At 71.4% G+C, this 54,920-nt stretch carries 55 protein-coding genes and 3 pseudogenes; 38 read left to right on the top strand and 20 right to left on the bottom strand.

Annotation, left to right across the window (positions count from 1 at the left end):
* Positions 1 to 261 precede the first annotated feature (261 nt).
* The 10 genes from chvE (at position 262) to ACEXOR_RS00245 (ending at position 12,017) form a co-directional block, all read left to right on the top strand.
* Positions 262 to 1,386, top strand: coding sequence for a multiple monosaccharide ABC transporter substrate-binding protein (gene chvE / locus ACEXOR_RS00290; RefSeq protein WP_374847338.1), 1,125 nt, complete (start codon positions 262 to 264; stop codon positions 1,384 to 1,386).
* A 91-nt stretch (positions 1,387 to 1,477) separates the two neighbouring features.
* Complete coding sequence (gene mmsA / locus ACEXOR_RS00285; RefSeq protein ID WP_374847337.1) at positions 1,478 to 3,007, top strand: multiple monosaccharide ABC transporter ATP-binding protein; 1,530 nt, start codon at positions 1,478 to 1,480, stop codon at positions 3,005 to 3,007.
* 5 nt (positions 3,008 to 3,012) lie between these two features.
* Complete coding sequence (gene mmsB, locus ACEXOR_RS00280) at positions 3,013 to 4,233, top strand: multiple monosaccharide ABC transporter permease (RefSeq protein ID WP_374847336.1); 1,221 nt, start codon at positions 3,013 to 3,015, stop codon at positions 4,231 to 4,233.
* A gap of 96 nt (positions 4,234 to 4,329) precedes the next feature.
* On the top strand, positions 4,330 to 5,532 hold the full coding sequence (locus tag ACEXOR_RS00275; protein WP_374847335.1) for an ROK family transcriptional regulator: 1,203 nt from the start codon (positions 4,330 to 4,332) through the stop codon (positions 5,530 to 5,532).
* 41 nt (positions 5,533 to 5,573) lie between these two features.
* Positions 5,574 to 6,326 carry a DeoR/GlpR family DNA-binding transcription regulator gene (locus ACEXOR_RS00270; protein WP_374847333.1) on the top strand — a complete coding sequence of 251 codons (753 nt, stop codon included), beginning with the start codon at positions 5,574 to 5,576 and terminating at the stop codon, positions 6,324 to 6,326.
* A 77-nt stretch (positions 6,327 to 6,403) separates the two neighbouring features.
* Complete coding sequence (locus ACEXOR_RS00265) at positions 6,404 to 8,440, top strand: bifunctional aldolase/short-chain dehydrogenase (protein WP_374847332.1); 2,037 nt, start codon at positions 6,404 to 6,406, stop codon at positions 8,438 to 8,440.
* Positions 8,441 to 8,583: 143 nt separating this feature from the next.
* On the top strand, positions 8,584 to 9,267 hold the full coding sequence (locus ACEXOR_RS00260) for an endonuclease/exonuclease/phosphatase family protein (protein WP_374847331.1): 684 nt from the start codon (positions 8,584 to 8,586) through the stop codon (positions 9,265 to 9,267).
* A gap of 166 nt (positions 9,268 to 9,433) precedes the next feature.
* Positions 9,434 to 10,870, top strand: a complete 1,437-nt coding sequence (locus ACEXOR_RS00255; protein WP_374847330.1) for a DUF4832 domain-containing protein — start codon at positions 9,434 to 9,436, stop codon at positions 10,868 to 10,870.
* A 131-nt stretch (positions 10,871 to 11,001) separates the two neighbouring features.
* The gene (locus tag ACEXOR_RS00250; RefSeq protein ID WP_374847329.1) at positions 11,002 to 11,499 is read left to right on the top strand and encodes a hypothetical protein; all 498 of its coding nucleotides are present in this window, start codon (positions 11,002 to 11,004) and stop codon (positions 11,497 to 11,499) included.
* Positions 11,496 to 12,017, top strand: coding sequence for a tetratricopeptide repeat protein (locus ACEXOR_RS00245; RefSeq protein WP_374847327.1), 522 nt, complete (start codon positions 11,496 to 11,498; stop codon positions 12,015 to 12,017). The genes ACEXOR_RS00250 and ACEXOR_RS00245 overlap by 4 nt, the downstream gene beginning before the upstream one ends.
* Here ACEXOR_RS00245 and ACEXOR_RS00240 read toward each other — a convergent pair.
* Positions 11,974 to 13,095 (bottom strand): sensor histidine kinase, encoded by a 1,122-nt coding sequence (locus ACEXOR_RS00240; RefSeq protein WP_374847326.1) that lies wholly within the window; start codon positions 13,093 to 13,095, stop codon positions 11,974 to 11,976. The genes ACEXOR_RS00245 and ACEXOR_RS00240 overlap by 44 nt on opposite strands.
* Positions 13,088 to 13,756: a response regulator transcription factor gene (locus ACEXOR_RS00235; RefSeq protein WP_374847325.1), complete on the bottom strand. Its 669-nt coding sequence runs from the start codon at positions 13,754 to 13,756 to the stop codon at positions 13,088 to 13,090. Before ACEXOR_RS00235 ends, ACEXOR_RS00240 begins: the two co-directional genes overlap by 8 nt.
* Before the next feature lie 161 nt (positions 13,757 to 13,917).
* Between ACEXOR_RS00235 and ACEXOR_RS00230 the strand changes: the two genes are divergently transcribed.
* Complete coding sequence (locus ACEXOR_RS00230) at positions 13,918 to 14,421, top strand: hypothetical protein (protein ID WP_374847324.1); 504 nt, start codon at positions 13,918 to 13,920, stop codon at positions 14,419 to 14,421.
* 81 nt (positions 14,422 to 14,502) lie between these two features.
* Here ACEXOR_RS00230 and ACEXOR_RS00225 read toward each other — a convergent pair whose 3' ends face one another.
* On the bottom strand, positions 14,503 to 14,871 hold the full coding sequence (locus ACEXOR_RS00225; RefSeq protein ID WP_374847323.1) for a VOC family protein: 369 nt from the start codon (positions 14,869 to 14,871) through the stop codon (positions 14,503 to 14,505).
* 62 nt (positions 14,872 to 14,933) lie between these two features.
* On the opposite strand from ACEXOR_RS00225, the gene ACEXOR_RS00220 reads away from it, so the two are divergent.
* A complete protein-coding gene (locus ACEXOR_RS00220; RefSeq protein ID WP_374847322.1) occupies positions 14,934 to 15,413 on the top strand; it encodes a MarR family winged helix-turn-helix transcriptional regulator in 480 nt (159 codons plus the stop codon).
* Here the strand turns inward: ACEXOR_RS00220 and ACEXOR_RS00215 are convergent.
* Together ACEXOR_RS00215 and ACEXOR_RS00210 are read right to left on the bottom strand one after the other, a co-directional pair.
* Positions 15,410 to 15,994, bottom strand: coding sequence for a TetR/AcrR family transcriptional regulator (locus ACEXOR_RS00215; RefSeq protein ID WP_374847321.1), 585 nt, complete (start codon positions 15,992 to 15,994; stop codon positions 15,410 to 15,412). The two genes, ACEXOR_RS00220 and ACEXOR_RS00215, sit on opposite strands and share 4 nt — an antisense overlap.
* Positions 15,987 to 16,841, bottom strand: a complete 855-nt coding sequence (locus ACEXOR_RS00210) for an alpha/beta fold hydrolase (RefSeq protein ID WP_374847320.1) — start codon at positions 16,839 to 16,841, stop codon at positions 15,987 to 15,989. Before ACEXOR_RS00210 ends, ACEXOR_RS00215 begins: the two co-directional genes overlap by 8 nt.
* A 92-nt stretch (positions 16,842 to 16,933) precedes the next feature.
* On the opposite strand from ACEXOR_RS00210, the gene ACEXOR_RS00205 reads away from it, so the two are divergent.
* The 3 genes from ACEXOR_RS00205 to ACEXOR_RS00195 all read left to right on the top strand — a co-directional run bounded on the left by ACEXOR_RS00205 (position 16,934) and on the right by ACEXOR_RS00195 (position 19,650).
* Entirely contained in the window at positions 16,934 to 17,851 is a 918-nt protein-coding gene (locus tag ACEXOR_RS00205) for an aldo/keto reductase (RefSeq protein WP_374847318.1), read from the top strand.
* Positions 17,852 to 17,891: 40 nt separating this feature from the next.
* Complete coding sequence (locus ACEXOR_RS00200; protein WP_374847317.1) at positions 17,892 to 18,695, top strand: SGNH/GDSL hydrolase family protein; 804 nt, start codon at positions 17,892 to 17,894, stop codon at positions 18,693 to 18,695.
* 64 nt (positions 18,696 to 18,759) lie between these two features.
* Positions 18,760 to 19,650 (top strand): aldo/keto reductase, encoded by an 891-nt coding sequence (locus ACEXOR_RS00195; RefSeq protein ID WP_374847316.1) that lies wholly within the window; start codon positions 18,760 to 18,762, stop codon positions 19,648 to 19,650.
* Between the two features lie 44 nt (positions 19,651 to 19,694).
* Here ACEXOR_RS00195 and ACEXOR_RS00190 read toward each other — a convergent pair whose 3' ends face one another.
* A complete protein-coding gene (locus tag ACEXOR_RS00190) occupies positions 19,695 to 20,534 on the bottom strand; it encodes an SDR family NAD(P)-dependent oxidoreductase (RefSeq protein WP_374847315.1) in 840 nt (279 codons plus the stop codon).
* A 65-nt stretch (positions 20,535 to 20,599) separates the two neighbouring features.
* Between ACEXOR_RS00190 and ACEXOR_RS00185 the strand changes: the two genes are divergently transcribed.
* From ACEXOR_RS00185 to ACEXOR_RS00160, 6 genes and pseudogenes are all read left to right on the top strand, one after another.
* Complete coding sequence (locus tag ACEXOR_RS00185; RefSeq protein ID WP_374847314.1) at positions 20,600 to 21,223, top strand: TetR family transcriptional regulator; 624 nt, start codon at positions 20,600 to 20,602, stop codon at positions 21,221 to 21,223.
* A gap of 62 nt (positions 21,224 to 21,285) precedes the next feature.
* A complete protein-coding gene (locus ACEXOR_RS00180; RefSeq protein WP_374847313.1) occupies positions 21,286 to 22,179 on the top strand; it encodes a fructose bisphosphate aldolase in 894 nt (297 codons plus the stop codon).
* A gap of 9 nt (positions 22,180 to 22,188) precedes the next feature.
* Positions 22,189 to 22,566 carry a VOC family protein gene (locus ACEXOR_RS00175; protein ID WP_374847460.1) on the top strand — a complete coding sequence of 126 codons (378 nt, stop codon included), beginning with the start codon at positions 22,189 to 22,191 and terminating at the stop codon, positions 22,564 to 22,566.
* Between the two features lie 80 nt (positions 22,567 to 22,646).
* Complete coding sequence (locus tag ACEXOR_RS00170; RefSeq protein WP_374847312.1) at positions 22,647 to 23,441, top strand: FadR/GntR family transcriptional regulator; 795 nt, start codon at positions 22,647 to 22,649, stop codon at positions 23,439 to 23,441.
* Positions 23,442 to 23,468: 27 nt separating this feature from the next.
* A pseudogene (locus tag ACEXOR_RS00165) lies at positions 23,469 to 24,713 on the top strand (alpha-hydroxy acid oxidase); the annotation flags it as partial.
* A 224-nt stretch (positions 24,714 to 24,937) separates the two neighbouring features.
* The gene (locus ACEXOR_RS00160; RefSeq protein ID WP_374847310.1) at positions 24,938 to 26,131 is read left to right on the top strand and encodes a glycerate kinase; all 1,194 of its coding nucleotides are present in this window, start codon (positions 24,938 to 24,940) and stop codon (positions 26,129 to 26,131) included.
* 56 nt (positions 26,132 to 26,187) lie between these two features.
* On the opposite strand, the gene ACEXOR_RS00155 is transcribed toward ACEXOR_RS00160, so the two are convergent.
* Positions 26,188 to 27,204, bottom strand: coding sequence for a PfkB family carbohydrate kinase (locus ACEXOR_RS00155; RefSeq protein WP_374847309.1), 1,017 nt, complete (start codon positions 27,202 to 27,204; stop codon positions 26,188 to 26,190).
* Here ACEXOR_RS00155 and ACEXOR_RS00150 point away from each other — a divergent pair.
* The 3 genes and pseudogenes from ACEXOR_RS00150 to ACEXOR_RS00140 all read left to right on the top strand — a co-directional run.
* Positions 27,164 to 27,397: pseudogene (locus ACEXOR_RS00150) on the top strand (DivIVA domain-containing protein); the annotation flags it as partial. The gene ACEXOR_RS00155 and the pseudogene ACEXOR_RS00150 overlap by 41 nt on opposite strands.
* A 63-nt stretch (positions 27,398 to 27,460) precedes the next feature.
* Positions 27,461 to 27,568: pseudogene (locus ACEXOR_RS00145) on the top strand (DivIVA domain-containing protein); the annotation flags it as partial.
* A 16-nt stretch (positions 27,569 to 27,584) separates the two neighbouring features.
* A complete protein-coding gene (locus tag ACEXOR_RS00140) occupies positions 27,585 to 28,430 on the top strand; it encodes a DUF3097 domain-containing protein (protein WP_374847307.1) in 846 nt (281 codons plus the stop codon).
* A 23-nt stretch (positions 28,431 to 28,453) separates the two neighbouring features.
* Here ACEXOR_RS00140 and ACEXOR_RS00135 read toward each other — a convergent pair whose 3' ends face one another.
* Positions 28,454 to 29,761, bottom strand: a complete 1,308-nt coding sequence (locus ACEXOR_RS00135; RefSeq protein WP_374847306.1) for an ABC transporter permease — start codon at positions 29,759 to 29,761, stop codon at positions 28,454 to 28,456.
* Positions 29,758 to 30,453, bottom strand: a complete 696-nt coding sequence (locus tag ACEXOR_RS00130) for an ABC transporter ATP-binding protein (protein ID WP_374847305.1) — start codon at positions 30,451 to 30,453, stop codon at positions 29,758 to 29,760. The genes ACEXOR_RS00135 and ACEXOR_RS00130 overlap by 4 nt, the downstream gene beginning before the upstream one ends.
* A gap of 167 nt (positions 30,454 to 30,620) precedes the next feature.
* On the opposite strand from ACEXOR_RS00130, the gene ACEXOR_RS00125 reads away from it, so the two are divergent.
* Both ACEXOR_RS00125 and ACEXOR_RS00120 read left to right on the top strand, forming a co-directional pair.
* Positions 30,621 to 31,823 carry a sensor histidine kinase gene (locus tag ACEXOR_RS00125; protein ID WP_374847304.1) on the top strand — a complete coding sequence of 401 codons (1,203 nt, stop codon included), beginning with the start codon at positions 30,621 to 30,623 and terminating at the stop codon, positions 31,821 to 31,823.
* Positions 31,820 to 32,500, top strand: a complete 681-nt coding sequence (locus ACEXOR_RS00120; protein ID WP_374847303.1) for a response regulator — start codon at positions 31,820 to 31,822, stop codon at positions 32,498 to 32,500. The genes ACEXOR_RS00125 and ACEXOR_RS00120 overlap by 4 nt, the downstream gene beginning before the upstream one ends.
* On the opposite strand, the gene ACEXOR_RS00115 is transcribed toward ACEXOR_RS00120, so the two are convergent.
* Complete coding sequence (locus tag ACEXOR_RS00115) at positions 32,415 to 33,380, bottom strand: hypothetical protein (RefSeq protein ID WP_374847302.1); 966 nt, start codon at positions 33,378 to 33,380, stop codon at positions 32,415 to 32,417. The two genes, ACEXOR_RS00120 and ACEXOR_RS00115, sit on opposite strands and share 86 nt — an antisense overlap.
* Positions 33,381 to 33,458: 78 nt before the next feature.
* A complete protein-coding gene (locus tag ACEXOR_RS00110) occupies positions 33,459 to 34,136 on the bottom strand; it encodes a GntR family transcriptional regulator (RefSeq protein WP_374847301.1) in 678 nt (225 codons plus the stop codon).
* 183 nt (positions 34,137 to 34,319) lie between these two features.
* On the opposite strand from ACEXOR_RS00110, the gene ACEXOR_RS00105 reads away from it, so the two are divergent.
* Positions 34,320 to 34,748: an Lrp/AsnC family transcriptional regulator gene (locus ACEXOR_RS00105; RefSeq protein ID WP_374847300.1), complete on the top strand. Its 429-nt coding sequence runs from the start codon at positions 34,320 to 34,322 to the stop codon at positions 34,746 to 34,748.
* Positions 34,749 to 34,751: 3 nt separating this feature from the next.
* Positions 34,752 to 35,150, top strand: coding sequence for a GntR family transcriptional regulator (locus tag ACEXOR_RS00100; protein ID WP_374847299.1), 399 nt, complete (start codon positions 34,752 to 34,754; stop codon positions 35,148 to 35,150).
* Positions 35,151 to 35,214: 64 nt separating this feature from the next.
* On the opposite strand, the gene ACEXOR_RS00095 is transcribed toward ACEXOR_RS00100, so the two are convergent.
* On the bottom strand, positions 35,215 to 36,033 hold the full coding sequence (locus ACEXOR_RS00095) for a hypothetical protein (RefSeq protein WP_374847298.1): 819 nt from the start codon (positions 36,031 to 36,033) through the stop codon (positions 35,215 to 35,217).
* 142 nt (positions 36,034 to 36,175) lie between these two features.
* Positions 36,176 to 39,949, bottom strand: coding sequence for a proline dehydrogenase family protein (locus ACEXOR_RS00090; RefSeq protein WP_374847297.1), 3,774 nt, complete (start codon positions 39,947 to 39,949; stop codon positions 36,176 to 36,178).
* A 41-nt stretch (positions 39,950 to 39,990) separates the two neighbouring features.
* On the opposite strand from ACEXOR_RS00090, the gene ACEXOR_RS00085 reads away from it, so the two are divergent.
* Both ACEXOR_RS00085 and ACEXOR_RS00080 read left to right on the top strand, forming a co-directional pair.
* Complete coding sequence (locus ACEXOR_RS00085; protein WP_374847296.1) at positions 39,991 to 41,562, top strand: phytoene desaturase family protein; 1,572 nt, start codon at positions 39,991 to 39,993, stop codon at positions 41,560 to 41,562.
* 1 nt (position 41,563) lies between these two features.
* On the top strand, positions 41,564 to 42,412 hold the full coding sequence (locus ACEXOR_RS00080) for a siderophore-interacting protein (protein WP_374847295.1): 849 nt from the start codon (positions 41,564 to 41,566) through the stop codon (positions 42,410 to 42,412).
* Between the two features lie 4 nt (positions 42,413 to 42,416).
* On the opposite strand, the gene ACEXOR_RS00075 is transcribed toward ACEXOR_RS00080, so the two are convergent.
* Positions 42,417 to 42,998: an acyl-CoA thioesterase gene (locus tag ACEXOR_RS00075; RefSeq protein WP_374847294.1), complete on the bottom strand. Its 582-nt coding sequence runs from the start codon at positions 42,996 to 42,998 to the stop codon at positions 42,417 to 42,419.
* Between the two features lie 93 nt (positions 42,999 to 43,091).
* On the opposite strand from ACEXOR_RS00075, the gene trhO reads away from it, so the two are divergent.
* Together trhO and ACEXOR_RS00065 are read left to right on the top strand one after the other, a co-directional pair.
* On the top strand, positions 43,092 to 44,027 hold the full coding sequence (gene trhO / locus ACEXOR_RS00070; protein WP_374847293.1) for an oxygen-dependent tRNA uridine(34) hydroxylase TrhO: 936 nt from the start codon (positions 43,092 to 43,094) through the stop codon (positions 44,025 to 44,027).
* 10 nt (positions 44,028 to 44,037) lie between these two features.
* Positions 44,038 to 44,871 (top strand): isocitrate lyase/PEP mutase family protein, encoded by an 834-nt coding sequence (locus ACEXOR_RS00065; RefSeq protein ID WP_374847292.1) that lies wholly within the window; start codon positions 44,038 to 44,040, stop codon positions 44,869 to 44,871.
* Here the strand turns inward: ACEXOR_RS00065 and ACEXOR_RS00060 are convergent.
* Entirely contained in the window at positions 44,864 to 45,424 is a 561-nt protein-coding gene (locus ACEXOR_RS00060; protein ID WP_374847291.1) for a CGNR zinc finger domain-containing protein, read from the bottom strand. The genes ACEXOR_RS00065 and ACEXOR_RS00060 overlap by 8 nt on opposite strands.
* Positions 45,425 to 45,483: 59 nt before the next feature.
* Between ACEXOR_RS00060 and ACEXOR_RS00055 the strand changes: the two genes are divergently transcribed.
* Together ACEXOR_RS00055 and ACEXOR_RS00050 are read left to right on the top strand one after the other, a co-directional pair.
* Positions 45,484 to 45,903 (top strand): carboxymuconolactone decarboxylase family protein, encoded by a 420-nt coding sequence (locus ACEXOR_RS00055; RefSeq protein WP_374847290.1) that lies wholly within the window; start codon positions 45,484 to 45,486, stop codon positions 45,901 to 45,903.
* A complete protein-coding gene (locus ACEXOR_RS00050; RefSeq protein ID WP_374847289.1) occupies positions 45,900 to 46,793 on the top strand; it encodes a phosphotriesterase family protein in 894 nt (297 codons plus the stop codon). Before ACEXOR_RS00055 ends, ACEXOR_RS00050 begins: the two co-directional genes overlap by 4 nt.
* 6 nt (positions 46,794 to 46,799) lie before the next feature.
* On the opposite strand, the gene ACEXOR_RS00045 is transcribed toward ACEXOR_RS00050, so the two are convergent.
* Positions 46,800 to 48,245, bottom strand: coding sequence for an LssY C-terminal domain-containing protein (locus tag ACEXOR_RS00045; protein ID WP_374847288.1), 1,446 nt, complete (start codon positions 48,243 to 48,245; stop codon positions 46,800 to 46,802).
* 128 nt (positions 48,246 to 48,373) lie between these two features.
* Between ACEXOR_RS00045 and ACEXOR_RS00040 the strand changes: the two genes are divergently transcribed.
* The 3 genes from ACEXOR_RS00040 to ACEXOR_RS00030 are packed head-to-tail and all read left to right on the top strand — an operon-like array spanning position 48,374 to position 51,140.
* Positions 48,374 to 49,276 (top strand): ATP-binding cassette domain-containing protein, encoded by a 903-nt coding sequence (locus ACEXOR_RS00040; protein ID WP_374847286.1) that lies wholly within the window; start codon positions 48,374 to 48,376, stop codon positions 49,274 to 49,276.
* Positions 49,273 to 50,079: an ABC transporter permease gene (locus tag ACEXOR_RS00035; RefSeq protein ID WP_374847285.1), complete on the top strand. Its 807-nt coding sequence runs from the start codon at positions 49,273 to 49,275 to the stop codon at positions 50,077 to 50,079. Before ACEXOR_RS00040 ends, ACEXOR_RS00035 begins: the two co-directional genes overlap by 4 nt.
* 44 nt (positions 50,080 to 50,123) lie before the next feature.
* A complete protein-coding gene (locus ACEXOR_RS00030) occupies positions 50,124 to 51,140 on the top strand; it encodes an MDR family oxidoreductase (RefSeq protein WP_374847283.1) in 1,017 nt (338 codons plus the stop codon).
* Positions 51,141 to 51,219: 79 nt separating this feature from the next.
* On the opposite strand, the gene ACEXOR_RS00025 is transcribed toward ACEXOR_RS00030, so the two are convergent.
* The 3 genes from ACEXOR_RS00025 to hemB all read right to left on the bottom strand — a co-directional run bounded on the left by ACEXOR_RS00025 (position 51,220) and on the right by hemB (position 54,082).
* A complete protein-coding gene (locus ACEXOR_RS00025) occupies positions 51,220 to 51,597 on the bottom strand; it encodes a hypothetical protein (protein WP_374847282.1) in 378 nt (125 codons plus the stop codon).
* Between the two features lie 146 nt (positions 51,598 to 51,743).
* A complete protein-coding gene (gene hemL, locus ACEXOR_RS00020; RefSeq protein ID WP_374847281.1) occupies positions 51,744 to 53,087 on the bottom strand; it encodes a glutamate-1-semialdehyde 2,1-aminomutase in 1,344 nt (447 codons plus the stop codon).
* The gene (gene hemB, locus ACEXOR_RS00015; RefSeq protein WP_374847280.1) at positions 53,087 to 54,082 is read right to left on the bottom strand and encodes a porphobilinogen synthase; all 996 of its coding nucleotides are present in this window, start codon (positions 54,080 to 54,082) and stop codon (positions 53,087 to 53,089) included. Before hemB ends, hemL begins: the two co-directional genes overlap by 1 nt.
* A 62-nt stretch (positions 54,083 to 54,144) precedes the next feature.
* Here hemB and ACEXOR_RS00010 point away from each other — a divergent pair, with 62 nt between their 5' ends.
* Positions 54,145 to 54,792 (top strand): alpha-ketoglutarate-dependent dioxygenase AlkB, encoded by a 648-nt coding sequence (locus tag ACEXOR_RS00010; RefSeq protein WP_374847279.1) that lies wholly within the window; start codon positions 54,145 to 54,147, stop codon positions 54,790 to 54,792.
* Here the strand turns inward: ACEXOR_RS00010 and ACEXOR_RS00005 are convergent.
* Positions 54,789 to 54,920, bottom strand: a 132-nt coding sequence (locus ACEXOR_RS00005) for an integrase core domain-containing protein (RefSeq protein ID WP_374847459.1), incomplete at its 5' end; no start/stop codon positions are given. The genes ACEXOR_RS00010 and ACEXOR_RS00005 overlap by 4 nt on opposite strands.

Raw genomic sequence — 54,920 nt, 5'->3', positions numbered from 1 at the left:
GCTCCAGTTCAACGTCTTTGGTGAGTCGCTCCCACAGGAGCCGACGGAAAAGTATTCGTTCCCAACATATTCCGAATCCCCGCCGGGTGTCAAAGGTCACGATTCGGCTACGGCGCAGGTACTCCGCCAGAAAGCTTTGCAATGGGGTGACCCGAGGTATATGTTTCCTGAGTCAACAAAGATGCACCAAGAGTTGACGCCTTACAAGGGAGTAACGGCTAACGCTGTTCCCTTCACTTCACGAAAGGGACTGACACCACCATGTCAATGACGAAGAAACTGATGGCGCTCGCCGTCGTCGGCGGCCTCGCCGCAAGCCTCGCCGCCTGTAGCTCAGGCGGATCGGGCGACGCCGGCAGCACCGACGGCGCATCGGTCGCCGACTGCAACGTCGGCATCTCGATGCCCACCCGCAGCCTGGAGCGTTGGATCAACGACGGCGAAGGCCTGCAGAAGAAGCTGCAGGACGCCGGTTGCACCGTCGACCTCCAGTACGCAGACAACAAGACCGAGCAGCAGATCTCGCAGATCCAGAACCAGGTCGCCGGCGGCTCCAAGATCCTCGTGGTCGCGGCCATCGACGGTGAGACCCTCGGCCCGGTGCTCGCCGACGCCAAGAAGCAGGACATCACGGTCATCGCCTACGACCGCCTGATCAACGGCACCCCCGACGTGGACTACTACGCGACGTTCGACAACTACAAGGTCGGCCAGCTGCAGGGTCAGTACATCGAGGAGCAGCTTGGCCTGAAGGACGGCAAGGGCCCGTTCAACCTGGAGCCCTTCGCCGGAAGCCCCGACGACAACAACGCCGGCTTCTTCTTCCACGGCGCGTGGGACGTTCTGCAGCCGTACGTGGAGTCGGGCCAGCTCGTCATCCCCTCGGGCAAGAACCCCACGGGCGAAGACGGCTGGAAGGCCATCGGAATCCTCGGCTGGGGCTCGGATGACGCCCAGGCCGAGATGGACAACCGCCTCTCGTCGTTCTACAGCGGCGGCCAGAAGGTCAACGTGGTCCTCTCCCCGAACGACAGCCTGGCCCTCGGCATCGAGGCCTCGCTGAAGTCGGCCGGCTACACCGCCGGATCGGACTACCCGGTCATCACCGGCCAGGACGCCGACAAGGCGAACGTCGAGGCCATCCTGAACGACCTGCAGTCGATGACGGTCTGGAAGGACACCCGGGAGCTCGGTGACCGCGTCTTCCAGATGGTGCAGTCCATCGCCGCCGGCGAAGAGGTCGAGACCAACGACACGAAGACCTACGACAACGGCGAGAAGGTCGTTCCGGCCTACCTGCTGGACCCCGTGGTCGTCGTGAAGGACGACGTGCAGTCGAAGCTCATCGACTCCGGCTTCCTGAAGGCCTCCGACGTCGGCCTCTAAACCGCACTGAAACCATCGGCGGCGGCCTCTCCCGAGGCCGCCGCCGATCACCCTGTGTCACCCGAAAAGCGGAGAGAGAGCGACGCGACCCATGACCAACGCGATTCTGTGGATGCGCGACATCACCAAGGACTTCAACGGTGTGAAGGCGCTCGACGGCGTCTCGATCATCGTGGAGCGCGGCGAGGTGCACGCCATCTGCGGGGAGAACGGCGCCGGCAAGTCCACCCTCATGAAGGTGCTGTCGGGTGTCTACCCGCACGGTTCCTTCGGCGGAACCATCGAGTTCGAGGGCCACCCGACGGCCTACAAGAGCATCAACGACAGTGAGCACGACGGCATCGTGATCATCCACCAGGAGCTCGCCCTGAGCCCCTACCTGTCGATCGCCGAGAACATCTTCCTCGGCAACGAGAACTCCAAGCGCGGAGTCATCGACTGGAACAAGACCAACCGCGAGGCGGCCACGCTGCTCGCCCGCGTGGGCCTGAACGAGAACCCGGCGACGCCGGTGCTCGAACTGGGCGTGGGCAAGCAGCAGCTGGTCGAGATCGCCAAGGCCCTCTCCAAGCGCGTGAAGCTGCTCATCCTCGACGAGCCCACCGCGGCCCTCAACGACGACGACTCCGATCACCTGCTGACGCTCATCAACCACCTGCGCGAGCAGGGCATCACGTGCATCATCATCAGCCACAAGCTGAAGGAGATCCGCAAGATCGCCGACACCGTCACCATCATCCGCGACGGCAAGACGATCGAGTCGTTCAGCATGAAGGGCCCGGATGCGACCGAGTCGCGGATCATCCGCTCGATGGTCGGTCGCCCGCTCGACAACCAGTTCCCGCCGCGCACGCCGAACATCGGCGAGGAGTACTTCCGGGTCGAGAACTGGACCGCCTACCACCCCGTCGACACGGAGCGGAAGGTCGTCGACAACGCCTCCTTCACCGTCAAGGCGGGCGAGATCGTGGGCTTCGCCGGCCTCATGGGCGCCGGCCGCACCGAGCTCGCGATGAGCATCTTCGGTCGCTCCTACGGCATCAACATCTCCGGCAAGGTCTTCAAGGCGGGCAAGGAGATCCAGACCCGCACGGTGAGCGAGGCCATCGGCAACGGCCTCGCCTACGCCACGGAGGACCGCAAGAAGTTCGGTTTGAACCTGATCGGCGACATCTCCGAGAACATCTCGGCCGCGGCGCTGAAGAAGCTCGCCAAGGCCGGCGTGGTCGACCGCAACCAGGAGAACAAGGTCGCGGACTCGTACCGCGCCTCGATGAACATCAAGGCGCCCTCGGTCTCGTCGATCGTGGGCAAGCTCTCCGGCGGCAACCAGCAGAAGGTCGTGCTGTCGAAGTGGATGTTCACCGGGCCCGACGTGCTCATCCTGGATGAGCCGACCCGCGGCATCGACGTGGGCGCGAAGTACGAGATCTACGGCATCATCAACCAGCTCGCGGCCGAGGGCAAGGCGGTCATCGTCATCTCCTCCGAGCTGCCCGAGCTGATCGGTCTCGCCGACCGCATCTACACCATCTCCGAAGGCCGGATCACCGGCGAGGTCGCCCGCGACGAGGCGACGCAGGAAACACTCATGCACTACATGACCGCGGGAAGGGACTGACCCCGATGACGAACACTGCCACCGAAGCACCGACCGAGCCCTCGGGCGCGGCACCGGTCAAATCGCCCAAGCGCCGCCGGGTCGATCTTCGCCAGTACGGCATCCTCGCCGCGCTCGCGATCATCATCCTGCTGTTCGAGGTGCTCACCAACGGGCGCCTCCTGATGCCCGGTAACATCAACAACCTGATCCAGCAGAACTCCTACGTGCTGATCCTCGCGATCGGCATGGTGATCGTGATCATCGCCGGCCACATCGACCTCTCGGTCGGTTCGGTCGTGGCCCTGGTGGGAGCGGTCGCGGCGCTGTCGATGAACACGTGGGGGCTGCCCTGGTGGGCCGCCGTCATCCTCTCGCTCGTGGTGGGAGCCGTCATCGGCGCCTGGCAGGGATTCTGGGTGGCCTTCGTGGGCATCCCGGCGTTCATCGTCACCCTGGCGGGCATGCTCATCTTCCGCGGTCTCACCCTGGTGCTGCTCACCGGCGGCACCATCTCGGGCCTGCCCGACGAGTTCACCGCCATCGGCGCCGGCTGGCTGCCGCCGTTCCTCGGTGAGATCCTCGACGGTCGCGACACGCTGACCCTGGTGCTCGGCCTGCTGGCCTCGGCCGCGTTCGTGGTGCAGCAGGTGCGCACCCGCGCCACCCTGCGCAAGCTCGAGCTGCCGCGCGAGCCGGCCATCTCGGCCATCATCAAGAGCGCCATCCTCGTCGTCGCCATCATGGCGCTGTCGTGGCAGCTGAGCGACTACTCGGGCACGCCGATCATCCTGATCATCCTGGCCGTGCTCATCCTGCTCTACACGTTCATCCTGAACCGCTCGGTGTTCGGCCGTCACGTCTACGCGATGGGCGGCAACCTGTTCGCCGCGCAGATGAGCGGCGTGAAGACCCAGTGGGTGAACTTCTTCATCTTCGTGAACATGGGTGTGCTCGCCGCTCTCGCCGGTGTGGTCGCCACGGCCCGTGCGGGGTCGGCGGTCGCGAGCGCCGGCCAGAGCTACGAGCTCGACGCCATCGCCGCGGTGTTCATCGGTGGAGCCGCCGTGCAGGGTGGTGTCGGCACCGTGATCGGCGCCGTCATCGGTGGTCTCGTGATGGGCGTGCTCAACATGGGCCTGTCGATCCTCTCGGTCGACGCCGCCTGGCAGCAGGCCATCAAGGGCCTCGTGCTGCTGCTCGCCGTCGCGTTCGACATCATCAACAAGCGCCGTTCGGGCCGTTGACCCTAAGCTCGGGTGCGGTCCTCTCCGGGCCGCACCCGGGCCCCGATCCCGGCAGACCCCGACAACCCAGCAGATATCCGCTCCCGAGGAGGCCGCGTGTCCATCCTCGGTACGCCACGACCCGTCACCGCCGGCGTCGGCAACAGCAACGATCAGACCCGTCGGCACAACCTGTCGACCATCCTCACCACGCTGCACCACGGCGGCCCCCAGACCCGCGCCGATCTCACCAGGCGCCTGGGCCTGAACCGCTCCACCATCGCGGCCCTCGTCGCCGAACTGGCCGAACTCGGCCTCGCGCACGAGACGGCCAGCACCGACCACGGCAGCGTGGGCCGTCCGAGCCCCACCGTGAACCCCGCCGACCGGGTGGCCGCCATCGCGGTGAACCCCGACACCGACGCCATCATCATCGGCCTCGTGGGCCTCGGCGGCGTGGTGCACAAGCGCATCCGCTATGAGACGGCCGGCGTGCCCACCGTGCGCGAGACGGTCAACATCGTCAAGGCCGTGGTCGAGGGGATGCGCAGTGAGCTCGATGCCTCGTTCCGCATCGCGGGCGTCGGCATCGCGGTGCCCGGCCTGGTGCGCGCCGACACCGGCACGGTCACCCTGGCGCCCCACCTCGGCTGGCGCGACGAGCCGCTCGCCGAACTGGTGACGGATGCGCTGGGCTATCCCGCGAGCGTCGTCAACGACGCGATGGCCGGCATCATCGCCGAGAGCATCTACGGCGCGGGCCGCGGGGTCGACGACCTGCTCTACGTCAACGGCGGCGTGAGCGGCATCGGCGGCGGCGTGCTCGTGGGCGGGGTGCCGTTGCGCGGAGCGCACGGTTACGCCGCCGAGCTCGGCCACATCAGCATCGCCGGCAGCGGCCTGCCCTGCCACTGCGGCCGCTTCGGCTGCCTCGAGACCGAGGTGACGCTCTCGCGCCTGCTGGCCGCGATGGGCCGCGAGCAGCTCGACGCCGACGAGTTCGACCAGCTGCTGCTCACCAGCACCGACCCGGCGGTCGACGCCGAGATCACCCGTCAGCTCGACGTGCTCTCGCTCGCCCTGGCCGACTTCGTGAGCGTGTTCAACCCGGAGCGCATCCTGCTCGGCGGCTTCCTGGGGGCGCTGTTCGCGGCGCATCCCGAGCGGATCGTCGACGGCGTGCGTGCGGCCTCGTTCAGCCAGCTCGCCGACGAGCTCACCATCGAGCGCGCCCAGCTGCGGTCGCGGCTGTTGATGGTGGGGGCGGCGGAGATCGCCTTCGAGCAGCTCCTCGCCGACCCGGCCGGCACCACGTTCTGAACCCGTCTGCCGAACCGACCCCGACGCGATAGCCTCGGCGGATGGCATCGGTGATCGGGGCGGAGCGGCGGGCGCTGCTCGTCGCGCGGCTGGAGCAGAGCGGCGTCATCCGGCTCGAGGAGGCGGCGGCCGAGCTCGGCGTGTCGAGCATGACGGTGCGGCGCGACCTCGAGGCCCTGGAGCGAGAGGGAGTCGTGGTGCGGGTGCGCGGCGGCGCCGTGGCCACCGTGAAGGCGCGGTCGTTCGGCGAGCGGGCCGGCCTCGACGATGCTGCGAAGACCGCGATCGCCCGCAAGGCGCTCGACCTGGTGCCCGCGACGGGGGCGATCGCGGTGGACGCATCGACCACCGCGGGCCACCTGCTCGCCCAGCTGCCGCCCGCCACCGACCTCCTGGTGGCGACGAACTCGGCGCACAACCACTCCCGGGCACGTGCGGTGCGCGGGGTGCGGGCGGTGCTCCTCGGCGGCGAGCTCGAGCCGCGCACCGAGAGCTTCGTGGGCCCGGTGGCCTGCGCCGCGGCCGCGCTGTTCACGTTCGACCGGTTCTTCACGAGCGCCGGCGCCGTCGACGCCGGGCACGGCACCACCGAGAGCATCATCGAGGAGGCCCAGGTGAAGCGGGAGCTCGTGCGCTCCGCGCGCGAGACGGTGCTGCTGCTGGACTCGTCGAAGCTCGAGCGCCGGGCGACGGCGGTCGCCATCCCCTGGCCGAGCATCTCGATCGTGATCACCGAGCTCGACCCGGCCGACCCGCGACTGGACGGCATCCGGTCTCTGGTGGAGCTGCGCTGACGGTTTCGTTGACCTGCCGGTCGCCGCGATGTTATGTTTTGTGAAGTTCACACGCCATGACATCCGATGGAGCATCCATGACCTCGCAGGCCGCCGCCGAGCTGATCGGGCGTTCCAACCGCCTCGGCTCCGACCCGAAGAACACCAACTACGCCGGCGGCAACACCTCCGCCAAGGGCTCCGGGATCGACCCGGTGACGGGCGAGGAGGTCGAGCTGATGTGGGTGAAGGGCTCGGGCGGCGACCTCGGCACGCTCACCGAGGCCGGGCTGGCCGTGCTGCGGGTCGACCGCCTGCGCGCTCTCGCGAACGTGTACCCGGGAGTCGATCGCGAGGACGAGATGGTTGCCGCGTTCGCCTACACGCTGCACGGCTCGGGCGGTGCCGCACCCTCGATCGACACCGCCATGCACGGGCTCGTCGACGCCGACCACGTCGACCACCTGCATCCCGATTCCGGCATCGCCATCGCCACCGCGGCCGACGGGGAGTCGCTCACCGCCACGATCTTCGGGTCGCGGGTGCTGTGGGTGCCGTGGCGTCGCCCCGGGTTCCAGCTCGGTCTCGACATCGCCGCCCTGCAGCACGCGAATCCGGATGCGGTGGGCTGCATCCTCGGCGGCCACGGCATCACCGCGTGGGGCGACACGAGCGACGAGGCGGAGCGCAACTCGCTCTGGATCATCGAGACCGCCTCCGCGTACATCGCGGCCCACGGCCGGCCCGAGCCGTTCGGCCCCGCCCTGGAGGGATACGGCGCGCTTCCGGAGGCCGAACGCCGCGCGAAGGCGGCCGCGCTGGCACCCGCCATCCGGGGGCTCGTGTCGACCGACCGCGCCCAGGTGGGTTCGTTCAGCGACGCCGACGAGGTGCTGGAGTTCCTGGCCGCCGCCGAGCACCCGCGGCTCGCCGCCCTCGGCACCTCGTGCCCCGACCACTTCCTGCGCACGAAGGTGAAGCCGCTGGTGCTCGATCTGCCGGCGTCGGCCGGCGTCGAGGAGTCGGTCGCGCGCCTCACCGAGCTGCACGCCGCCTACCGCGCCGACTACGCGGCCTACTACGACCGGCACGCCACGCCCGACTCCCCCGCGATGCGCGGCGCCGACCCCGCGATCGTGCTCGTACCGGGGGTGGGGATGTTCTCGTACGGGGCCACGGCGCAGACCGCCCGGGTGGCCGGCGAGTTCTACCTCAACGCCGTCAACGTGATGCGCGGAGCGGAGTCGCTCAGCAGCTATGCACCCATCGACGAGGCCGAGAAGTTCCGCATCGAGTACTGGGCGCTCGAGGAGGCGAAACTCGCCCGCCTGCCCCGGCCGAAGTCGCACGCGGGGCGTATCGCGCTCGTGACCGGTGCGGCATCCGGGATCGGCAAGGCCATCGCCACCCGGCTCGCCGCCGAGGGGGCGTGCGTGGTGGTCGCCGACCTCGATCTCGACAAGGCCCAGGCCGCCGCGGCCGAGCTGGGCGGCACGGATGTCGCGATCGGGGTTCAGGCGAACGTGACGAGCGAGGCGCAGATCCAGGCCGCCGTCCAGGCCGCCCTGCTGCAGTTCGGCGGGCTCGACCTCGTGGTGAACAACGCCGGCCTGTCGATCTCGAAACCCCTGCTGGAGACCACCGAGGCCGATTGGGACCTGCAGCACGACGTGATGGCGAAGGGCTCGTTCCTCGTGTCGAAGGCCGCCGCCCGCGTGCTGATCGATCAGCAGATGGGCGGCGACATCGTGTACATCTCGTCGAAGAACTCGGTGTTCGCCGGCCCCAACAACATCGCCTACTCCGCCACCAAGGCCGACCAGGCCCACCAGGTGCGACTGCTCGCCGCCGAGCTCGGCGAGTTCGGGGTGCGGGTGAACGGCATCAACCCGGATGGCGTGGTGCGCGGATCGGGCATCTTCGCCGGCGGCTGGGGGGCCAAGCGCGCCGCGGTGTACGGCGTGCCGGAGGAGGAGCTCGGGGCGTACTACGCGCAGCGCACCCTGTTGAAGCGCGAGGTGCTGCCCGAGCACGTGGCGAACGCGGTGGCCGTGCTCACGGGGAGCGACCTCTCGCACACCACCGGGCTGCACATCCCCGTGGATGCCGGTGTCGCGGCGGCCTTCCTGCGCTGAATCGAGCGCGGGATTCGCTCAGAGGCCGCTCCGGGCAGGCATTCAGCGTAGACCCCGAGAGATCGTGTCAGAATCGTGACCAGGAGCCGCCTCGTCCGGTGGCCGGATCTGCTGACGCTACAGAAGGTGCGTGCCCGACGACCATGCGACGCGAACTGAACATCATCAGCTACAACCTGCGCAAGCACCACGCCAGCGGCGAGCTCGTCGATCTCTCGAAGCTGTACGACGTCGACATCCTGTGCCTGCAGGAGTGCGACACCGAGGACATCCCGCCGGTGATCGAGCACCTCGTGCTGGCCGACTCCACGAAGACCAACCGGCTCGGCCTCGCCATCTACTTCCGCGACGACCGGTTCGAGCTGCGCGGCACCCGGGTGTTCGCGCTGCGCAAGTCGATGCACGACCGCGTGATGGCACCGGCGCACGAGCGGCTGCTGGCGGCGAAGCTGTTCGACCGCGAGCTCGGCAAGGAGATCCTCGTGGGCTCGTTCCACGCGGCGCCGCTCACCGCCACCAACTCCCTGCGGCGCAAACAGATCGCGGCCGCGCACGGAGCCCTCCGGGTGATGGGGCCCGGGCTGCCGACGGTGATGGTGGGCGACTACAACTACCCCTGGTTCCGCAACAGCCTGAGCGACCGCATGGAGGAGTCGGGCTACCTGCTGTCGTTCAGCGACAAGCCCACGTACGCCCGCTACAAGTACTTCCGGGGCCACTTCGACTTCGTCACCTCGGCGCACACGCGCATCGAGTCGATCGACACCCTGCCGCAGGGCGAGTCCGACCACCTGCCGATCCTCGTGGTGGCCGGCGTCGAAGACTAGGGCGCGTCGCACCTCTCCACGGTCCGGGTCGCAGGACTGGTAGTCGCTCCGAGTCGGCGACGGCCCGGCACGTGAGCTACTGGTCGGGAACCCCTGCCGGCTGTGGAAGGAACTCCCGTGCGGGGACGAGGAGAACTTCGAGACGCTCGGCAAAGGGCGTGCCGAGGTGATTGCGGCCAGCGGCTGGACCCTGGTGCACGGGGCCGCCGACCTCTCCGCCTACACCGGCGCCGACGGCGGGACGACCGTGATCGACCAGGCCTGGCTCGACGGCTTCGCCGCGGCACTCGGGCACATCCGCGACGTCGGGATGAAGGTCGTGCTGCACTTCACCTACAGCCCGAAGGTCGCCTCCGGGGTCGAGACCGCGTGCGACCCGAACGTGAAACCGGCCGATCCGAACGTGCCACCGGATGCCCCGCTCGACACGATCACGGCGCAACTGGCGCAGTTGCGGCCCATCATCGACGCCAACCTCGACATCGTGTCGTCGATCGACGCCGGGTTCGCCGGCGAGTGGGGCGAATGGCACTGCTCCACGAACCTGCTGCTCAGCGACGCGAACAAGCCTCTGCTCTTCGAGGCGCTCTTCGACGGCTTCCCGTCGAGCCGGCAGTTCAACTTCCGCTACCCGCAGGACATCTTCGATTACCTCGAGAAGCACCCCGCGCACGCCACGCGCACCGCGAACTACCAAGCCTGTTACGCCTCGGGCGACGGTGGTGGCGACGTCGGAACCTGGCCGCCGAACGACCCCGGCGCGCAGCTGGCCATGAAGACCCGGCTCGGGCAGCAGATCGGCGAGCACCAGTTCATCGGTCTCGTCGTGTGCAACAAGCCGTCGGCGAACCCCGACCGGCTCACCTGCGACACCGCGGTCGGCCCGGACGGGCGGAGCGGGGAGTTCGCGCTGATGCACGTCACCTACTTCGACGGCACGTTCGATTCGACGCGATTCCTGCCCGGCTACGCCGACTGCTGGAGCGACCTCACCGATCGGCTCGGCTACCGCCTTCAGCTCGACAGCGCCACGCTGCCGACGCGCCTCGTGCCCGGCGCCGACGTGCCCATCTCCCTCACTGTCACCAACACGGGGTTCGCCTCGGTGATCTCCGAACGGCCGGCCTATCTCGTGATCAGCGACGCCGAGCACCGCGAGGCCATCCGTCTGTCGGCGGATGCCCGCCAGTGGGCGTCGATGACGACGACCGTCCTGAACGAGACCGTGCACATCCCCGACGACCTGCCGGTCGGCGACTACGACCTCTCGCTCTGGCTGCCCGACCCGTCGACCACGCTTCAGGCTCGCGCGGAGTACGCGGTGCAGTTCGCGAACGTGGGAACGTGGGATGCGGTGGGCGGGGTGAACGTGCTGGCGTCGGGTGTGCCGGTGGCGGGCGCTCCGGCGGCGGGCCCGACCTCCAGCCAGGGCGCGGGCGCGGGCGACCCGACCTCCAGCCCGGGCGCGGCACTGGCGAACACGGGGGCGGATGCCTCATCCGCCGCCTCATCCGCTGCCACTGCCGGGATCACGGCCACCGGGGGCCTCGCCCTGCTCCTGCTCGGCCTGCTCGTCGCCCGTCGGAGGCGCGCACGCAGCTAGCCGCTCGTGAGATCCACGTGTGGCCGGCTCGCGAGCCGCGCGGGCGTCGCGGATGGGGAGGGCTCCCCATGGCCGCTGCGTGGGCACGCCCGTAGGGTCGTCGAGAGGGGATCGAGCGGGCGGGGGGCACGATGACGCGAACGCGGACACGACTCGGGGTGGCCGGGTGGGTGGTGGTCGCGCTCGGGGTGTGCGGCCTGCTGGGGGCGGCGGCGCTGGCGCTCGCGCCCGGGTTCCAGCTCTCGGCGTCGGCGCCGTTCGGTGAGACCGTGTCGGTGGAGCTGGCCGGCGGCGACCGCGCCGTGTACGTGACACCGTCGGACGAGTGGTCGGAGATCTCCTGTGTGGGCGAGGTCGGCGGCCAGGAGCTGCAGTTGCGGCTCTCCATGATCCAGCAGGATCTCCTGCTGCCCGAGCGGTGGGATGCACGCGGGAGCGTCTGGGTCGACGAGCCCGGCACCATGACGGTGTCGTGCGACGGGCCGGTGCCCGGGGGCCGCTTCGCTGTGGGACCGATGGTGACGATCCTCTCGCTGGTGGGGCCGGCGCTCCTGGGCGCCGCATCCGTTCTCGGGCTGGTCGTGGGGCTGATGCTGCTGCTCGCGGGCAGGCTGACACGGGCAGCATGAGCCGCGACCTGGACGACGAGCTCGACCGTCTCTTCGCCGAGCGCGACCGCGACGACATGCAGCCGACGATCGACGCGTTGCTGCCGCTCGCCGAACAGCACCCGCAGCACGCGCGGGTGCTCTACGAAGTGGGCGGCGCCTATGACACGGCGGGCGACGAGGCCACGGCCCTCGGTTTCTACGAGCGCGCTCTTTCTCTGGGGCTCGAGGGCGACCTGCGGCGGCGGTGCTTCCTGCAGTACGGCAGCACCCTGCGCAACCTCGGGCGAACGGACGAGTCGCTCGCCGTGTTCGCGCGGGCTCGGGAGGAGTTTCCCGACTCGGTCGCCCTCGGCGCGTTCGAGGCGCTCAGCCTGCACGCCGCCGGCCGGGTCGACGGCGCGCTCGCAACCGCGCTGACGCTGCTCGCCGACCACGTCCACGCCGGCGAGATCGAGCGGTACAAGCCCGCCCTGCGCCAGAACGCGGAGTACCTCAGGTCGCTCGAGGAGCCCCCGTCGGCGGGCCCCCGGCCGTAGCGGACGGTATCGTCGCCGCCCGGGGAGCCGGGAACGTCACCGTCGCGACGAGCCCGTCGGGGCGCCCCGCCGCCAGCGCGAACTCGGCCCGATGGGTGTCGGCGACGGCCGCCACGATGGCCAGCCCCAGCCCGTGCCCCCCACCCGTGCTGCGCAGCCGGGCGCGGTAGAACGGCTCGGTGAGCAACGGGATGCGGTCGGCCGGAACGACGTCGCCGGAGTTCTGCACCACGAGCCGGATGCGGCCGTCGGCGAGCACCGTCGTGTCGATCCCGACCGATCCGCCATCGCGATTGTGGATGACGGCGTTGCCGAGCAGGTTGGCGACGAGGTCGCGGATCAGCCGCGGATCCCCGGCGACCGACGCGGGTGCGAGGTGCACGGTGACGGCGAGGTCGCGCTGCGCCATCCGCCCCGCCAGCGCCTCGCACTCCTCCGTCACGACACCGGCGAGGTCGAACACCTCGAAGGTCTCCTCGGCCGCGAAACGGTGGCCCTCGGCGAGGTCGAGCAGAGCGGCGGTGGTGTCCGACATCGACTCGACCGTGGCCAGCAGCCGCTCGAAGGTCTCCCGCGCCTGGGGGCTCGTGCTCTCGGGCGGTTCGCGGAGGGCAACCTGGAGCACCGTCTTCATGGTGGCCAGGGGTGTGCGCAGCTCGTGCGAGGCGTTCGCGGCGAACAGGGCGCGGCTGCTGAACGCCGCTTCCAGGCGGGAGAACAGCACGTCGAAGGTGTCGGCCAGCGAGCGGATCTCGTCATCCGGCCCGGCGAGATGCAGCCGGGTGTCGAGGGAGGTCTCGTCGACCTCGCGCACCACCCGGTTGAGCCGTTGGAGCGGGCGCAGCATCCAGCCGGCCACCAGCCAGCTCGCCAGAGCGCCGAGGGCCGCGATCACCAGCACGGTCGCGATCGCCACCTGGTAGAGCAGGTCGATCAGGGCGCCGTTCATCAGCTGCACGGTCACGTTCACGGCTGCGATCATGGCGAGCCCGGTGACCACGAGGAGCACCGTGTAGGTGAGGGCGAGCCGGTTCCGGATGCTGAGTCCCGCCCGCCGCACGCGGTGCGACTCAGCCACGGCCGTCGTCCATCCGGTACCCCACCCCGGCGACCGTCTCGATCGGGTCGGGGGCGCCGAGACGCTTACGGAGGCTCGACACGGTGGTGCGCACGGCGTTGGTGAATGGGTCGGCGTTCTCGTCCCACGACTTCTCGAGCAGCCGCTCGGCGCTGATCACGCCGCCCTCGGCCTCCATCAGCACGGCCAGCACCGAGAACTCCTTGCGGCTCAGCCGCACGAAGCGGCCGGCGCGGTACACCTCCCGTCGGAACGGGTCGAGCCGGATGTCGCCGACCTCGAGCACGGGCGGGCGGGCCGGCGCGTTGCGACGGTGCAGCGCACGGAGCCGGGCCACGAGTTCTTCGAACTCGAACGGCTTCACCAGATAGTCGTCGGCGCCGAGCTCCAGGCCGCCCACGCGATCGGCCAGGGTGGAGGCGGCGGTGAGCATCAGGATGAGCGGGGCGCCGGGGCGGCCCGCCAGGCGTCGGCACACCTCGTCGCCGTGCACGACCGGCAGGTCGCGGTCGAGCACGAGCGCGTCGTAGTCGTTCTCGGCGAGCTTCTCGAGGGCCGTCCCGCCGTCGGCGGCGATGTCGGCCGAGAAGGCCTCGAGGCGGAGACCGCGCTGGATGGCCTCGGCGAGGAACACCTCGTCTTCTGCGATGAGGACTCTCATGGGTTCCCGTCCTGTGTGCCGTCGTCTTGTGTGCCGTCGCCGGCCGGTGGCCCCACCCAATCACACCGGACATCAGGAAAACGTCAGAGATTCCTCTGGCGGCGGCGCGACATCCGGGCGGCTTCGATCGGATCACCAACCCCCGAGAAGGAGATCTCACCATGAACAAGAACACCACCCTCATGACCACCGCGTTCGTCACCTGTGCGATGGCGCTGCTCACCGCCGGTCTCGCCGCCCCCGCCGTGTTCGCGTCGGAAGCACCCCTGCCCGCACCCGCCGCCTCCCCCACCGTGGCGGTCGACTACGAGCAGCCGTCGCCACCTTCGGCGGAGCAGCTCGCCGAGGCCGGGCTCACCGTGACCGGGCTGACGATCACCCCCGGCGCCGGCTCGTACACGATCTCGGCCGACTCGATCAGCCTCGCGAACGGCGCCACCGACGCCGTGTTCAGCATCGGCGACAACCGCGCCCACAACGGCGGCGTGAACTACACCGACTGGGTCGACGTCACCGCAGCCAACGACGGAGCGGGCTACACCGTGACCGTGCCGATCGACGCGGGCGACTACACGGTCACCGTCAGTGCCGGCTCCAGCTCGTCCGACGGGAGCCCGCTGCTCGGGAACCTGGCGGAGGTGGCCGTCACCGTTCCTGCGGAGTAGCACCGCGGCCCCTGGCCGGCCGTCCTGGCGGGGCGGCCGGCCTCCGCCGTGCCCGATCGGTCGACCTGCCGGGCCGCCCGGTCAGGCGCGGTCGTGGAGGGTGATGTGGTAGCCGTCGGGGTCGGCGAAGGTGAAGGTTCGGCCGAAGGGGCCGTCGATCGGGGCCGCGACGATGCGGTGGCCGTCGGCCACGAGCGCGTCGTGGATGGCCTGCACCTCGGTGGCGTGGAGCCAGATCGCCGCGCCGATGCCGGGCTGGGTGGCCGAGGCGAGGTCGGTGCCGGGCACGACCTCCCTCAGCGCGAAGGCGATGGGCGTGGTGGTGAAGACCACGGCGTGCGGCGGGCCGGCCGGGGAGCGCACGAGGCCGAGGTACCTCTCGTAGAAGGCCTGCGAGGCGTCGAGGTCGGTGGCCTGCAGGGAGATGAAGTCGGGGCCGGTAACGGGCATGGAGTGCTCCTCAGATTTGTGTCAGTCTTCTGACACGGAGCAATCTATGTCAGAATGCTGACATGAGTCAAGACGGCATCGAACTCACCACCTCGCTGGGCTATCTGCTGAAGCAGGCCTCGAGCGCCCTGCGCGTCGCCATGGAGGCCGAGCTGCGGCCGCTCGGCATGACCGTGACCCACTACTCCTGCCTCGAACTGCTCTCGCAGCGCCCCGGGCTGTCGAACTCCGAGCTCGCGCGGGGCGCCTTCGTCACCCGCCAGTCGATGAACGTGCTCCTGCAGGCCATCGAGCGCGACGGATTCGTGACCCGGCCGGACCAGGCCCGCGTCGGCAAGGTTCTCCCCACGCGACTCACGCCCCGCGGCCGGCGGAGCCTGGAGAAGGCGACGGTCGCCGTGCGCTCGGTGGAGCTCAGGATGCTCGCCGGCCTCACGCCGGAGCAGCGGTCGGACGCCTTCCCGATCCTGCAGAGCATGATCCGGTCGCTGAGCGACGCGCCCGACGCGCACTCCGAGACGGGTCCCGGCCCCGCCCACTAGGAACCGGAGTCGCCGTCCGCCAGACCTCGCAGGCCCTGGTCGAGGAAGGCGATCATCCACAGGAAGCTGTCGTCGACATCCGTGTTCAGCTGGAAGCCGCCGGCCGCCTCGAGGGTCGCGAATCCGTGCAGCAGACTCCGCAGCATCCGGAGCGCGTGGATCTCGTCGCCGGCGTCGAGCCGATACCCGCGCAGCACCGCCGAGAGGGAGCCGAGGGTCTTCTCGATCGCCGGGCCCAGCGGGTCGTCTGAGCCGTCGATGCGCACGCCGGTGGTGGCCGCATAGCGACCGGGATGCCGGCTCACGTAGGCCCGCAGGGCCTGCGCCGCCGCCGCGAGGGCGTCACCACCCGCCCGGCCCTGGGTGGCGTCGCGCACAGCGTCGCCCACCTCGGTCGCGCCGAGCACCGCGATGCCGTGCGTGAGCGCCGCCAGGCTGTCGACGTGCTTGTACAGCGACGGCGCCTTCACGCCCAGGCGCTCGGCGACCACACTCATGCTGAGCCGGTCGAGACCGATCTCGTCGGCGAGGACCGCCCCGGCCTCGATGACGGCGGCGGCGTCGAGGCCGGCCCTAGGCATTGTCGGCCGGCGCGGCAGGAGCGAGCGTCGTGCCGAGGAACGGCAGCAGCAGCCCGAGCAGCTCGTCGGGCGTTTCGGTGTGCGGGTAGTGCCCGGCACGCTCGATCACCTCGAGCCGGCCGAGCCCGGCGGGCAGGTCGGCCAGGATGCGCTCGCCTTCGGCTCGCGGGTCGGCCCAGTCGGGATCGGCGCCTCCCTCGACCACCAGCACCGGGCACGACACGGAGCCCAGCTTCGCCCCCGCGTCGGCGGGCGTGGTCTTGGCCATCGCGCGGAGCACCGCCATCCGTTCGGGCCGGCTCAGCGATGCCTCGATGCGGGCGCGCTCGACCACCCAGTCGGCGGGCTTGGCCGGGATGGCCAGGTCGAGGTAGGCCAGCCAGGCCTTGAGGCTGCCGGTGATCAGCATCTTCGCGAGCTGCAGAGTGCCGGCGCGGTGCGCCTTGACGCGGAGGAGGCCGCCGAGATCCATCGACTGCGCGCGGGTGAAGGGCGCCAGCTCGGCCAGGCCGACGATGAGCTCGGGTGCGGTGGCGGCGGCGATGGTGGCCGCTCCCCCGCTGATCGACTGGCCCACGATGACGGCGGGGCCGCCGAGGTGGCGCACGAGGGCAACGAGGTCACCGGCGATGTCGGTGCGGCTGTAGCCCGCCCAGTCGGTGCTGGATTCTCCGCAGCCCCGGAGGTCGACGTTGGCGACGCGGTAGCCGGCCGCCACCAGTGCCGGAACGATGAACCGGTAGGAGTGCCGGCTGTCGCCCATGCCGTGGGCGAGCACCACCAGCGGGCCCTCGCCGGCGAGGTCGTAGGCGATGGTGCCGCCGTCGATGGTCAGGTACTCGGTCATGATGCCCCCTGGTGGCTAATTGGAATAGCTTTAAGCTACGGCTATTAGCCAGTGATGTCAAGCAAGGGCCCGGCAGGCGTAGCGTGGAGGGCATGACGACTCTCGACTTCGGCCCTCTCGTGCTGGGCGGCAACACCTTCGGCTGGACCTCCGACCGCGACGAGACCTTCGCCGTGCTCGACGCCTTCGTGGCAGCGGGCGGGCGCTCGATCGACACCGCCGACGTGTACTCGGCCTGGGCCGACGGCAACTCGGGCGGTGAGTCGGAGACCCTGATCGGCGAGTGGTTCGCCTCGAGCGGCCGGCGCGACGACGTGGTGGTGGCCACCAAGGTGTTCTCGCTGCCCACGCGCCCGGGGCTCTCGGCTGCGAACGTGCGCGCCGCCGTCGACGACTCCCTGCGCCGGCTGCAGACCGATCGCCTCGACCTCTACTACGCCCACCGCGACGACACCGAGGTGCCGCAGGAGGAGTACGTGGCCGTGTTCGACGAGCTCGTGCGGGCCGGCAAGGTGCGCGAAGTGGGCGCCTCGAACTTCTCGCCCGAGCGCCTCACCTCGGCCGTCGAGATCGCCCGCCGCGAAGGCCTCACCCCCTTCACCGTGGCGCAGGACCAGTACAACCTCGTCGACCGCTCGTTCGAGTCGGGCAGCCGCGACACGCTGCTCGACCTCGACATCGTCGAGCTGCCGTACTACGGGCTCGCGAGCGGCTTCCTCACGGGCAAGTACCGGCCGGGGCAGAACGTCGAGTCGGCCCGCGCCGGCGGGGCGGCGGCCTACCTCGACGACCCGCGCAACGTCGAACTGCTCGGCGTTCTCGACGACGTGGCGGCGGCGCACTCGGTGTCGGATGCGGCCGTGGCCCTCGCCTGGTTGCGTCAGCAGCCCGCGGTGGCGGCCCCGATCGCGAGCGCCCGCACCGCGGCGCAGCTGCCCGCGCTGATCGAGTCGTTCGAGCTCGTGCTCGACGACGACGAGATCGCCGCGCTCTCTGCTCCCACCGCGTGACTCGACGTTCATTCCCAGGTGCGGGGTCGAGACTTCGAGGGTGAGGGATCGGTCTGTCGGCAGCGCCGCGGTGAGCGGCGGCGAGCGCAGCGGGCGCCGCTCCCGGCGAACCGACCGGCCCTCTGATGCGCGCATCCGTCGGTGGGCGCCGCTCGTCGCCCCGGGGGTGGCGCTCACCCTGCTGCTGGCCGGGTGCTCGGGCTGGGCGGCCGGGCAGACCGACGACTTCAGCCCCCCGGTGGCCACGCTCGGTGCGCCCTGGTCGCTCGACACGACGGGGCCGCAGTCGGTGGTGACGATCGGCGACTCGATCATGTCGGGCAACGGCGTCTGGCCCGACGAGGCCTGGCCCGCCGTGGTGGCCGAGGCCAACGGCTGGCAGCTCGACAACCTCGCCGAGGACGGCGCGGGCTTCGCCCAGAAGGGCGACGACGAGCACACCTTCGCCGAGCAGGTGACGCAGGCGGCGTCGGCCCCGGATGCGCCCGCCCTGATCATCGTCTCCGCCAGCAGCAACGACCTCGGCCGCGACCCCGCGAAGGTGGCGCACGCGGCGAAGAAGGCGTTCAAGGCCCTGCACGACGCGTTCCCGCACTCGACCATCGTGGGGCTGAGCGCCATCTGGGGCGACGAGCCCGAGCCGCCGGAGCTCACCGAGATCAACAGCGCGGTCGAGGGCGCGGCCGAGGCCGAGCACGCGAGCTGGCTCGACATCGGCGAACCGCTGGCCGGGCGCGTCGACCTCATGCAGTTCGACGACACGCATCCCACCGCCGACGGCCAGCGCCTGCTCGCGGCGAGCGTCGACACCGGGCTCCGCCGCCTGCTCGCCCCCGCCGACTGAACCGCCGCTGGGAGGGTGCGGCAGTGCCTCCCTCGGCCGGGCGCGCGGGCGTAGCGTCGGGTTCATGAGCACTCCCACCTTCACCCTGAACAACGGCGTCGAGATCCCCGTGATCGGCCTCGGCGTGTACCAGAGCTCGCCCGAGGAGACCGCGGCCGCCGTCGAGACCGCGCTGCGCACGGGGTACCGCCACATCGACACCGCCGCCGCGTACCGCAACGAGCGGCAGGTGGGCGAGGGCATCCGGGCCTCGGGCGTCGACCGCTCCGAGATCTTCGTGGAGACGAAGGTGTGGGTGAGCGACTTCGGGTACGACCAGACACTGCACGCCTTCGAGAAGGCGACCGGCAAACTCGGCTTCGACACGCTCGACCTGCTCATCCTGCACCAGCCCGCGCCGGGCCGGTTCGAGAAGACGGTGGGGGCCTACCAGGCGCTCGAGAGCCTGCTCGCCGACGGCCGGGTGCGCTCGATCGGTGTGAGCAACTTCACCCCCGCGCACCTCGACCGGCTGCTCGCCGAGGTGCAGACGGTGCCCGCCGTGAACCAGGTCGAGCTGCACCCGTACTTTGCGCAGCCGGCGCTGCAGCGGGCGGATGCGGAGCGCGGCATCCTGACGCAGGCCTGGTCGCCGATCGGCGGCATCACCTTCTACCCCGGCTGGGGCGACCACCGTCGGAGCGTGATGGACGACGAGACGCTGGCCGCGATCGCCCGCGCGCACGGCAAGAGCCCGGCGCAGGTGATGCTGCGCTGGCACATCCAGGAGGGGCGCTCGGTGATTCCGAAGTCGACCGATCCGGGGCGCATCGCGCAGAACTTCGACGTGTTCGACTTCGAACTCGACGGCGAGGAGATGGCCCGCATCGACGCGCTCGACACCGGCATCCGGAGCGGGCCCGACCCCGATGTCGAGCGGGCCGAGATGTTCGACATGGTGATCGCGGAGGCGTGAGCCGCTGACGCATCCTCGCCGGGGCGTGGCAGGCGCCCCCGGCGTCAGGAGATGCCCACCAGCTCGGCGCTGCGCTGCCACAGCCCTTCGACGAGACCGTCGTCGAGCACCTGCGGGTTCACCTTCGTGGTGTGGCGGCGCTGGTCGTAGTACTCCCCCGACTGCCAGGTGACGCCGGGCTCGCCCTCGACGAGCCAGGTGAGGTTGGCGCCGCCCTTCTCCGACGAGATCAGGATGAGCCGCTTGAGCGGCGTGCGGTACACGAATCGCATGGCGCTCGTGGTGTCGGAGGCGAAGTTGGTGGCCACGTTGCCGGGATGGAACGCCACCGAGGAGATGCCCTCGGAGTGGTACCGGGCGTGCAGGCCGCGGGTGAAGAGGATGTTCGCGAGCTTCGCATCGCCGTAGGCCTTGTTCGGGCTGAACGCCCTGTCGTTGTTCAGGTCGTCGAGGTCGAGGTGGCCGAACAGACGGTTGCCGACGCTGGAGGTGTTGACGATGCTCGCCCGGCCGCCCGGCGCGGCCCGGAGGTCGTCCCGCAGCAGATGCGTGAGCAGGAACGGCGCGAGATGGTTGACCTGGAACGTCTTCTCGTTGCCGTCGACCGTCTTCGCCGGGTCTCCGAAGAGCCCACCGGCATTGTTGGCGAGCACGTCGAGCCCCTCGCCGTCGAGCTCGGCGTGCACCTCGTCGGCCAGCCGCCGCACGTCGTCGAGGCGGGCGAAATCGGCGACGAAAGCCACGCCTCCGGTGGCGCGGGCGACCGCGAGGGTCTTCTCCCGCGATCGCCCGGTGACGAGCACGCGGTGCCCGTCGGCCGCGAGCTGTCGAGCGGATGCGGCGCCGATGCCATCGGAGGCGCCCGTGATGAGGATGGTGGTCATACCGACACTGTACCGCTCGAATGACACTGGGTGCCATATTCGCCCCTGATGGTAGGCTTGGAATCGTGCCTCAGACCCCTCCGCCCGTTCCGATGAGGGAACGGACGCGCCGGCTGGCCCAGACCGAACTCACCCGGGTGGCTCAGGACCTCTTTCTCGAGAACGGCTACGAGGAGACCACGATCGATCAGATCGCGGCCGCCGCGGGCATGTCCCGCCGCACGTTCTTCCGGTACTTCGCCTCGAAAGACGACCTGGTCATCGGCAAGTACGAGCTCTTCGGTCAGCGCATGGCCGACACCCTCCGCGGTCGCCCGGCCGACGAACCGCTCTGGCAGTCGCTGCGCCGGGTGTTCGACATCGCGCTGGTGTACTTCGACGACTCCCCCGAGCGAGCGCGCAACGAGGCCATGGAGAAGATCGTGCGCAGCTCGCCCACCCTCTACGCCGGCTACCTCGAGAAGCTGTCACGCATGCAGAGCCTCGTCACCGAGGCGGCGATCGATCGGATGCCCGCGAGCCACCCCGACGGACTGACCGCCCTGAGGGCGTCCAGTATCGTCGGGGCGGCCTTCGCGTGCGTCATGGCCGCCCAGAGCGCCTGGCTCGCCTCGGCCGGCTCGCGGCCGGCCGCCGAGCTGCTCGACCTGGCGATGCACGAGGTCGAGGCTCTCGCCGACCCCACCTGACCGGCCACGGCTTCCGTCAGACGTCCCTTTTCGCCGCTGCCCGGGAGAACTAGGGTCGGGGCATGGTGAACCACGTACAGGCCGATCGCATGAGCTCGGGCAGCGGCTTCATCGCCGCCCTCGACCAGAGCGGGGGGTCGACCCCGAAGGCGCTGAGCCTCTACGGCATCGCGCCGAGCGAGTACTCCACCGACGCCGAGATGTTCGACCTGGTGCACCGGATGCGCTCGAGGATCGTCGAATCCCCTGCCTTCGACGGCGACCGCGTTCTCGCCGCCATCCTGTTCGAGGACACCCTGCACCGCGAGTTCGGCGGGCAGCCGGCCGCGCAGTACCTCTGGGGCGTCAAGGGTGTGGTGCCGTTCCTCAAGATCGACCAGGGCCTGGCCGATCCGGCCGACGGCGTGCAGCTGATGAAGCCGATGCCGGGCCTCGACGACCTGCTCGACAGCGCGGTGCGGCACGGTGTCTTCGGCACGAAGGAGCGCTCGGTGATCGGCGCGGCCGACCCGGCCGGCATCGCCGCCGTGGTCGGGCAGCAGTTCGAGGTGGCCCGGCGGGTGCTCGCGCACGGGCTGATCCCGATTCTCGAGCCCGAGGTCACCATCACCATCCACGACAAGGCGGCCGCCGAAGAGCTGCTGCTCGCCGCGATCTCCGAGCGCCTCGACGAGCTCGTCGACGGTCAGCGGGTGATGGTGAAGCTGTCTCTGCCCACGGTGACGAACTTCTACCGGCCGCTGGTCGAGCATCCGCGGGTCATGCGGGTCGTGGCGCTGTCGGGCGGCTACTCGCGAGACGAAGCGGATGCGCTGCTCGTCCGCGACATCGGTGAGATCGCGAGCTTCAGCCGGGCGCTCACCGAGGGGCTCACCGCGCAGCAGTCGGATGCGGAGTTCGACGCCGCCCTCGACCGCGCCATCCAGGCGATCTACGACGCCTCCACCGCGGGCTGACAGCCTGGCATCGGCTTTGCTACTGTCGAGATCGAGGGCCACCGCGCCGACATCGACAGTGCCGAACGGTTCTACCGAACCCACTTGGGCCTCGGGGCGACGTTCCGCAACGGCCGGCCGCTGGGCTTCGTCATCCTGAAGAACGGCGACGCGGAACTCCACCTCACGCTCGTACCGAAGCACCGGCCGGCCGCTCACAACGTGGCCCATGTCCTCGTCGCGGATGCGACAGCGCTCTACGGCCGCATGGCTGCCGCGGGGGTCAGGGTGGTCAAGGGGCTCCGCGACGCCGACTACGGACTTCGGGGCTTCGTGTTCTGTGACCCCGACGGCAACCGGATCGACGTCGGTCAGCGCCTGCCACTGGAGCATCGGGACGCGGACTGATATCGTGTGGTCTGACCACATGGTCTGACCACAGGCGCGGGGCTTGGGGCGCCGGGTCGCGAGCCGTCGAGGAGGACAGGGTGGGCGCATCCGCCGACGGGTTCGCGGGGGCCGCCGAGGCCGGCCGGGCCTGGGAGGCCGTTCTGCGCCACATCGAGGGTCAGCTGGTGGCGGGCATCCTGAAGCCGGGCGATCATCTGGCCGCCGAGCGCGCGCTGGCGGCCGAGCTCGGGGTGGGGCGGTCGAGCGTGCGCGAGGCGATCCGGGTGCTCGAGGCCTTCGGGCTGGTGAGCACCCGGGCCGGGTCGGGTCCGCAGTCGGGCGCCGTCATCATCGCCCGGCCCACCGGCGGCATGAGCGCTCTGGTGCGGCTGCAGGTGGCGGCGCAGGGGTTCGCGGTGGCCGACGTGGTGGCCACGCGGGTGGTGCTCGAGTCGGCGGTGGTGGGCGAGCTGGCGGCGGGCGCCGGAGGGTTTGCGCACGGTACCGGCGAGACCGGCGCCCGCACTGCGCACCCCGGGCTCGGCGAGGCGCGCGAGCTGCTCGACGCCATGGAGCACCCGGCGGGCGGGCCGCTCGACCGCGACGAGTTCCTCACCCTCGACCAGGCGTTCCACCTCGCGCTGGCGGTCGCGTCGGGCAACGCCGTGATCGCCGCCACGTTGTCGGGGCTCCGCGACGCGATCGAGCAGTACCTCCGCGTGGGGGCAGCCGCACTCGAGGACTGGCCCGCCACCCGAGCCCGACTGACGGCCGAGCATCGCGCCATCGTGGCCGCGATCGACGCGGGCGACGCCGATGCCGCTCGCACGCGCATCCGGGACCACATCGAGGACTACCACGCCGAGACGGTCGTCTCGGGCATCCATCACTGACGAGAATCACTGACGAGCAGGAGAACCATGGTTCAGCGCCGCATACCCAAGGTGCGCGATCTCGCGCCGCTGATGCGCTTCAAGGCGCCCGACCTGCAGGCGAAGAGGCGCCGGCTGAACGCCGCGCTCACCATCGACGACCTGCGGGCGATCGCGAAGAGGCGCACCCCGAAGGCCGCCTTCGACTACACCGAGGGTGCCGCCGAGGCCGAGATCAGCCTGCGGCGGGCGCGGCAGGCGTTCCAGGACATCCAGTTCAACCCGGCCATCCTGCGCGACGTCGGGGCGGTGACCACGGGCTGGGACGTTCTCGGCGCCCCCGTGGCTCTGCCGTTCGGCATCGCGCCCACCGGGTTCACGCGCATGATGCAGACCGAGGGCGAGATCGCGGGGGCCGGTGCGGCGGGGGCTGCGGGCATCCCGTTCTCGCTGTCGACGATGGGCACCACCGCCATCGAGGACGTGAAGAAGGCCAACCCCGACGGGCGCAACTGGTTCCAGCTCTACATGTGGAAGGACCGGGCGCGCTCGATGGCGCTCGTGGAGCGCGCGGCGGCGGCCGGCTTCGACACGCTGCTCGTGACGGTCGACGTGCCCGTCGCGGGCGCCCGGCTGCGCGACAAGCGCAACGGCTTCTCGATTCCGCCGCAGCTCACGGTCGGCACCGTGCTGAACGCCGTTCCGCGGCCGGAGTGGTGGATCAACTTCCTCACCACCGAACCGCTCTCGTTCGCCTCGCTCGACCGCTGGTCGGGCACCGTGGGCGAGCTGCTCGACTCGATGTTCGACCCCTCGGTGACGTTCGACGATCTCGAGTGGATCAAGGCGCAGTGGCCGGGCAAGGTCGTCGTGAAGGGTGTGCAGAGCCTCGACGACGCGCGGCGGCTGGCCGAGCTCGGCGTCGACGGCATCACGCTCTCGAACCATGGCGGGCGGCAGCTCGACCGGGCGCCGATCCCGTTCCACCTGCTTCCGGATGTCGCGCGCGAGTTCGGTTCGGAGTACGAGGTGCACCTCGACACGGGCATCATGTCGGGCGCCGACATCGTGGCCTCGGTAGCGCTCGGCGCGCGGTTCACGCTCGTGGGGCGCGCCTACCTCTACGGCCTGATGGCCGGCGGGCGCGAGGGCGTCGACCGGATGATCGGCATCCTGGGCGAGCAGATCACGCGCACGATGCGACTGCTCGGCGTGAACTCGCTGGAGGAGCTGAACCCGGGGCACGTGACGCAGCTGGAACGGTTGGCGCCGAGGGCGGTGTCGGCGGGCGCGGTGGCGGCGGCCTCGGCGGCACCGGCACGGGCGCGGGCCGCGCGGGGGCGCGGCGCGGGCGCGGCGGGTGGGGCCTCGAAGAGCGGCGCGGGCGCGGCCACGGCGGGCAGCCCGGCCCCCGCGGACGCGGGCGTCGCGGATGCGGCGGCCCCGAAGCGCCCGGTACGCAAGGCGGCAGCGAAGCCGGTGACGTCGTCGGAGGCCTCAACGGGCATCGACGGCTGATGCCCGGCCAGTCGGGTGCCGCGGGCGGCAGGCGGATGCGAGTCGTCGTGGCGCCCGATTCGTTCAAGGGGTCGGCGCGCGCGGGCGAGGTGGCCCGCGCGCTGGCCGAGGGGTGGCTGTCGGTGCGGGCCGACGACGACCTGGTGCTGCTCCCGATGGCCGACGGCGGCGAGGGCACCCTCGAGGCGATCGCGACGGCGCACCCCGCGGCCGAGCGGAGGCCGGTCGTCGTGCTCGGTCCCGACGACCGGCCGGTGACCGCCGACTGGCTGCTGCTCACCGATGCCGGCATCCGTACCGGTGTCGTCGAACTCGCCTCGACCAGCGGCATCGAGCTGCTCGCGGCTCAGCTGCCGCTCACCGCGCACACCCGCGGCTTCGGGCAGGCGATCGTGGCCGCCCTCGACGCCGGGGTCGACCGCCTGGTGCTCGCCATCGGCGGCAGCGCCTCGACCGACGGCGGTGCCGGCCTCCTCACCGAGCTCGGTGCCAGGCTGACGGATGCCGGCGGCACCCCGATCGCGGCCGGGGCCGGCGGCCTCGCCTCCCTCGCGGAGGTCGACCTCACGGGCCTGCGGCCGCAGCCGCGCGGCGGAACGCTCGTGCTCACCGACGTGACGAACCCGCTGCTCGGTGCCACCGGGGCGGCCGCGGTCTTCGGGCCGCAGAAGGGGCTCACGACCGCCGACGTGATGGCCGCCGACCGCTCACTCGGCCGCTTCGCCGGCCTGGTCGCGCAGGCCGCGACGGGCGGGCCCGATGCGACGCGCGGGGTGCCGTCACCGACCGGAGCCGGCGCGGGGGCCGCGGGCGGTGCCGGGTTCGGGCTGCTCGTGTGGGGTGCGCGGCTCGAGAACGGGGCTGCCGCCGTGGCGCGCGAGCTGCGGTTGGCGGAGGCGATCGCGGGCGCCGACCTGGTGATCACCGGCGAGGGACGCTTCGACGGCCAGTCCGAGGGCGGCAAGGTTCCGGCCCACGTGCGCGATCTCGCCGCCCGCGCGGGCGTGCCGGTCGCGCTCGTGGCCGGCACGGTCGAGGCGCATCCGGCCGGATTCGCGGCGTCGCTCGCCCTCGTGCCCGAGCTGGCGGGCAGCACCGCCGCCTCGATCGCCGACCCCCGGCGCTGGCTCGTCGCCGCCGGCGCCCGGCTCGCCGGGTGGCCCGTTCAGAGCGGAGGAGAATCGAACCGTTGAGGCTATATAGACCTCAGCGTGGCGATTCTCCTCCGTTGTGAACCGAACCGTTCCCGTCAGTCGGCGATCTCGTCGCGGGTGGGCGGGTTGGCGCCCGGGCGCGACACCGTGATGGTGGCGCAGCGCACCGCGAAGTCGCCGATCAGGCCGAGGCGCGTGGAGTCGAAGGCGTGGCCGTCGCGGAGCGAGTCCACGGGAACGCCCTGGTCGACGAGGCCGGCCAGCTGGTCGATCAGCGCGCTCATGAACGAGTCGCCGGCGCCGATGGTGTCGGCGACCTCCACCGTGATCCCGGAGACGTCTCGCCGGTCGGCCGCGGTCGCCAGCAGTGCGCCCGCCCCGCCCCTGGTGACCGCCACGAGCGCGGGCCCGAGCGCCAGGATGCGGTCGGCCACCCGATCGAGGGCGCCAGCACCAGGAGCGGCGTCGGCACCGGCAGCCCCATCACCCGCCGGGTACAGCCACTCCGCGTCCTCGTCGCTGAGCTTCACCACCGTGGCCAGGGCCGCGAGCTGCTCGAAGCGCGCCAGCACCGCGGCGTGATCGGGCACGATCGAGGGCCGCACGTTCGGGTCGAGTGTGATGAGCGGCGGATGCTCCGACCCGGCGAGCGCCGCCAGCAGCGATGCCAGCTCCGACGCCCCCGGCTCGAGGAACGCGCCGATCGACCCGACGTGCACGATCCCGGCCGAGGCCAGCGCCGGGTCGGCCACCGACAGCCCGGCGGGAAGCGACCAGCGCAGGTCGAAGACGTAGTCGGCCGAACCGTCGGCCCGCAGGCGGGCGGTCGCCGACGACGTGGGCTCGTCGCGCACCGAGCCGGGGGCGAGCTCGACCCCGGCCGAACGGAGGTGCTCGGCGATGGCGTCACCCCGGGCGTCCGTGCCGATCTCGGTGACGAGGGTCACCGGCCGGCCCAGCCGCGCGAGGCCCAAGGCGATGTTCATCGGCGAGCCGCCCGGGTGCTCGGATGCGGGGGCGCCGTCGGCCGAGGGCATCGCGGGCTCCACCACGTCGACGAGCGACTCGCCGATGGCCACGATCGAGACGGGAACGGTGACGGGGTCGGTCATGGGTGGGCCTTCCTGGTGCAGCGGCGAACGGCCCGGCCGCGCCTGGCGCCGCCAGTCTAAAGCGCGTGCGAGGATCGACGCGGACGAAAGGGGCGGCATGCGCGCCGAAGACATCACCGCGAAGAAGTTCGGCACCACGAAGTGGCGCGAGGGCTACGACATGGACCAGGTCGACGACCTGCTCGCTCGCGCGACGGCGACGCTCGCCGCCTATGAGCGGGGCGGATCGCAGCGGCCCACCCTCACCGCCGACGACGTGGTGAAGGCTCGCTTCGCCCAGACGAAGTTCCGCACCGGCTACGACCAGAACCACGTCGACGACTTCCTCGACGAGGTCGTCGTCGCCCTCCGAAAGCGCGAGCAGGGCTGAGACCAGGCCGATGCCCGCTGACTACGATCGCTACGGCTCCGACGTCCTGGCCGACTACAAGCGCCGCGCCGCACCGGTGCAGCTGCCGAAGGTGCAGGCGACCTTCGACCTCGTGGTGGAGGAGGTGGCGAGCGACTTCTGCGGCAGCGTGGTGAGCGTCGAGGGGAAGACGGTCGAACTCGAAGACCGGCACGGAAAGCGGCGCGTGTTCCCGTTGGGAGCCGGGTTCCTGCTGGAGGGCCGGGCCGTCGAGCTCGTCCATCCGGTGGCTGCCGCCTCGGGGCCCAAGCGCACCGCGTCGGGCAGCATCGCCGCCCCCCAGGAGCGCGCCCGTGTCGCGCGCCCGAGCCGTATCTACGTGGAGGGCCGGCACGACGCCGAGCTGGTGGAGAAGGTGTGGGGCGACGATCTGCGCGCCGAGGGTGTGGTGGTGGAGTACCTCGAGGGCGTCGACGACCTCGACGCGATCGTGCGCGAGTTCGCGCCGACCCGCGAGCGCCGCATCGGGGTGCTGGTCGACCATCTCGTGGCCGGGTCGAAGGAGAGCCGCATCGCCCAGGCCGTGGAGCGCGGTCCGTTCGGGGCGCACGTGCTGGTGGTGGGGCATCCGTTCGTCGACATCTGGCAGGCGGTGACCCCCAAGGCGCTCGGCATCCGGGCCTGGCCCACGGTGCCGCGCTCGATCGAGTGGAAGCACGGCATCTGCGAGGCGTTCGGCTGGCCGCACGCCGAGCAGGCCGACATCGCACGAGCCTGGAAGCGCATCCTGAGCCGGGTCTCGACCTACACCGACCTCGAGCCGGTGCTGCTCGGCCGGGTGGAGCAGCTCATCGACTTCGTCACCGAACCGCAGTAACCCCCACCCCTCGCCGGAGGGGGCTACTCGTAGCGGAGGGACTCGACCGGGTCGGCCTTGGCCGCCCGGGCTGCGGGCAGCGTTCCCGCCAGGAACGCGATCGCCATCACCACCACGATCACGAGGCCGATCGACAGCGGGTCGAAGGCGATCAGGTTCAGCCCCGGCAGGTTCGCCAGCAACGAGCCCGAGAGCGCCGCGCTGATGCCGGTTCCGGCCAGCACCGCGATCACCGCCCCGATCGCACTGCCGAGGAACCCGATGAACGCCGCCTCGAGGCTGAACAGCCCGAACACCTTGCCGCTGCCCATGCCCATCGCCTTCATCAGCCCGATCTCGCGGGTGCGCTCCTGCACGCTCATCAGCAGCGTGTTCACGATGCCGAAGCTGGCGGCCAGCAGCGCGATCACCGCGAACGCGTTCAGCACCAGCACGATCCCGTCGATCACGGTCTTCACGGTGCCGAGCTGGTCGGCCACCGTGCTGCCGGTGTACCCGGCGTCGGCCAGCGACGCCTTGAGGTCGGTGATCTGCTGGTCGGTCGCATCCGGACTGAACCACACGGTCGCCTGGGCGTAGCGCTGAACCTGGTCGGCGGGGACCCCGATGTTCTGGGTCTGGTAGAGCTCGTCGGTGAGGGCTTCGTTCGGCACGATGGCGGCCCCGGTCGGCGAGGCGATGCTCTCCTCGGCCACGCCCGAGACGGTGGCCTGGATCACGTGCCGGGTGCGCTGCGCGTCGGTCACCGCGATCGAGACGGATGCGCCCACGGCGGCCGCATCGTCGGCGAATCCGAGCGGCTGCACGTACGAGGCGGGCAGCACCACCTCGAGGGCCGAGGTATCGGTCGCGGGTTCGGCCCCCGCGAGCAGGTTCACCGTCTGGCCGGCGACGAGGCCGCCCACGCTCACCACGTACTTCGTGCCGTCGCCGGCCTGGATGTAGTCGGCCGAGATCGACTTGGTGGCCTGCACGTCGAGCACGCCGTCGATGCTGCCGAGCGTGTCGAGGTCGGCCGGCGTGAGCGCCACCACCGTGCGGCCCGGGGCGCCCGCTCCTGCGTCGGCGACCGAGTCGGGGTTGTACTCCGCCGGCCCCGAGTCGGAGCCGAGACCCGAGGTGCTCTCGGCCGTCTTGGTGACGGTCATGGTGTCGGAGGCGCCGATTCCCGAGACGGTGTCGTCGATGTAGGCGTTGATGCCGGTACCGAGGCCGTTGGTGAGCGTGAGCGTGAACGCCCCCACGAAGATCGCGAGGATCGTGAGGATGGTGCGCGTCTTCGAGCGGAAGGTGTTGGCGACGGCGGTGCCGATGAGGTCGACGGTGTTCATGCGGCCACCGCCTGCGTCTCGTCGACCAGCAGGCCGTCCCGGATGAGGATGCGCCGGTCGCAGCGGGCCGCGAGCTCCTCGTCGTGGGTCACCACGATGAGCGTGATTCCGCTCTCCCGGTTGAGGGAGAACAGGATGTCCTCGACCACGGCCCCGGTTGCGGTGTCGAGGTTGCCCGTTGGCTCGTCGGCGAAGATGATGCGCGGGTTGTTCACCAGCGCCCGCGCGATCACGGTGCGCTGCTTCTGCCCGCCCGAGAGGTTCACCGCCTTGTTCTTGGCCTTGTCGGCCAGTTCGAGCTGCTCGAGGGCGGCCATCCCGCGACGGCGGCGGTCGCCGCGCCCCACTCCCGCGATCTTCATCGGCAGGATGACGTTCTCGAGCACCGACGCGTTCGCGGTGAGGAAGAACTGCTGGAACACGAAGCCGAACGTCTTGTTGCGGGTGCGGTTGAGCCGCCGGCCCTTGAGCTCGCGCGTGTCGATGCCCTCGAGCTCCACCGAGCCCGAGCTGGGCGCATCCAGCAGGGCGAGCACGTGCATCAGGGTCGACTTGCCCGACCCGCTCTTGCCCACGATCGCCACGCTCTCGCCCTCGTTGATGTCGAAGCTCACCCCCTTCAGGGCCTCGAAGCGGTTCTGGCCGCGCCCGTACGACCGGCGCACGTCTTTGACCGAGATGATCGGCGTCATGGGTTTCTCCTCGACTTCGTCCCGGCGTCTCCGGGGCTCTTCAAGGCTCGTCGGCCTGGCCTCGCAGCGCGTCAGCCCGTCGGGGACACCTCGGGTACCGCGGTCGTGGTATCCGGATGCCGCGTGGGGGTGACTCCGGGCGGCCGTCGGCCCGCCACACTGGAGTCATGCACGACGAACGGATGCGGATGCGGCCGACCGGTCTGCCGCACCGCCATCCGCCGGCCTGGGTGGGCGACGTCGTGGCAGCCTTCCTGGTGGTGGGGTCGGCGTTCACCCCGTTCCCCGAGGCGCAGCTGCGGCCCACAGGGGTGCTGGCCACGGTTCTCGTGCTCGCGCCGGCGGTACTGCTGCCCCTCCGGCGGCGCTGGCCGGTGCCGGTGCTCGCCGCGATCCTCGTGGTGTACGGCGCCGCATCCCTCGTCGGAACACTCTCGCCCGGGGTCGCCATCGCGGTGGCCATCGCCATGTTCGGGGTCGCGAACCGCTCCGACCGGCGAACGACCGCCGTCATCGCGGCCTGTGCCGTCGTGGCCGTGGTGCTGCTCAGCCTCCTGGCCGCCATCAGCAGCGTGTTCGACCCGCGGGCCCTGCAGTACGCCATCACCGTGGCCTTCGCCTCGGCGGCCGGCGACGCGACCCGGTCGCGCCGGGAGTACATCGTGGCGGTCACCGAACGGGCGGAGCGCGCCGAGCAGACGCGGGAGGCCGAGGCCAGCCGTCGGGTGGCCGAGGAACGACTGCGCATCGCCCGCGACCTGCACGACGCGGTGGCCCACCAGATCTCGGTGATCAGCCTGAACGCGGGCGTCGCCTCGTCGAGCCTGGAGTCGCGGCCGGAGAAGGCGAGGGAGGCGCTCGGCACCATCCGGCGGGCGTCGCGGAGCGTGCTGCAGGAGATCGGGAACCTGCTCGAGGTGCTGCGGGCCGACGACGGCGAACGCCGCGCCGAGGCCCCGCAGCCCGGGCTCGACCGGCTCGACGAACTGGTGGCGGAGTTCGCGGAGGCCGGCCTGACGGTGAGTGTGCGGGTCGACGGCGACCCCTCACGGGTGGCGGGCGCCGCCGGGCTGGTGGCCTACCGGGTCGTGCAGGAAGCGCTCACGAACGCGCACAAGCATGGCGTGGCGCAGCGTGCGCACGTGCTGATCGAGGTGGGCGATGAGGCTGCGACCGTGGTGGTGACGAACCCGGTCGGCGGCGAGCCCGCGCTCGGCTCAGGGCACGGCCTGCTCGGCATCCGGGAACGGGTGGCCTCGGTGCGCGGCACCGTGGAGGCCGGGGTGGTGCCGGGAGGGTGGCGGGTGCTCGCGGTGCTGCCCATCGGCCCGCAGGCCGCCATCCCCCAGCCCGCCGAGGAGACCCCGTGACCACCGTGCTCGTCGTCGACGACCAGTCGCTCATCCGCCAAGCGGTCGCCGACATCCTCTCGTCCGCACCCGGCGTCACCGTGCTCGGCGAGGCCGTCGACGGCGCGGCGGCCGTGACGCTGGCCCAGCAGCTGCGGCCCGACGTCGTGCTGATGGACATCCGGATGCCCGTGCTCGACGGCATCGAGGCGACGGCCGTCATCTGCTCCGACCCGGCGCTGGCCGAGACCCGCGTGCTCATCCTCACCACGTTCGAGGAGGACGAGTACCTCGTGGCCGCGCTGCGGGCCGGAGCCAGCGGCTTCATCGGCAAGGGTTCGGAGCCCGACGACATCGCCCGGGCCGTGCGGGCCGTGCACGCCGGCGACGCGCTGCTCTCGCCCACGGCCACCCGCAGCCTGATCACCCGCTACGTGATGCCGCCGTCACCGCCCACCCCCGGGCTCCCCGCGACCGTGCCGCCCCAGCTCGAGCACCTCACCGAGCGGGAGCGCGAGGTGCTGCTGCTGGTGGCCCGCGGCCACTCGAACCAGCAGATCGCCGACGAGCTCGTCATCTCGCCGCACACGGCCAAGACGCACGTGAACCGCATCATGACGAAGCTGTACGCCCACGACCGGGCGCAGCTCGTGATCGTCGCGTACGAGAGCGGTCTGCTCGCGCCCGGTTCGGCGTAGACGCGTCGGCGGGCATCGCCAGCTCGACCGCCCCGCGACCCGCCAGCACGCGCACGACGTCGACCCCCTCGTAGGCCGGATGCGCCGTGATCTCGTACGCGGCGCCCGACCCGCGCAGGATCACCGTGTGCGCGATCGAGATGTCCTCCTTCGAGCTGCGGTGCAACCACGCCCGACGGTGCACCAGATGCACCTCAGCCGGGGTCTCGCCCACGATCGCGCCCTGCAACCGCATCGGCCGCACGCGGTGCAGGGCCCTGGTGAGCCCACCCGCGATCGGGGCCACCGCCCGGCTGCGGTAGCCCACCACGCGGTCGAACCCCGGGGCGAGGCCGGGCTCGCGGGCGAGCACGGCATCCCATTCGCTGAGCAATCCGTAGTCCTGCGCGTCGCGGTCGAGTGCGCGGGTCGAGCCCGCCACGGGGAACGGATGCGCAGCAGCCCGCGCGACTCCCGCCGGGCGGCTGAGCTCGCGCAGCACCCGCATCAGCCGCTCGAGGGTCGGCTGCGACGAGCCGTTGTACCGCAGCGACACCGCGGCTCCGTCGTCGACCACGAGCTCGAAGCGGCCGTCGAGCAGGTCGGAGGAGTTCGTGATCGCCACGAGCGAGTCGTGCGCCACCGACAGCGTGCTGAACGTCGCACCCTGCCGCTCGAGCACGGTGGTCTGCCGCGCATCCACGATCACCAGCGCGTCGTAGAGGTGCATCGAGGGGTTCGCATCGCGGCGCACGATGTCGCGCGGGATCTTCAGCACGATCGACGTCGCCGACAGGTCGAACGAGTGGCTGCGGAACAGCCGGGGCACCTGCCCCGCATCCGTCACCTCGTCGACCCACGGGCCGAAGGCGTCGTACTCCTCGGCGGCGGTGAGCTCCATGGGTGCCTCTCGGTGCGCGTCGTCGCGCGGTTCGGGTGCCGGGAGATGAGGGCCGGTCAGGGCGCTCCCGGTGGGGGCTCAGTCGTCGCCGAGCAGGATGGCCGCGGCCGCGATCATCTCGAGCATGCGTTCGCGCATGTGGCCGATGTGCTTCTTCACGGCCGGTTCGATGGCGGCGTAGTCGTGCGCCTCGATGGCGCGGTAGAGCTCGTCGTACTCCTCGGCGCACGAGAGCAGCCGGCTCTGCAGCGAGGCGGCGCGCAACCAGAACCGCTGGATACGCCGCCTGGTCTCGCGCACGGTCTCGGCCACCAGCACGTTGCCGGCGAGCGCGTTGGCCTTGCGGTGGAACAGCTGGTCGGCCAGCGCCCAGCCGGCCCGGTCGTCGTTCGCGGCAGCCTTGTACATGTCGTCGACGTAGCCCTTGAGAGCCGCGGCGCCCTCGTCGGTGAGGGTCGAGGAGGCCTTGCGGGCGATGTAGGTGTCGAGCACCTCGAGCAGGTCGCAGGCGTCGTTGACCTCGGTGGCGGTGAGCTGCGAGACCGTGAAGCGCGCGTTGTCGGTGCGCTTGACGAGCCCCTCCTTCTCGAGCCGCTGGAGGGCCTCGCGCACCGGGGTGCGGCTGATGCCGAGCTGCGTCGCGAGCCGGTTCTCCGACAGGGGCGACCCCGACCGCAGCCGGAACCCCGTGATCTCCGACAGCAGCCATTCGTACGCGCTGTCGACGCGGCTGCTCGTGTCAGAACCCGTGGCCATCCATCACCTGCTTTCAGGGTGATTCTACCCGCGCAGAACGGCATGCGGGCCCGGATGCGGCGCTGCATTCAGCCCGGGCGCCCTTTCGCCGGCCACGCACGAAGCCGCGGCTCATCCGCGCAGAGCTCCTGATTCGTGCGTGGCAGCCCGATCGACGCAAGATGACCGCGTAGGGTGAGGCGCATGGACGCCCTCGACCACCGCATCATCGACCTGCTCAAGATCAACTCCCGCAGCGGGTACGGCGACATCGGCCAGGTGGTGGGTCTGTCGGCCTCGGCGGTCAAACGCCGCATCGACCGCCTGGTGTCCGACAACGTGATCACGGGCTTCACCATCCAGCTCAACCCGGCGCTGGACGGCACGGTCACCGAGGCCTACGTGGAGCTCTTCTGCCGGGGCACGGTCGCGCCGGCCGAGCTCAAGCGCATCCTCTCCGGGGTTCCCGAGGTGGTCGACGCGGGCACCGTCACCGGCAGCGCCGACGCCATCGTGCACATCCGCTCGCGCGACATCCCGAGCCTGGAAGACGCCCTCGAGCGTGTGCGCATCGCCCCCAACGTCGACCACACGCGCAGCGCCATCGTGCTCTCCAACCTGATCAGGCGGTGACGGATGCCGCCCGCCGACACCTCCGGGCCGGCCCTCGGTTTCGCGCTCGAGGTCGACGCCGGGTCGAGCGCGCCGCCGTTCGAGCAGCTGCGAACGCGCATCCGCGACGCCGTGGTGAGCGGTGAGCTGGCGGCCGGAGCCCGGCTGCCCACGGTGCGCGCCGTCGCCGCCGAGACCGGGCTCGCCGTGAACACGGTGGCCAGAGCCTACAAAGAGCTCGAGGCCGACGCGCTGATCGAGACGCGCGGGCGGCTCGGCTCGTTCGTGGCGGCCACCGGCTCACCGGTCGAGCAGCAGCTGCAGCAGGCGGCCCGCGCCTACGCCGACCGCGCCGCAGCACTCGGCGTGGCGCCGACGCAGGCGGCCGCCGCGGTCTCCGCGGCCCTTGGCCTGCGCCCCTGACCCGGCCTCCCGCGCCCCTGACCCGACCTCCCGCGCCCCTCGGCGGGCGAGAGTGCCCGGCGGCTCAGAACCCGCTGCCGTCGAAGACGGCGGCCAGGGCCGGAGCGGTGTCGGCCACGGTGGAGAGATTGGCCAGCAGCAGCAGCCCGAACACCGGCAGCAGCAACGGCAGCAGGATGCCCGCGGCAGCGAGCACGTGTCGCATCCGCGCGCTCTCACGGGGCAGTCGCGCACCGCGCACCCAGAGAGCCACCGTCGTCGCCACCAGGCCCACCATGACGACCAGCAGGGTGATCACCAGCGCGAGGTGATACATCCTGAAGTCCTCGACCAGGGCCGCGGTGGCCGGGCTGTACGCGCCGGATGCGAGTTCCGCCCGCACCTGCTCCACGCCGGGCGTGGTGTCGGCCGGGATCAGGGTCAGGACGGACGACAGGGGTGCCACTGCGCCCTGGATGTTCGCGATGGCCACGACGAGAGCCGCGACGGGCATCCACGCTCCCAGCACTCCGGCCAGCGCCCACGACCAGGCCGTGAGAGCCGTGCGGGACTGCGCCGCGCGCGACCAGATCCTGCTCCCCGCCACGATCAGTGCAGCCAGGAGGCCCAGCGCGAGAAGCGCTTTGGCGACATGGAACACCGCCCAGAACGACACGGAGTCGGCCAGCTCGGCGCCGGGCGCCGCCGTGCCGGACAGCACCCACTGCTCGAACCCGGCCGACACGTGGCCGGACAGACTCGCCACGGCCAGCCGGCCTCCTGACCACCACTCCGCCACCACGGGCGGAACCGCCACCACCGCGGCGACCAGGGCGGCCGCACCCACCACCCACGGCAGAGCGCGTCGCCCCGACGCTCCCACCTCCACAGACACAACCGACATCCGGATCTCCTTCGCTCGTTGCGAGGCCGAGTACGGCCCCCAAGCGACGGTAGGAGTCAGGCCCGGGATCGCGCGTCGTACCGGGGGATGAGTGTTCGGCCACGGGGTGGTACCCCGGACGCACGTGCCCGTGGGCGGGAGGTCAGGGGAGCACGTCGTCGAGGAGGGTGCTCGGGTTGCCGAAGCGGTGGTTCGTGGCGCTGATCGACTGCTCGCGCAGGAAGGGCAGCAGCTCGAGGCGCCCGGCCCGGGTCACCTCGCCGGAGTACACCGCGACCTCGGGGCTCCCTTCGAGCGCCGTCGCCAGAGCACCCGCGTCTCCCCCGATCAGCCGGATGCGCGACACGGCTCCGACGAACCGGGGGGCCCGGGCGAGCCACGCCGCATCCTTCTCGATCACGACCTTCACCCCGCGCTCCTTGAGCAGCACGCGCAGGGGGCGAGGGAGCTTCACGGCCGAACTGACCGTCACCACCGAACCGGCGAGCGTGGCCGCCGCGAGAACGCGCACGAGCTGCTGCAGCGGACGGCCCTCCGACAGTCGGATGGCCACCGGAACCGGCAGGTACCGCAGCACGTTGCGTTCCACCCCCAGCTGCGACACGTCGCTCGGCGCGAACAGCGTGTCGAGCGCCTGCTGGTCGCTCCGCGCTCCTCGACGAGCGGCGTCGAAGTCGGCCCAGTCGAGACCGGCGGTCGACGACTCGAGCAGCCGCACCACGCGCGGGTCGAGCCCGGCCAGGTTGAGCCCCTCGCTCGACTCGCCCGGCTCGTTCTGCCAGTCGCCGAGGTGCACCAGGTAGTTCGGACCGCCGGCCTTCGCGCCGGCGCCCACGGCCGAGCGCTTCCAGCCGCCGAACGGCTGCCGCCGCACGATCGCCCCGGTGATGCCGCGGTTGACGTACAGGTTTCCGGCCTCGACCTTGGCGAGCCAGTGCGCGATCTCGGCGCCATCGAGCGAATGGATGCCCGCGGTGAGCCCGTAGTCGACCGCGTTCTGGAACTCGATCGCCTGCTCCAGGGTGGTGGCGTGCATGATGCCCAGTACCGGTCCGAAGTACTCGGTGAGGTGCGAGGGCGTTCCGGGCAGCACCCCCTCCTTCACCCCGGGCGACCAGAGCCGGCCCGACGAGTCGAGCTTCGCGGGCTCCACCAGCCACTGCTCGCCCGCGCCGAGGGTGGTGAGCGCCTCGAGCAGCGCGCCCGACGCCGGTTCGATCAGCGGCCCCACCTGGCTCGACGGGTCGTGCGGGTAGCCAACGTGCAGCGAGGTCACGGCGTCGACCAGCTGGCGACGGAAGCGCTCCGACCGCGCCACCGACCCCACGAGGATGACGAGGCCGGCCGCCGAGCACTTCTGCCCCGCGTGCCCGAACGCGCTCGTCACCACGTCGGCCACGGCGAGATCGAGATCGGCGCTGGGGGTGACGACGATGGCGTTCTTGCCGCTCGTCTCGGCCAGGAGCGGCAGATCGGCACGCCAGGAGCGGAAGAGCGCGGCGGTGTCGTAGGCGCCGGTGAGGATGACCCGGTCGACCCGCGCATCCGACACCAGCTGACGGCCGAGATCGCCCTCGTCGATGTCGACCAGGATGAGCAGTTCGCGCGGGATGCCCGACTCCCAGAGAGCCTCCACCATCACGGCGGCCGAGCGCCGGGCCTGGGGGGCCGGCTTGATGATCACGGCGCTGCCCGCGGCGAGCGCGGCGAGCACTCCCCCGGCCGGGATGGCGACCGGGAAGTTCCACGGCGGGGCGATCACGGTGAGCCGCGAGGGCACGAACACGGCTCCGTCGACCGCGTCGAGCTCGAGGGCGGTGTGCGCGTAGTAGGCGGCGAAATCGATGGCCTCGCTCACCTCGGGGTCGGCCTGATCGATGGTCTTGCCGGTCTCGGAGGCCATCACCTCGATCAGGCGGTCGCGGTTGGCCTCGAGCGCATAGCCGGCACGGCGCACGTAGCCGGCGCGCTCGGCGGCGCTCCAGGCCCCCCAGCGCTCGCCCGCCGCGATGGCGGTGGTGATGAGCGCGTCGAGCTCGAGCTCGTCGGCCACGGCGGCCCGCTCGAGCGTGTCGACGCCGAGGGTGGATTCGCGCACGAGCGAGAGGATGCGCGCACCCCATGCGCGGTTGGCTGCGAGCGACGGGTCGGTGTCGGCGGCGTTGCGGAACTCGGGCGACGCGGGTGCGAGGTCACCGGTGAGGCGGTTCTGGGTGCGGTTCGGTGCCGGGGGCTCGGGGCTGACGGCCGCGGTGCGCGCGGCCGATTCGGAGTCGGGGGCCGCATCCGCGTCGGGCTCAAGGTCGGGCTCGAGTTCGAGGTCGGCGAGCGAGGCGAGGAAGCGGTCCCGCTCCTTCGCGAAGGCGCGCTCGTCGGAGGCCAGGTCGAACACCGACGACATGAAGTTCTCGTCGGAGGCGTTCTCCTCGAGCCGGCGCACGAGGTAGCCGATGGCCACGTCGAACTCCTCCGGGGCCACGACGGGCGTGTAGAGCAGCAGTGAGCCGACCGTCGCGCGCACGGCCTCCGCCTGGGCGGTGGCCATGCCGAGCAGCATCTCGACGTCGATGGCGTCGGTGACGCCGCGGCGCTCAGCCAGCAGCCACGCCCACGCGAGGTCGAACAGGTTGTGGCCCGCGACGCCGATGTGCACGGCATCGGTGTGTTCGGGGCGCAGAGCCCAGTCGAGCATCCGCTTGTAATTGGTGTCGGTGTGCTGCTTCGAGTCGTAGGTGGCGAGCGGCCAGCCGTGCAGGGTGGCGTCGACGCGCTCGAGGGCGAGGTTGGCGCCCTTCACCACGCGCACCTTGATGGGGGCGCCGCCACGCGACCGACGCTCGGCGGCCCAGGCGTGCAGGCCCTGCAGGGCGCCGAGGGCGTCGGGGAGGTAGGCCTGCAGCACGATGCCGGCCTCGATGTCGAGGAACGCGGGCTCGTCGAGCACGCGCTGGAAGACCGCGATCGTGAGGTCGAGGTCGCGGTACTCCTCCATGTCGAGGTTGATGAACGTGCGCGCCGGGGCCTCGGCGCCGGCAGTGGTCTCGAAGCCGAGGGGGCTCTTCTTGGCGGCGATGCGGTAGAGCGGGATGAGTGACTGGGCGATGCGTTCGACGGTGTCGTCGAAGTCCCACAGCGAGAGCTCCCCCACCACCGACGACACCTTCACCGACACGTAGTCGACGTCGGGCCGCTGCAGCAGCTCCTTCGTGCCCTGCAGCCGCTTGGCCGCCTCGCGGTCGCCGAGCACCGCCTCGCCGAGCAGGTTGATGTTCAGCCGCACGGTGCCGTCGCCGGGAGCGCGGAGCTTCTGGATCGCGGGGCCGAACTTGGCGGGGCGGGCGTCGACGATGAGGTGGCCGACCATCGCACGCAGCACTCGCCGGGCGATGGGCACCACAGCGGCGGGAACGGCCTCGCCCACGGCGCCACCGGCGGCGATCGCGGCCCGCAGCGTGGCAGGCAGGAAGCGGGGCACGCGCTTGGCGAGGCGGGTGAGGTTCTTGGCCGCCACCGTGAGGTCTTCGGGCCGGGCGACGCCGTCGACGAAGCCGACCGTGAACGCGAGCCCGTCTGGGTCTTTCAGCACCCCCGCCAGCCTCGCCGCGGATGCCTCCACGGGCGCGCCGGCACTCGCGTCGAGCCACCGCCGGGCCAGCGCCACGGCGGCCTCCGCCAGCGGCACGGGCTCCGCCGTGGAGTCGCTGCCGGGCTCGTCGTCGGCGCCGGCTTCCGCGTCGTCGGCGGGCTCGGCGTCGGCGTCGGCGCCCGTGACGTCGCCCACATCGCTCCCGTCGGGCAGCGCCTCGACCACCGCGGTGTCGCCCTCGTCGACCGGGGGCTCGACCGCTCGCACGGGCTCCGGCTCGGTCGACGACTCGGTCGAGGGCTCGGAGGGTGCGGGATTCAGCTCGGCCATGCTCCGAGACTAGATCGTGGGCCCGCCGTTAGGCTCGGGGCATGCGGGCTGTGCAGAACTTCGACGTCGTGGTGGTCGGTGGAGGACACAACGGACTGGTCGCGGCGGCCTACCTGGCCCGAGCCGGCCGCTCGGTGTGCGTACTCGAACGGCAGGCATCCCTCGGCGGCGCGGCCGTGTCGGCATATGCCTTCGACGGCATGGATGCGCGGCTCTCGCGCTACTCCTACCTCGTGAGCCTGCTGCCCCAGCGCATCATCGACGACCTCGGGCTCGACCTCACCCTGCTGCGCCGTCGCTACTCCTCGTACACCCCGCTTCCGGGCACCGACCTCGGTCTGCTCATCGACAACGAAGACCCCGCGGCCACCCGCGACTCGTTCGCCGCCGTCGACGCCGCCGCCGATGCCGACGCCTTCGCCTCGTTCACGGCCGACCTCGGCCGGGTCGCCGCCGCCGTCTGGCCCACCCTCACCGGCCCGTTGCCCACCGAGAGCGAGCTGCGCCGGATGCTCGGGGACGACGCCCTCTGGAGCGAGGTGTTCGAGCATCCGATCGGCCGTGCCATCCGCGAGCGCTTCACCAGCGACCTGGTGCGCGGCGTCGTGGCGACCGACGCGCTGATCGGCACCTTCGCCTCGATCGACGATCCCTCCCTCGTGCAGAACATCTGCTTCCTCTACCACGTGGTCGGCGGCGGCACGGGCGACTGGGACGTTCCGGTGGGCGGCATGGGCGCGGTCACCGGTGAGCTCGAACGGGCCGCCCGCGAGGCCGGGGCCGACCTGCGCACCGGCGCCGACGTGGTGTCGGTGGCGCCCGACGGCACGGTCACCTACGGCACGGCCGAGGGTGAGCACGTCGTCGTGCGCGGCGGGCGGGTGCTCGCGAACGTGGCGCCGGCGATCCTCGACGACCTCCTCAGGGCCGGCGGCACCGTCGGGTCCGAAGGCGCCCCCGCCCCTGCCCCCGAGGGCGCCCAGACCAAGGTCAACCTCCTCCTCCGCCGACTCCCCCGCCTGCGCGACACCACCGTCGCGCCCGAGGCGGCCTTCGGCGGCACCTTCCACATCAACGAGCTCGAGTCGCAGCTCGAGCGCGCGGTGCGCGACGCGGAGTCCGGCCGCGTGCCCGAGCCGGTGCCCGCCGAGATCTACTGCCACTCGCTCACCGACCCGAGCATCCTCTCGCCCGAGCTCCGTGCCTCGGGAGCCCAGACGCTCACGGTCTTCGCCCTGCACACCCCGCACCGCCTGACCGCCGGCCGCGACGAGCTCGAGGCCGCCGTGCTGCGCTCGCTCGACAGCGTGCTCGCCGAACCGATCGCCCCGCTGCTGCTGACCGATGCGCACGGCCGCCCCTGCATCGAGACCAAGACCACGGCCGACCTCGAGGCCGCCCTGAACATGCCAGGGGGCCACATCTTCCACGGCGGGCTGAGCTGGCCGTTCCTGCCCGACGACGCCCCGCGCTCCACCGCGGCCGAGCGCTGGGGCGTGGCCACGGCGCACGCGCGCGTGCTGCTCTGCGGCTCGGGATCGCGCCGGGGCGGCGCCGTCTCGGGCCTCGGCGGCCACAGTGCCGCAATGGCCGTACTCGAAGACGACGCCTGACGTGGCCCGCTTCGACCGCCCGCTCGTGCGCCACGCGCCGGCCCTCCGCCGGGTCATGGTCGAGCGGGTGGAACGGCTGGCGCCGGCGCTCGTGCGGGTCACTCTCGCCGGCTCCGAGCTCGACGGCTTCGAGAGCGTGGGGCCCGACGACCACGTGAAGGTGTTCTTCCCCGACGCCACCGGGCGCATCGCCCTGCCACAGCCGCCCGGCGCGGCTGCGTCGCCGGGCGAGATCGTCGCCCGCGACTACACGCCCCGGGCCCTGCGGCCGGCCACCTCCGCCGGCCCCGCGCAACTCGACCTCGATTTCGTGCTGCACGCGGCGGCCACGCATCCGGCCGACGCCTCGGGTCACCTCGGCACCGTCGCCCCGGTGCCCCTCCACGGCGGCCCCGCCTCCGCCTGGGCAGACACCGCCGCGCCCGGCCACGAGCTCGTCATCGGCGGCCCCAGCACCTCCCGCCTCGTGCCGGCGGATGCGGAGGCCGTCGTGCTCCTCGCCGACGAGACCGGCCTGCCCGCCGTGGGCCGCTGGCTCGAACTGCTCCCCGACCACGTGGCGGTCACCGCGCTGCTCGAGGTGGCCGACCGCTCGGTCAGCGGCTACTTCAGAGACGAGCTCCGGATTCGCGCCGACATCCTCTGGCTGTTCCGCGAGTACGGCGAGGGCCAGCTGGCCGCGGCGCTCCGCGGGCTCGGCCCGCTCGGCGACGCGGCCTACGTCTTCGGCGCTGCCGAGGCGAACGCGCTCGTGCCCCTGCGCCAGCACCTCCGGCGAACCCTCGGGCTGCCGGCCGCGCAGGTGGCCCTCAGCGGCTACTGGCGCGCCCCCACCACCCCCTCGGCGTGACTCGTCACCACTCGCTCGGCGCCGCCGCCTTCGTCGAGGGCAGCTGGGTGTCGACGCCCCACCCGGCCAGCCACTCCGGCATCCGGCCGTCATCCGGAGCCTGCCCCACGCCCGGCAGCGCCTCGAGCTCGGGCACCGTCACGATGCCGCCCGAGCGCTTGAGCAACCGCGCCCGGATGAACGCCCGCGCATAGACCTCGCGCCGACCCCCGGCCACGGCCACGAACCGCTGCTCGAGGTAGAGCGCCCGCTCGTCGAACCCGAGCATCCGCGTCTCCACCTCGAACCGCTGCCACAGCTCGAGCGACCGGCGGAAGCTGATGGTCTCGGCCACCACCACGGGGTACCAGCCGCGCTTCTGCAGCTGCCCCCAGAGCCCTGCCCGGTGCAGCAGGTCGAGCCGCGCGATGTCGAGCATCGACAGGTAGACCCCGTTGTTCATGTGCCGCAGCACGTCGAGGTCGGTGGGCAGCACGCGGAACGGCCGCGTGCCGACATCCCAGATGCCGAGCGGCGAGCGAAAACGGGCCGTGAGCGTGCCGAGGAGCGTTCTGAAGAAGAAGTGCACGGATGCGATGGTAGACATCCGCACCCCTCGTCACCGAAGCGCTGTGATGTTCTACAAGAGCGGATGCTCCGCGAGCGCCCCGCGCTCAGCCCCCGGCACTAAAATCGCCGGGTGGCCGTGCCGAAGATCATCCTCTACTACGTCTTCGCGCCCATCCCCGATCCGGAGGCCGTTCGGCTCTGGCAGCGCGACCTGTGCGAGTCTCTGGGGCTTCGGGGTCGCATCCTGCTCTCGCCCGACGGCATCAACGGAACCCTCGGCGGCGAGCTCGACGCCGTGAAGCGCTACGTGCGCAAGACCCGCGAGTTCGCGCCCTTCGCCGGGCTCGAGGTGAAGTGGAGCGAGGGCACCGGGCTCGAGCCGGGGCCGGCTTCCAGGCACACGGTCTACCGCGCGAGCACCGACTTCCCGCGGTTGAGCGTGAAGGTGCGCGACGAGATCGTGAGCTTCGGGGCGCCGGGCGAACTGCGGGTCGGAGACGATGGTGTGCAGGGAGGCGGCACCCGGCTCGCGCCCGAGCAGCTGCACGCGCTGGTCGACGGCAAGAAGCAGACCGGCGACGAGGTGGTGTTCTTCGACGGCCGCAACGCCTTCGAGGCGGCGATCGGCCGGTTCGAGGGGGCGGTGGTTCCGGATGTCGCAACCACCAGGGACTTCGTCGCCGAACTCGACAGCGGCAAGTACGACCACCTGAAGGACAAGCCGGTGGTCACCTACTGCACCGGCGGCATCCGGTGCGAGGTGCTGTCGTCACTGATGATCGCGCGGGGTTTCGGCGAGGTGTACCAGCTCGAGGGCGGCATCGTGAAGTACGGCGAGGCGTTCGGCGACCGCGGGTTGTGGAAGGGCGCGCTGTACGTGTTCGACGGGCGCGGCTCGATCACGTTCGGGGGCGCTGACTCGGGCGACCCCATCGGCAGCTGCGTGGTGTGCGGCGGGGCGACCTCGCGGATGCGCAACTGCGCCGATCCGTCGTGCCGCCACCAGCTCGTGGTGTGCGCCGAGCACCCGGCCGACGTGATGTGCGCGGAGCACGCGTCGCCGTAGGCTCGGCGGCATGACCTCGACTCCGCTGCCCGACGACGCCTACGACCCCACCGTCGCCCACCCGAGCCACGAGCTCATCCACGACCGGGCCGATGCCCTGCTGGCCCTGCACCACGCCCCCGAGATCCTCACGATGGTGAACGTGTGGGATGTCGCGAGCGCCACCGTCATCGCCGACCTGCCCGAGACGAAGGCCCTCGCCACAGCCAGCCACGCCATCGCCGCGATGTTCGGCTACGAAGACGGCGAGCGCATCCCGGTCGACCTGATGATCGAGACGGTGGGCCGCATCGCCCTCAACACCTCGCTGCCCGTGAGCGCCGACCTCGAGGCCGGCTACGGCGACCCGGGCGAGACCGTGCGCCGTGCCATCGGCGTGGGCATCGTGGGCGCCAACCTCGAAGACCGGATGCGCCCCCACATCGAGTCGGTCGAGAACGTGGCCGAGGTGGTGAAGGCGGCCGAGGCCGAGGGCGTGCGCTTCGTGCTGAACGCGAGAACGGATGCGCTGCTGATGCGCGGCGAACGCCCGCTCGACGAGGCGGTGGCCGACGCCATCGAACGCGGCCGCGCCTACCTCGACGCCGGCGCGGCCTGCGTCTTCGTGCCCGGACTCATCGACGAGGCCGTCGCGGAGCGCCTCGTGGAGGGCCTCGGACGCCAGCGCGTGAGCGTGATCGGCGTGCCCGGCTCGCTCGCCCCGCAGCGCTACGAGGAGCTCGGCATCGCCCGCATCTCCTACGGCCCGTGGCCCCAGCGCGTGGCGCTCACCGCGTTCCGCGCCTCGGCCCTCGACCTCTATGCGGGCGGACACCTCCCGGAGGGCACCCAGCTGCTCACCTGACCGGTGCCGGCGCGGCCGCCTGCCGGGCGCGGTGCGCCCGCACGCGCCCTCGGCTCGCGCAGGCGGGTGACGGACACCAGTGCCGCCGGCCGGAGGTGTCGAGGAACACCCACCGGCAATCCGACTCCGCGCATTCCTTCAACAGACCGCGGTCGGGCCCCCGCAGGGTCACCAGCGCCTGGATGGCGATGGCCCCGAGCGCGGACTCCACCGTGAAGCCCCGCTCGGCCGGGCCGTCTGATGCGGAGACGAGCGCCCCGGGAACCGAGGCGGCGAGGCGCACGTGAGCCGACGCATCCGGTGGCGGTTCATTCCCGGCCACGGTCGCCATCGCCAGCTCGCGGAGCGCTTCGCGCAGCCGCACGAGATCGCCCAGCTCGCTCGAGGTCATCGCCTCCCGGGGAGGGAAGCCGACCAGCGCGAGCCAGCGGCGGCCGGCCTCGGGCGTCGGCAGCCGTTCGACGGGATGAGGGCCGAAACTCCGCCCTCTCGTGGCGAGCAGGTTGAGCCAGGTGGCTCCGCCGTCGAATCGGAAGGTCGCATCGGTCGCCATGATTCGAGTGTAACGTTCTACCCGTTACACATCGAACCGACGACCGGATGAGGGAACCCATGGATCGCACCTTCGACGTGGCCGCCGGCCGCGAACGACTGGCCGAGCTGCAGGACGCCGCGACCACCGCCGCGTGGCGAGCGACCGTCGCTGCCGCCGCCCCCGGCTTCGACGAGTGGATCGTCGGCGCCGTCTTCGGCGGCACGTATCAACGCAAGGGACTGACCCCGCGTGACCGGCAGCTGCTGATCATCGGCGCGCTGACCGCCCTCGGCGGGGTCGATCCACAGCTCCTCGGGCATCTGGAGACCTCGCGCCGGATCGGGATGACCCGGGAGGAGATCGCCGAGGCCATCGTGCACCTCGTGCCCTACGTGGGGCTGCCGCGGGTGCTCGCGGCGCTCCGGCTCGTACCGCAACACGACGCCGCACGACCCGCCGACGGTCCCGGCGCTCGCGAGGGCGACGCCGCACCGTGACCGCGCGCATCCGCACCGTTCGCGGTGACATCGACCCGGCCGAGGCCGGCGCCGTCGACTCCCACGACCACCTCTTCCTCACCACCCCGACCCTCCCGGGCGAGCAGCTCGACGACGAGTCGGCCGCCGGCGACGTGCTGCGTGCCTTCGCCACAGCCGGCGGCGGCACGATCGTGCAGTGGACGCCGCAGGGCCTGACGCGCAGGATCTCCACCCTCGAACGCCTCAGCGGAGCCACCGGAGTGCACGTGGTAGCCGCCACCGGGCGCCATCGCAGGCCCGTCTACGGAGCGCGCTGGGTCGAACCGGAGCCCTGCATCGACGAGCTCGCCGCCTCGTTCATCACCGACATCACGCATCGGGCCTGCGGCCTGATCAAGGTGGGCACCGGCTCCGCGGCCATCAGCCCGGATGAGAGCGTGGCGCTGCACGCCGCCGCGCTCGCCCATCACGCCACCGGTGCGCCGATCGCCGTGCACCTGGAGCAGGGTTCGGCGGCCGAGCTCGTGCTGGGCGTCCTCCTCGCCGCCGCCGTGCCCGCGACGAGCATCGTGCTGGGCCACCTCGGCCGCAACCCGGAGCCGGCCCGCATCCTCGAGGCCGCGCGATCGGGCGCCTGGCTGTGTCTCGACACGCCCTCGCCGCGGCATCCGATCGAGCCCGGCCGGCTGGTGCACCTCCTCGCCACCCTGGTCGAGCACGGCCACCTCGCTCAGCTCCTGCTCGGGGCCGACACGACGGTCGCGAATGCCCGGTCGGATGCGCGGTCGTTCGGGCCGGCCGCGCTCCTGCAGAGCCTGCTCCCCCGAGTCGAGCACGTGCTCGGCGATGACGTCGCCCGACGGATCGTGAGGGGCAACCCCGCCCGCGCCTGGGCGATGAGGGCCTGAGAGCCGTCAGCGCCCCGCGCGCCGCAGCGCCCGCGCCGCACGCCGCTCGACGGCCCGCCGGTGCGAGAACCGCCGCGCATCCGTGCCCGACAGAGCGAGCAGCACGAGCACGTCGAACGACAACCCCACGAGGTTCGTCTCGAGCGTGATCTGCGGGCCGCCCCCCACGAAGTCGACCGCCGTCACCAGGATGGCGACCGAACTCAGACCCATCGCCGTGAAGCGCGCCCAGTTGTGCCCGTGGTAGATCAGGAACGCCAGCACCGAGTACAGCGCGCTGATCAGCAGCGCCAGCGCCACGAACACCGCGGCCACGAGCGACGACAGGTAGGCCGTGTCGGCCGGTGTCAGCGCCCCGGTGAGGGTGCGGAAGTCGAGCTCCCCGCCGCCGATCGAGAAGCCCACCACGATCACCGCCACCAACGCCGAGAGCACGCGCAGCGCCATCAAGGTCACGCCGAGGTAGATCGACGCCGGCCGGCCGCTGCCCATGATGGGCGACTCGGTGAACAGCGCCGACGGGGTGGGCCGCACGGGCTGCTCGGCGTGCGGCCGGCCGTCGTCGGCCGACGCCGCGGGCACGGGCACCGAGCGCAGGTCGACCACGGGCAGGTCGCCGTCGGTCACGATCGCGTCGCCGCCGCCGTTCACGTGGTGGTAACCGGTGGAGAAGTTGCGGATGAGTTCCACCGCGGCATCCGGGTTGCCGTCGACGAGCGTCGAGACGATGTGGTCGCGCTCCTTGTCGGTGTCGCGGTCGATGCGGTGGGTGACCTGCAGGGTGAAGAACGAGATGCCGATGCTGCGGTCGTAGGTGCCGGCCGCGAGCCAGTCGGCCTCGTGCCCGCCCGGCAGCAGCCATCCCTCGGGGCAGCGCCAGAAACGCACGTGGTGGCGTTTGGAGGGGGTGCCCTCCACCTCCTGCTGGTAGGTGAAGCTCTGCACCTCGCCGAAGAGGTAGAGCCGTGACACGGGCGCGCCCGGGTAGCTGCGGTTCATCAGGGTGCCGCGCACCGTGCGGAGGGCCGAGGTGAGGCCCATGTCGTCGGCCCGGTGCCAGCCGGCCCGCACCATCGCCTCGTGGATCTGCTCCTCATCGCCGCGCAGCGCCACGTTCACCGGGTCGCCGAGGAGCCCTTCGCGGGTGCGGGCGCGGCCGATGAAGTAGTCGGGCACGTAGAAGAGGGTGAGAATGCTGTGCACCCGAGGCAGCAGCAGGTAGGCCACCACGAGCCAGAACACGAGCAGGAACCACAGCTGCTGCCAGCCCCGCGCGAACGACTCGGTGACGACGAGGAAGGCCAGCCAGCCGATCGAGACGGTGCCGAACAGAAAGAACAGGCTGTCGACCACCAGCCCCACCGAGGCGCGGAACGTGCGGCGGCGGATGTGCTCGGCGAGCGAGGAGTCCTCGAGGTCGCGTTCAGCCGCGTCGGCATCCCGTGCGGCCATCCACAGCGTCCTTTCCTCACACGGATTCTCCCAGATTCCCGGAAAGCTGTGACAAGCCGCAACGGCCACCCTAGGCTGGAAATCCGCTAGACGAGCGTTCATCGTCCGCACACCGAAGGACAGAGATCATGCCCACCGGCGTACCCATCGAGTTCTCAGGGCTCACCAAATCGTTCGGGAGCGTCACCGCCGTCTCCGACCTCACGCTCACCGTCGAGCCGGGTCAGGTCACCGGTTTCCTCGGCCCGAACGGCGCGGGCAAGACCACCACGCTCCGCATGCTGCTCGGCCTGGTGCGGCCCACCAGCGGCACCGCGTCGTTCGGCGGCACCCCCTACGGCCGTCTGGCCTCGCCCATCAGCACCGTCGGCGCCTCGCTCGAGGCCGCGAGCTTCCACCCCGGCCGATCGGCCCGCAACCACCTGGCCGTGTACGCGCAGGCCGCCGGTCTGCCGAAGACCGCTCCGGATGCCGCCCTCGAGAAGGTGGGCCTGTCGGGCTACGGCCAGCGTCGCGTAGGCGGTTACTCCCTCGGCATGCGGCAGCGCCTCGGCCTCGCCTTCGCCCTGCTCGGCGACCCGGGGGTGCTCGTGCTCGACGAGCCGATCAACGGTCTCGACCCCGAGGGCATCAAGTGGATCCGGCTGCTGCTGCGGGCCATGGCCGCCGAGGGCCGCACCATCCTGATCAGCTCGCACCTGCTCAGCGAGGTGCAGCAGACCGTCGACGAGGTGATCATCATCACCCACGGCACACTCGTGCACCGCGGTGAGCTCTCCACCCTCGACACCTCCGACACGAAGCAGGTGCAGGTGAACGCCGACGACCGCGACCGACTGGCCGAGATCATCCGGGCGGCGGGGTACACCGTGTCGAACCTCCGCTCGGGGGTGCTGGTCGACAACGCCGAGGCCGGCGAGATCGGGCGGCTGGCCTTCGATGCCGGCCTCCCGCTCACCGGGCTGTCGCAGAAGCGCACCGGGCTCGAGGAGTCGTTCCTCGCCCTCGTGGGCGAGGAGGGCGCGCTGTGACCCGCTTCGCGTGGGCCGTGCGCTCCGAATTCACCAAGCTCGTCAGCACCCGGCTGTGGTGGGTGCTCGCGCTCATCATGGTGGCCTACGTGGCCGTCTGCGCCGGCGGGCTCGGCGCTCTGTTCGGCGGGCTCGGCACCAACGCGAACGGGCCGGTGCTTCCGGATGCGCAGGTTCCGCTGCTCATCTACAGCTTCGCCACCTCCATCGGGTACGTCTTCCCCGTGCTCCTCGGCGCCCTCGCGGTGACGAGCGAGTTCCGGTTCCAGTCGCTCACGCCCACGTTCCTCGCCACTCCGCGACGCGGCCTGGTGCTCGGCGCCAAGGCCCTCACCCTCTCCCTCACCGGAGCGGTCTTCGGTGTGCTGGCGCTCCTGGGCTCGATGGGCGCGGGCGTCGCCGTGCTGGCCGTGTTCGGCATCGACCCGCTGATCACCGACCCCGACACCTGGGCCTTCGTGGGCCGGTCGGTGCTGGCGATGGCCCTGTGGGCCGCGATCGGTGTGGGGCTCGGCACGCTCGTTCCCAGCCAGGTGGCCTCGATCGTGATCGTGCTCGCCTTCACCCAGTTCGTGGAGCCGCTGCTGCGCCTGGCCGCGGGCATCACCGACTGGTCGGCGCAGATCGGGCAGTTCCTGCCGGGCTCCGCGAGCGACGCCCTGGTGGGCTCGAGCATCTACACGGCCATGTCGGGCAGCGGCGTCGCGCTGGAGTGGTGGCAGGGCGGGCTCGTGCTCGCCGCCATCGCCGTCGTGGCCACGCTGCTCGGGTTCGTCACCAGCTGGCGGCGCGACGTCTCCTGACCTGGCGCCCGCGGCACCTGCCGCATCCGATTCGAGGAGGAATCATGACCCGCGCCTACGTGGTGACCGAGAAGGGCGCCGCCGCCCGGCTGCTCGAGATCGACGACGAGGAGTTCTTCGGCGACGACGCGGCCGATCCCGGCACCTCCGCCGAGTATGCCGGCCCGGTCGACCTCGACGTGCTCGCCTCGAGCATCAACTACAAAGACGGCATGGCGCTCACCGGCCGGCCCGGCATCGTGCGCCGCTGGCCGCTCATCCCGGGCATCGACGTGGTGGGCCGGGTGACGCGGTCCCTCGCATCCGGATTCTCGGCCGGTGACCTGGTGCTGCTCAACGGCGACGGCATCGGCGAGAGCCGCCACGGCGGTCTGGCCACGCGGGCGCGGGTGCGCCCCGATGCACTGCTGCACCTGCCGGAACAGCTCTCACCCGCCCGGGCCGCCGCCATCGGCACCGCGGGCTTCACGAGCATGCTCGCCGTGCTGGCGCTGGCCGACGCGGGTGTCGAACCGGATGCCGGCGAGATCCTGGTCACGGGCGCGGCCGGCGGGGTCGGCTCCATCGCCGTCGCCCTTCTCGCCGGGCGGGGCTACTCCGTGGTGGCCTCGAGCGGACGCGCCGACACCGAGGGCGACTACCTCCGCGGCCTCGGGGCGTCGCGGGTGGTCGACCGGGGCGCCCTCGGCGACGAGGTGGGCGGCCCGCTGCAGAAGGCCACCTGGGCCGGCGCGGTCGACAGTGCCGGCGGCGCCACGCTCGCGAACGTGCTCGCCCAGACCCGTTACGGCGGAACGGTGGTGGCCTGCGGGCTGGCGCAGGGCTCCGACCTGCCCACGACGGTGCTGCCGTTCATCCTGCGCTCGGTGACGCTCACCGGCGCCAACTCGGTGGAGGCCCCCCGGGCCCTGCGCGAACGCGCCTGGGCCGCTCTGGCCGCCGAGCTCGACCTCGGCCTGCTCGACTCGCTCACGACCACCATCGCCCTCGACGACGCCCTGGCCACGGCCGAGCGCATCCTTGAGGGCCGGGTGCGCGGCCGCACCGTCGTGCTCCCCTAGCCCCCGGCAAACCAGATCCGTCACTTTCCGCCCCAAAAAGCGCCGGGAAGGGCCGAAAGTGACGGAACCGGGGTGAGGGTCAGTCGATGATCTCGGTGGTGCCCTCGAGTGGCGGCAGGCGCAGGGCCCGCAGCAGCTTGATGGAGTGCGCGGTGGTGACGATGATGCGCGAGAACTCCTGGCCCTCGAGGTCGATCACCACCGAGGTGCGGGTGCCCTTCACGAGCAGGAAGTCCTTGCCGTCGTGGAACTTCCAGGTGCCCACCGCCAGGGTGAGCGGCACGGCCGCACCGGGCGCCCGGATGCCGCGCACCCACACCCACGGGTCGTCGGTGAGCGCGGCCGAGCGGATGCTCTCCAACGGCACCACGATGTCGGTGCGGCGGAACGACAGAATCTTCTCGGCGCGGGTGAGGCGGATCTCGAGACGATCGGTGTGGACGAAGAGGACGGCCATGTGTCTATCCTGCCGTGGCGGGGCTGGGGAGCGGGAGGGCGGATTCCCAGAGAAGCATAACGATTCGAGAAATTGTCGCTTCGGGGACGGTCAGGGACGGCACGACGGTCACCGACGGCTCCGCGGGCACGACGGTCATCGCGCGATCAGACCGGGCTGGCGGCCGCAGCAGCCCTGGCGGCCGCCGGCAGCGCCTCGAGGATGCGCGCGATCGCCGCGTCGTCGTGCGCGGCCGAGACGAACCACGCCTCGTACACCGAGGGCGGCAGCGAGACCCCGGCGTCGAGCAGGCTGTGGAAGAAGGGCGCGTAGCGGAACGCCTCCTGGCGCTGCACATCGGCGTAGTCGCGCGGCGCCACCTCGGAACCGAACGTGAAGCTGAACAGGTTGCCGGCGCGTTGCAGGCTGTGCGCGACACCGGCATCCTTCAGCGCCGACGACACCGCGGCCGAGATGGTGTGCGACACCTCGTCGAGCTTCGCGTACACCGCGGCGTCGGCGAGGCGCAGCGTGGCGAGCCCGGCGGCCACCGCCACGGGATTGCCCGAGAGCGTGCCCGCCTGGTACACCGGGCCGAGGGGCGCGAGCTGCTCCATCACGTCGGCCCGCCCGCCGAGCGCGGCGAGGGGCATGCCGCCGCCCACCACCTTGCCGAAGGTGACGAGGTCGGGAACATACGGATGCGCCACGTCGCCGTGCACGTCCGGCGCGTTCTCGAGCCCCCACCAGCCCGCGGGGCCCACGCGGAACCCGGTGAGCACCTCGTCGGCGATCAGCAGCGCGCCGTGCTCGTGCGCGATTCCGGCGAGGGCCGCGTTGAACCCCGGAGCCGGCGGCACCACGCCCATGTTGGCGGGCGCCGACTCCACGATCACCGCCGCGATGTCTCCGCCGTGCTCGGCGAAGGCCTGGCGAACCGCGTCGAGGTCGTTGTAGGGCAGCACCATCGTGAGGGCCGCCGTGGCCGCCGGCACCCCGGCCGAGGCGGGCAGCGCGAGCGTGGCGAGCCCCGAGCCGGCCTCGGCGAGCAGCGGGTCGGAGTGGCCGTGGTAGTGGCCGGCGAACTTGATCAGCACGTCGCGGCCCGTGAATCCGCGGGCGAGACGGATGGCCGTCATGGTGGCCTCGGTGCCGGTCGACACCAGGCGCAGCCGTTCGATCGGCGCCACGCCTCCGGCGGTCACCCGGGCACGCACGAGCTCGGCGAGGTCGGTCTCGGCGGGAGTGGTGGCTCCGAACGACAGACCCCGCGCCGCAACATCCTGAACCGCCGCCACCACCTCGGGATGGGCGTGGCCGAGGATGGCCGGCCCCCACGAGCACACCAGGTCGACGTACTCGCGACCCTCGGAGTCGGTGATGTACGGGCCGGCGGCCGAGGTCATGAAGCGAGGGGTTCCGCCCACCGAGCGGAACGCGCGCACCGGCGAGTTGACGCCGCCCGGGATGGAGCGCTGGGCTCGGGCGAACTCGCGAGCGTTGCTGGTCATCACAGGCCCTTCAGGGTTCGGGCGACCTCGACCGCCCAGTAGGTGAGCACGGCGTCGGCGCCGGCCCGGCGGATGCTGGTGAGCGACTCGAGGATGGCCCGGTCGCGGTCGATCCAGCCGTTCGCGGCCGCCGCCTCGATCATCGCGTACTCCCCCGACACCTGGTACGCCCAGGTGGGCACGGGCACCGCGGCCGAGACGTCGGCGAGCAGGTCGAGGTAGCTCATGGCCGGCTTCACCATCACGATGTCGGCGCCCTCCTGCACGTCGATGACGGCTTCGCGCAGGCCCTCGCGACGATTGGCGGGGTCGAGCTGATAGGTCTTGCGGTCGCCGCGCAGGGTCGACCCGACGGCCTCGCGGAAGGGGCCGTAGAACGCCGAGGCGTACTTCGCGGCGTACGCCAGGATGGCGACCTCCTGGAACCCCTCGCCGTCGAGGGCCTCGCGCACCGCGGCCACCTGGCCGTCCATCATGCCCGAGAGGCCGAGCAGCTGGCTGCCCGCGCGGGCCTGCTCGAGGGCCATGTCGCGATACCGGATGAGGGTGGCGTCGTTGTCGACGGCACCCCGCGCATCCAGCACCCCGCAGTGGCCGTGGTCGGTGAACTCGTCGAGGCAGAGGTCGGTCTGCACCACGAGGGCGTCGCCCGCCTCCTCGGCGGCGATGCGGGTGGCGGCGTTGAGCACGCCGTCGGGATCGGTGGCGGCGCTGCCGTCGGCGTCTTTGTCGGCGTCGGCGGGCACGCCGAACAGCATCACTCCGCCGATGCCGGCCTCGGCCGCCTCGACGATCGCGCCGCGCAGGCTGTCGAAGGTGTGCTGGACGACGCCGGGCATCGAGGTGAGGGGCACGGGAGCGTCGACGTCGTCGCGCACGAACAGCGGCAGCACGAGCTGGGCGGGGTGGATGCGGGTCTCGGCCACCAGCCGCCGCAGTGCAGGGGTGCCGCGCAGTCGGCGCGGGCGGATCTCGGGGAAGGAGCCGGACGTCATGGCCTCCAGCTTAGGTCGAAAAAACGTTCGAACATCTGTTCGAATGTGGTTAGGGTGAGGACATGAACATCGACTTCCAGACCTCGCTCTTCGACGACCTCGAGGCCGACCCCGGGCTCGAGCCGCTGGGCTCATCCGTCGAGCGCACGATGCTGGGAGACGGCGCGTGGGTCGACCTCAGGCCGGGCTGGGTCACGAACTCCGACGCCCTGTTCGAGCGGCTCGCGCTCGATGTGCCCTGGCACGCCGACCGGCGCGAGATGTACGACCGGGTGGTCGACGTTCCGCGGCTGGTGTCGCGGTTCGGAGTGGGCTCGGTGTACCCCGATCTGGTGCTCACCCGGGCTCAGGATGCCCTGAACGAGCACTACGGCCGCCCGGCGGGCCAGGTGTTCGAGACCGCGGGCCTGTGCTTCTACCGCACCGGAGACGACAGCGTCGCCTGGCACGGAGACCGCGTGGGCCGCACCATCGACCGCGACACCATGGTGGCCATCGTGTCGGTGGGTGCCGCCCGCACCCTCTCGGTGCGGCCCAAGAACCCCGAGGGCCGCCAGGCGGCCGAGACGTTGCGCTTCCCGGTGGGCCACGGCGACCTGATCGTCATGGGTGGCAGCTGCCAGCGCACCCACGAGCACGCCATCCTCAAGACCAAACAGGCCGTGGGCCCGCGCATCAGCGTGCAGTTCCGCCCGAACTGGCCCCGCTAGCTGTACTGCCCAGGGAGGTTGATCAATCTGCTGATGGGTGGTTGTGCTCCGATGGCGGTGTGGGGCCTGTGGTGATTGTATTCATGGAGCCAGGCCGGGAGTGCTGCTCGGCGGGCTGATTCGCTGTT

The organism is Herbiconiux liangxiaofengii, assembly GCF_041927335.1.
In the GTDB taxonomy this organism is placed as follows: Bacteria; Actinomycetota; Actinomycetes; order Actinomycetales; family Microbacteriaceae; genus Herbiconiux; species Herbiconiux liangxiaofengii.
The sequence above is the reverse complement of the archived record's forward strand: the minus strand, read 5'-3'. Positions and strand labels throughout refer to the sequence as shown.

Coding starts and splice junctions, on each gene's coding strand:
- chvE (WP_374847338.1), top strand. CDS start 262: ATGTCAATGACGAAGAAACTGATGGCGCTCGCCGTCGTCGGCGGCCTC.
- mmsA (WP_374847337.1), top strand. CDS start 1,478: ATGACCAACGCGATTCTGTGGATGCGCGACATCACCAAGGACTTCAAC.
- mmsB (WP_374847336.1), top strand. CDS start 3,013: ATGACGAACACTGCCACCGAAGCACCGACCGAGCCCTCGGGCGCGGCA.
- ACEXOR_RS00270 (WP_374847333.1), top strand. CDS start 5,574: ATGGCATCGGTGATCGGGGCGGAGCGGCGGGCGCTGCTCGTCGCGCGG.
- ACEXOR_RS00265 (WP_374847332.1), top strand. CDS start 6,404: ATGACCTCGCAGGCCGCCGCCGAGCTGATCGGGCGTTCCAACCGCCTC.
- ACEXOR_RS00260 (WP_374847331.1), top strand. CDS start 8,584: ATGCGACGCGAACTGAACATCATCAGCTACAACCTGCGCAAGCACCAC.
- ACEXOR_RS00250 (WP_374847329.1), top strand. CDS start 11,002: ATGACGCGAACGCGGACACGACTCGGGGTGGCCGGGTGGGTGGTGGTC.
- ACEXOR_RS00245 (WP_374847327.1), top strand. CDS start 11,496: ATGAGCCGCGACCTGGACGACGAGCTCGACCGTCTCTTCGCCGAGCGC.
- ACEXOR_RS00235 (WP_374847325.1), bottom strand. CDS start 13,756: ATGAGAGTCCTCATCGCAGAAGACGAGGTGTTCCTCGCCGAGGCCATC.
- ACEXOR_RS00230 (WP_374847324.1), top strand. CDS start 13,918: ATGAACAAGAACACCACCCTCATGACCACCGCGTTCGTCACCTGTGCG.
- ACEXOR_RS00225 (WP_374847323.1), bottom strand. CDS start 14,871: ATGCCCGTTACCGGCCCCGACTTCATCTCCCTGCAGGCCACCGACCTC.
- ACEXOR_RS00220 (WP_374847322.1), top strand. CDS start 14,934: ATGAGTCAAGACGGCATCGAACTCACCACCTCGCTGGGCTATCTGCTG.
- ACEXOR_RS00215 (WP_374847321.1), bottom strand. CDS start 15,994: ATGCCTAGGGCCGGCCTCGACGCCGCCGCCGTCATCGAGGCCGGGGCG.
- ACEXOR_RS00210 (WP_374847320.1), bottom strand. CDS start 16,841: ATGACCGAGTACCTGACCATCGACGGCGGCACCATCGCCTACGACCTC.
- ACEXOR_RS00205 (WP_374847318.1), top strand. CDS start 16,934: ATGACGACTCTCGACTTCGGCCCTCTCGTGCTGGGCGGCAACACCTTC.
- ACEXOR_RS00195 (WP_374847316.1), top strand. CDS start 18,760: ATGAGCACTCCCACCTTCACCCTGAACAACGGCGTCGAGATCCCCGTG.
- ACEXOR_RS00190 (WP_374847315.1), bottom strand. CDS start 20,534: ATGACCACCATCCTCATCACGGGCGCCTCCGATGGCATCGGCGCCGCA.
- ACEXOR_RS00180 (WP_374847313.1), top strand. CDS start 21,286: ATGGTGAACCACGTACAGGCCGATCGCATGAGCTCGGGCAGCGGCTTC.
- ACEXOR_RS00160 (WP_374847310.1), top strand. CDS start 24,938: ATGCCCGGCCAGTCGGGTGCCGCGGGCGGCAGGCGGATGCGAGTCGTC.
- ACEXOR_RS00155 (WP_374847309.1), bottom strand. CDS start 27,204: ATGACCGACCCCGTCACCGTTCCCGTCTCGATCGTGGCCATCGGCGAG.
- ACEXOR_RS00140 (WP_374847307.1), top strand. CDS start 27,585: ATGCCCGCTGACTACGATCGCTACGGCTCCGACGTCCTGGCCGACTAC.
- ACEXOR_RS00135 (WP_374847306.1), bottom strand. CDS start 29,761: ATGAACACCGTCGACCTCATCGGCACCGCCGTCGCCAACACCTTCCGC.
- ACEXOR_RS00130 (WP_374847305.1), bottom strand. CDS start 30,453: ATGACGCCGATCATCTCGGTCAAAGACGTGCGCCGGTCGTACGGGCGC.
- ACEXOR_RS00125 (WP_374847304.1), top strand. CDS start 30,621: ATGCACGACGAACGGATGCGGATGCGGCCGACCGGTCTGCCGCACCGC.
- ACEXOR_RS00115 (WP_374847302.1), bottom strand. CDS start 33,380: ATGGAGCTCACCGCCGCCGAGGAGTACGACGCCTTCGGCCCGTGGGTC.
- ACEXOR_RS00110 (WP_374847301.1), bottom strand. CDS start 34,136: ATGGCCACGGGTTCTGACACGAGCAGCCGCGTCGACAGCGCGTACGAA.
- ACEXOR_RS00105 (WP_374847300.1), top strand. CDS start 34,320: ATGGACGCCCTCGACCACCGCATCATCGACCTGCTCAAGATCAACTCC.
- ACEXOR_RS00100 (WP_374847299.1), top strand. CDS start 34,752: ATGCCGCCCGCCGACACCTCCGGGCCGGCCCTCGGTTTCGCGCTCGAG.
- ACEXOR_RS00095 (WP_374847298.1), bottom strand. CDS start 36,033: ATGTCGGTTGTGTCTGTGGAGGTGGGAGCGTCGGGGCGACGCGCTCTG.
- ACEXOR_RS00090 (WP_374847297.1), bottom strand. CDS start 39,949: ATGGCCGAGCTGAATCCCGCACCCTCCGAGCCCTCGACCGAGTCGTCG.
- ACEXOR_RS00085 (WP_374847296.1), top strand. CDS start 39,991: ATGCGGGCTGTGCAGAACTTCGACGTCGTGGTGGTCGGTGGAGGACAC.
- ACEXOR_RS00075 (WP_374847294.1), bottom strand. CDS start 42,998: ATGTCTACCATCGCATCCGTGCACTTCTTCTTCAGAACGCTCCTCGGC.
- ACEXOR_RS00065 (WP_374847292.1), top strand. CDS start 44,038: ATGACCTCGACTCCGCTGCCCGACGACGCCTACGACCCCACCGTCGCC.
- ACEXOR_RS00060 (WP_374847291.1), bottom strand. CDS start 45,424: ATGGCGACCGATGCGACCTTCCGATTCGACGGCGGAGCCACCTGGCTC.
- ACEXOR_RS00055 (WP_374847290.1), top strand. CDS start 45,484: ATGGATCGCACCTTCGACGTGGCCGCCGGCCGCGAACGACTGGCCGAG.
- ACEXOR_RS00045 (WP_374847288.1), bottom strand. CDS start 48,245: ATGGCCGCACGGGATGCCGACGCGGCTGAACGCGACCTCGAGGACTCC.
- ACEXOR_RS00040 (WP_374847286.1), top strand. CDS start 48,374: ATGCCCACCGGCGTACCCATCGAGTTCTCAGGGCTCACCAAATCGTTC.
- ACEXOR_RS00030 (WP_374847283.1), top strand. CDS start 50,124: ATGACCCGCGCCTACGTGGTGACCGAGAAGGGCGCCGCCGCCCGGCTG.
- ACEXOR_RS00025 (WP_374847282.1), bottom strand. CDS start 51,597: ATGGCCGTCCTCTTCGTCCACACCGATCGTCTCGAGATCCGCCTCACC.
- hemL (WP_374847281.1), bottom strand. CDS start 53,087: ATGACCAGCAACGCTCGCGAGTTCGCCCGAGCCCAGCGCTCCATCCCG.
- hemB (WP_374847280.1), bottom strand. CDS start 54,082: ATGACGTCCGGCTCCTTCCCCGAGATCCGCCCGCGCCGACTGCGCGGC.
- ACEXOR_RS00010 (WP_374847279.1), top strand. CDS start 54,145: ATGAACATCGACTTCCAGACCTCGCTCTTCGACGACCTCGAGGCCGAC.